Raw genomic sequence first — 57671 nt, 5'->3', positions numbered from 1 at the left:
CGCCTCGCAGGTGTCCTCCGGGGCGCGATCGGCCTGGGCCAGGACGGTGCGGAGGGTGTCCAGGCCGGCGTCGATGTCCCGGTGCCGGTCCTCGATCAAACCGTCGGTGTAGAGCACCAGTTGGCTGCCTTCGGCCAGTTCCAGCTCGACGGTCTCGAAGGGCATCCCGCCGAGACCGAGCGGCGGCCCCGAGGGCAGGTCGACGAAGTCCACAGTGCCGTCAGGTCCGACGACCGCGGGAACCGGGTGCCCGGCGCGGGTGAGGGTGCAGCGCCGGGACACCGGGTCGTAGACGGCGTACAGACAGGTGGCGCCGACGATGCCGGCGTCCGGCTGGGCGTTCTCCACGGCCCAGCCCTCGCCCCGGTCGAGCCGTCCGACCAGGTCGTCGAGGTGGGTGAGGAGTTCGTCGGGCGCCAGGTCCAGGGCGCAGAAGTTGTGCACGGCGGTACGCAGCCGGCCCATGGTGGCGGCGGCGTGCAGCCCGTGGCCGACGACATCGCCGACGACCAGCGCGACCCGGGCGCCGGACAGCGGAATGGCGTCGAACCAGTCGCCGCCCACCCCGGCCTGCGCGGGCAGATAGCGGTAGGCGACATCGACGGCGTTCTGCTCGGAACGGCCCCGGGGCAGCAGACTGCGCTGCAGGGCGAGAGCGGTGTTGTGCTCCCGGGTGTAGCGGCGGGCGTTGTCGATGCAGATCGCCGCGCGGCCGACCAGCTCCTGGGCCAGGTAGAGGTCGTCGTCCTCGAAGGGGGTTGGCTTCTCGCAGCGGTAGAAGCTGACCACGCCGAGGGTAGTGCCGCGGGCCCGCAGCGGCACGGTGATCAGTGAGTGGATGCCCGCCTCCAGCACCCGCTCGATCCGCGGCGGGTCCTGGGCGATCCAGCCGCCGGCCTCGGCCAGTACGGGTTCGAGTACGGACTGCCTGCTCTCCAGGCAGCGCGCCTGCGGTGTGGAGGGCACGTACCGGACCGAGTCCCCGACGCCGTACAGATGCGACTCGTCATGCACGGCGCCCAGAGCGATCCGGCGCAGCGCGCTGTCCCCGCCCAGCGGTTCCGGCTCCTCGCCGCGCAGTACGCATTCCGGCAGATCTACGGCGGTGAAGTCGGCGAACCGGGGAACGGTCACCTCCGCCAGTTCCTCCGCGGTGCGGGTGACGTCCAGGGTGGTGCCGATCCGGACACCGGCGTCATGCAGCAACTCCAGCCGCCTGCGGGCGAGTACGGCCAGCCGGCCGACCCCGAGCTCACCGACGAGCAGCGGCCAGCCGTCGGCACCGTCCGCGCCGCCGTTCCCGTCCGTTGCGGCCGGGCTTCCGGGTTCCGGCCCCACCGTGACGGGCTTCTGCGGCACGGCGACAGGCATGACGAACGGGTGCGTTCCGACTGGCGACGGCACCCGGGAAGGGACGGGCACGTCCGGAGCGGTCACCGGCTCTGTGCCGGCCGACGTGGCCTGCGCCTCGAGTGCGGGATAACGCAGCCGGGGGCCGCCGAGCAGCCGGGCCTCGACGACCACGCCCGTCTCACCCGCCGCTCCCCTGACCTCACGACGCAGCAGGGTGGCGATCCGCCCCCCGGACAGAGGCACCTCGTCGAGTGTGCGGCTCGGCGAGGCGATGAGTGCCTCGGCCTTCTCCCGCAGCACGGCCAGGTCGACCGGGCGGAGGTCGCCACCGTCGTGGCCAGTTCCGTGCCCGGAGGTCCCGTGCCCCGAGGGCGCGTGCCCGGGCCGCCCGAGCCAGCCGCCCGCGCCGCCCGTGCCGTGGGATGCCCGCCGGTACGCGGCGAGCAGCGCCCGCTCCCTTGCCGTTGCCTGCTCCAGCAGCCGCGCCTCTATGTCGCGGGCGGCTTCCCGGACCAGCCGCACCATGCCGGGGTCGCCGTTGTCCCGCAGGCAGGTGATGTCGAGGACGGCCTCGATGCGTCCGCTGAGCGGGTCCCGCACGGGCGCGCCCGCGCAGGCGAACGGCTGCAGGCAGTCGGCGAAGTGCTCGCGCCCGACCACGTAGCAGGGGCTGCGTTCCGCCAGGGCGGTGCCGACGCCGTTGGTGCCCGCGGTCTGCTCGGAGGCGTCGAAACCGGGCGCGAAGCTCACCGCGTCGAGCCGTTCACGCAGGTGCCGGTCACCGCCGAGGCGCTGGACCATACGGGCCTGTGCGTCACAGAGGGCGACCGTCATGCCGACCTGCGCGAGCGCCGCGGTCAGGTCCATGAGCACCGGGCCGGCCGCGCGCAGGAACCGTTCCTCCAGCGCCAGATCGGGCGCGTACGGGACCACGAGTCGGTGCGGCTCCACCCCCGCGGACCGGCATCGCTTCCAGGAGTCGAGTACCGGGCTCCGGACGTCCGAGTCGACCCGCACACCGGCCATGAACCGCTCGTGGGCATCGACGAGCCCGCCGATGTCGTCCCAGGTGACGGTCAACGGGATCACTTCCTCACCTGGAGGCGGCCCCGTCGCGCACCGCCACTCGGCCCGCCGCCGCGGGGAGTCCTCCAAGTGCTTTCACCCTAGACCTTTTGCGATACAAGTCACAAATTTGTGCGAATACACGGGCCGATTCCGCTGCGTCAAACGGGGCCTGCGGCTCCGTTTGCTGGCGCCTTCGAGCAGGAGGAGCCTCATAGAGAGAGGCCGCTCACGGCCCGCTCCCCGCCGGGCCCCGGTCTTCGACGACGGTCCACCAGGAGGTTCATCATGGGCACAGCCGCAGCCCCCGGCTTCGACACCGAAACCCTGCGCCAGGCCATCGAGGGCCAGAACGCGCAGGCACTCCTTTCGCTGTACGCCGACGACGCCGAGCTCCGCGTCGTCGACCGAAACACCCAGCCCAGCCACCCGAAGGTCATGCACGGTCGCGACCAGATCAGCGAGATGCTCAACGACATCTTCAGCCGCGACATGACCCACAAGGTGGAGCAGTGCGTCGTCCAGGGCGACCACCTCGCGTACACGGAGTCGTGCCAGTACCCCGACGGCGTCAAGGTCTTCGCCAGCTCGATGGTGGAGCTGCGGAACGGCAAGATCGTCGAGCAGACGCTGCTCCAGGAATGGGACGACGAGGGTCAGTAAGCGCTCCGCCGACGGCCCGGGTCACTTCTCCTCCGACCCGGGCCCTCTCCATCCCACCGGCTGCAGCACACCCAGAAGCATCTGCACGAGTTCATCGACGACCTCGTCGAGCGTCGCGTCGACCCAGCCCGAACTCCAGTCGTGCAGCAGGCCGTTGACACTGCCGATGAAAGCCGCGGCGGCGACCCGGTAGTCACGGGACGCCGCCTCGCCGCGTTCAGCGGCGGCTTCGGCCTCGGCGCAGATGAAGTCGATCCAGCGGGAGCGACGGGCCAGCCGCTGCCGTTCGAGACGGGGACTGACGCCGATGATCTCGACGAACGCGATCCGCAGGCGCCGCGGATCGCCGGTGACATCGGCGGCGTAGGAGCGGAAGGCCGCGCCGGCGCGCTCGACGATCGGCCGGCCGTCCGCCTCGGCGAGTCCGGCCAGGGCGGCTTCCTCGGCCCAGTCGTTGACCTGGAGGTGGAGGGCGGCGAGCACGTCCTCCAAGTTGCGGAACTCCTCGTAGAACTGACGCGTCGACAGCCCGGCGGCCTCACTCAGCGCAGCGACAGTCGTGCCGCGGTAGCCGTGGCTGTCGCCGAAGAGCCGTAACCCGGCGTCCAGAAAACGTCGACGCCGCTCGGCCTGCCGCTCCTGGGCGGACTTGCCGCCATAACGCCCGGTCGGCGCCTTGAGCCTGCCCGTCACTGGAGCCTCCTCGGTTTCACGTGTCACACAGGTGACCAATTTTGTCGCCTTCGACGTCTTGTGTAGAGCGGCATCGACTCCTTACTTTCCAGTAAGTAACTCTGAACGTCCGCGTCTTCAGACTCCCCCTCCCGCAGCCCTTGTCATGCGCCCAACATCCAGGAGAAGTCCATGACCGCCTTCAAAGCCCGGCACGTCGGCTCCGTCGCAGCCGCCCTCGCCCTGACCGTCGCCGGGTCGGCGGCGGCCACGGCCGAAACTCAGGACGCCTCCAGCAGCGCCAGGAACGCCGCCGCTGACCTGCGCGAGGTGATGTTCGTCGGCAACAACTGGGACGGCACCGCCGACGTCATCAAGCCCGGCGGCGACCTCGCGAAGATCGGCCGGATCAACGTCATCCCGGACAAGGAGGAGCGGATCGCGGAGATCAACGCCGACCCGATCAAGTGGATCTACTTCACGGCCATCCGCAACGGCGTCGGCGAGGGCCATGACCAGTACGTCGACGACATGTACTCCACGCCGGACGGCTCGGCCATGGTGGTCTCCCGGCCCAGCTTCGCCGATGTCGTGTCGATCGACCTCGCCACCGGGAAGATCAACTGGCGCTTCCCCGTGTCGGGTTACCGTTCCGACCACATGGCGGTCTCCCCCGACGGCAAGCGCGTCGCCGTGTCGGCCTCGATCTCCAACACCGTGCACGTCCTCGACATCGTCACCGGCAAGCAGGTCGGCTCCTTCAAGACCGGCGACAAGCCGCACGAGAACGTCTTCACCGAGGACGGCAAGCACTTGTGGAACATGTCCATCGGGGACGTGAACACCGCGACCGACGCCCACTGGCTGGACTGGACGAAGGGCGACCGCAAGATCACCGTCGTCGACGCGAACACGTACGAGCAGGTCAAGGTCATCGACATGCGTGAGCGGCTCGACGCCTTCGGCCGCAAGGACCTGTCCGACGCCGTACGTCCCGTCTCCTTCACCCCGGACGAGTCGAAGCTCTACTTCCAGGTGTCGTTCTTCAACGGCTTCGTCGAGTACGACGTGGCGAGCGACAAGATCACCCGGGTGAAGACGCTGCCCAAGAACCCGTCGACCAGCGAGGACCGTACGACCTGGGTCAACGACTCGCGCCACCACGGCATGTCGATGAGCCCCAAGGGCGACAAGCTGTGCATCGCCGGGACGATGGACGACTACGCGACCATCGTCGACCGCGACTCCCTCCAGGAGGGCCCGCTCGTCACCGCCTCGAAGCCCTACTGGGCCACGGTGAGCGGTGACGGCAAGTCCTGCGTCATCTCCGAGAGCGGCTCCGACCGGGTCACCTCCATCGACTTCGCCACGGGCAAGAAGACGGCATCGGTGGAGGTCGGCGACCACCCTCAGCGCGTACGCCTGGCGAAGGTGCCGACGGACTGGACGGGCCCGTCCGCGTAAGCGCTCCGCTGGTTGGGCAGTTCGAAGCTGCGGGTCCGTCGTGGCTGGTCGCGCCCACGCGGCGGAGCCGCACATTTGATACAGCCCCGCGCCCCTAAGAGGCCTGCGGCCTCTCTAGGGGCGCGGTACCGCACTGGACCTCAGCAGACCCGTTTAACCTGCCTTCGAAGCAGCCCAGTTGGCCAGTTCCGTCCGTGCAGCCTTCAGCAGCTCCGCGGACGGGGCCTTCGCGCCATTGGTGACCAGGGCGTAGTGCGTGCCCGAGTCGGGGGCCGTCAGGAGCAGTCGACGGCTGCCCGTGCCGCCCGGCTCGTCGGCCACCGCGATCGGGGTGGTCTTCGTGTACGAGGGCGGGGTCGCCGTCGTACCGAGGTCCGAGACCACCGTGGTGGAGGACGTCGGGAAGGACGCGGGCAGGTGCAGTTCGGTGGGCGCCGAGCTGCCGTCGGAGCGCCACATGTGCAGGGCGTACTGGCCCGAGCCCACGAGTTCCTTCACCCGCGGAAGCGAGTCCGGCACCGGGTTCCACGTCAGCGTCTTCGAACCGTCACGCGAACGGTCCTCGTAGGTGAACGCGACCGTGCTGCCAGCGGTGGCCGTCGGGTAGACGCGGTCGAGGAGCCGGGCGTCCTGGCGCAGTACGGCCTTGCCGGAGTCGTCGAGGCGTACGGCGGACAGGTCCTCGTCGTTCCAGGCGTCGCCGTGGGTGAGGACCTTGTCGGGGTTGCCGTTCATCGGCTCCTTGTGGCGGCCGTTGTAGATGTCCCACTGCCACTGCGAACCGGAGAGCACCGAACCGGAGTCGGTCGGGTTGGACCACCAACTCGCCCCCGGCACCCGGGAGTCGAGAGCCTGGTACATGCCCTTGAGGACGGTCGGGGCCTTGTCGGAGACCAGCCCCGCCAGCGGATGGCCGAACTCACTGACAATCCCGGCCGTACCCGCCACCGAGGCACGGTCACGCACCATGGCGAAGTCCTTGCTGTACTGGCCGTCGCCCGCCTTGCCCGGCATGAAGATGCCGGAGATGGCCTTCTGGTCGTAGAAGTGGGTGTTGAAGACGTAGTCCGGGCCGAGTTTGCCCGCGTCGAGGAGGCCGCCTTCCTGCTTCTGGAAGTCGAGGTTGGCGTTCCAGAAGAGGTTCGGCTCCACGAAGGCCGGCTTGTCCTGCCAGCCGGCCGCGTCCATCCGGGCGCGGAACTTCTCGTAGAACGGCCACAGGACGTCCTTCTCCCACGCCCGGCTTGTCTGCCCGGAGCCCAGCGTGCCCGGGTGCGGTTCGTTGTACGGGTCGAAGCCGATGACGCCCGCGAACTGGGCGTCGGTCAGGTTCTGTTCGACGTACGCCATCGTCTTCTGGGCGGTCGTGAGGAAGGCGTCCTGGAGCCCGTACTTGTTGTGCCAGAAGTCGTGGGTCGCCTGAGTCACGGCCTTGTTCTGGGTGATGTTCTGGCCCCAGAAGGGACAGATCCCGCAGTACTCGTCCGGGTAATTCCCCGCTTCTACGGCCCACTTGGGGGCTCCGTCGCCGGTGTACCAGCTGTCCGCGTCGAAGAGGTGGCGCGAGTACAGGTCCTGGTGGAAGTCCGGGTACACCCTGATCCCGGCGTCGAGGAAGGCGCGCATCTGGCCGGTGGCGGCGGCGAGATACTCGGCGCTGACCTTGCCGCGTTCGGGTTCGGCGTACGCCCAGGAGAGCAGGAAGCGGACCGAGTTGCCGCCGCCCAGTGCCCGGAGCGCGGTCGCGGACTTCTTGGCGTCGGCGACCGATGCGAAGGGCAGGCCGTTGTTCTCCGCCAGTTTCGTCTCACCGGAGACGTTGTAGCCGCGGAGCACCACCTCGCGGCCGAGGCCGTCGGTGAAGCGGCCGTTCTTGACCGTGAGGGTGGACGCGGCGGCTCCGTCGAACCAGAGGTCGTCGGGCAGTGCGGTGGCGCGCTGGGCGCCCGCCGTGGTCAGCAGGCCGGTGAGCAGCACGAACGCGCCGAGCACAGGCATACGCAATCGGAGCATGTCCGTCATCTTTGACATGCCCATTACGTTCGCAGCGCTCTACTGGCCACGTCAACACATCTGACTCCAGAGTAAGTACCCAATTTACTCGCGAGTAAGTGACCTTCCCCTCAAGGGCAGTTCGCCGTCACGCGCCGACACGTCGGGTCACGTTGAGTAGGCACTCCTTGCGGTCCAGCGGGTTGTGATCGGTGCGCGGTACTCGGGGAACGGGCCCCGGGCGACCGGTGCGTAGCGTCATGTCCCGTCCACTGCCCAGGGCTGATGTCCCGGGCTTGCTGCTCGGGTCATCACTGGCGGTGATGAGGCCCGGCTGCGTCCAGCTCTCACGCGGCGAGGGTGAGGGCAGGGGCCTGTGACTCGGCCCCGCGGACCCACGCCATCCAGCCGCGATCGGCGATGTTGTGGGACGCGTTCAGGTCGGCGTGCTCAACGAAGCCGCAGGACCTGCAGGTGAAGACGGCCTGGGAGGGCCGGTTGCGTTTGTCGATGTGGTGGCACCGGGAGCATTCCCGGCTGGTGTTCGCCGGGTCGACGTACACCAGCGGGACGCCGGCGCGCTGGGCCTTGTAGGTGATGAAGGTGCCGAGCTGGCGGAAGGACCAGGAGTGCAGCGTGACGCGTTGGGGCTTGCGTAGCCGTGCCCGCTCGCGGATGCCCGTGAGGTCTTCCAGGGCGATCCCGCGCGCGGTGCGTTCAGCCTCCGCCACGATGCTCTTGCTGATCTTGTGGTTGATGTCCCGGGCCCGGCGGGCTTCCTTGCCCGCGTGCTTCCTCGCCCGCCGCTTGGCGGACTTGGTGTTCTTCTTCTGCAGCTTGGAGCGCAGCTTGCGGTCCGCCTCCCGGCGCTGGTTCATGCGTCGTCCGCAGTGGCGTGTGCCGGTGGAGGTGGAGGCGATGTTCACGATCCCCAGGTCCACGCCGAGGAACCCCGCCGGGTGGGCGTTCGCCATGGCCTCGGGAATGTCGCAGGTCGCGATCAGATACCACTGGCCGTCTCGGCGCAGCAGGTCCGACTCACCCTTGCGGTGCGCGGCCAGGACGGCGAGCTGGCCGCCCTGGCCGGTGAAGGCGAGGTTCTTCATGCGGCCGGTCGTGGTCCAGATCGACACCGTGCGCTCGGGTATCTGCCAGGACAGGCAGCGGTCGTCGTAGGGCTGGGCCGCGTCCTTGCGGAAGGTGATCGGTTTGCCGGTGGCCTTGGTGTGCCGCTTCGAGCCGGGCTTGCCGAGGTTCCCGGCCTTCAGGTTCGCCTTCAGCGTGGTGTAGGCGTCGGCGACCTTGCGCAGCACGTGCAGGGCGGGCTGCGCGGACAGACCCCGCGCCTTCAGCTCGCCGTAGGCCATCGCCTGCAGCCGGGCCCGGGAGGTCACCTGGTGCTCGTACGCCAGGGCGGACAGCCAGTTGGCCGCCTCGTTACAGGCATGCAGAGTCGCCTCAAGTGCCGACGCCTGTTCCGGCGTCGGCAGCAGCTTCACTCGCACCACCAGCTTCACAACCCCGGACCGTAGTACGACAACCACACACACGACCGCCGTTCACTCACAGGTCACCACCATCAGCGACCTATGGGACAGTTGTTCGCATGCTACGGCTCCGCCGGGCAGCCGTGAGAGAACCCGCGCGCCGGCCCCGACGCGATGTGGCATGCCCTGGAGGGCAATCTCTGCCGGTGCACCGGCTATCAGTCGTGCGCGCGGTGCTCGACGCCTCCGGGCAAGAAGACGGGCAGGAGGTGTCGGCATGACCGACCAGATCACCGAACGGGACGGCGGCACGGCCGTCTCCGTCCGGACCGACCTGAAGGTGACCGGACGCCCGGCCCAGTTCGGTCGCGGCGTCCGGCCGAAGTGGGCGACAGGCTGGTCGGCCAGTTCGCGACGTGCCTGTCCGAGCAACTGGACCCAGCCACCGCGCCCGAGGTGAGCCCACGCCCGCCGAGCCGATCGATCTCGTACGGACGGCGGGGCCTCGCTCGCCAAACGCGCCGTGACCGCGGCGGCGGCCGTCACGGTGGTACTCGGCGTGCTGGGGCGGCTCAGGGGCCGTCGCGGGAGTCGGCGCTGAGCGCTTCGTGATGACGGGGCGGCAGCCGGTGCAGCGTCACGTCGGTCAGCCGGCCGCCGTCGACGAGCGCGGTCATGTACGTGCAGTGCGGCTGGCGTCGGCGGTCCGTGGGTGAGCCGGGGTTGAGCAGGCGCAGGCCGCTCGGTGCCGTGGTGTCCCAGGGGATGTGGCTGTGGCCGAAGACAAGGACGTCGAGGTCGGGGTAGCGGGCGGCGCAGCGGCGTTCGCGGCCCGCAGCGGCGCCGGTTTCGTGGACGACGCCGAGGTGCAGGCCGTCCAGTTCGGCGCGGGCCACTTCGGGCAGGCGCGCTCTGAGCTCGGGGCCGTCGTTGTTGCCGTAGACGCCGATCAGCCGCCGCGACCGGCTCTCCAGGAGGTCGAGGGTGGCTGCGTCCACCCAGTCGCCGGCGTGGATCACGACGTCGGCGCGCGGGAGTTCGGCGAGGAGCGGTGCCGGGAGTTCCTTGGCGCGCTTGGGGAGGTGGGTGTCGGACGTCAGCAGGAGGCGGAGCACGCCTGAAAGCCTAGGGCGGATCGAGGTGGCGTACCGCTCAGCTCAGGGCGATCTCGCACCAGACCTGTTTGCCCCCGCTCACCGGCACCGTGCCCCACGCCGCCGACAGGGCCTCGACCAGGAGGATGCCCCGGCCGCCGGTGGCTTCCCAGCCGATGCTGCTGGGTTTGATGGGGGTGCGGGGGGAGATGTCGGCGACCGCTACGCGGAAGCGGTTGTTGATGAGGGTGAGGTCCAGCCGGACCTGGCCGTCGGTGTGGACGAGGGCGTTGGTGACGAGTTCGGAGACGACCAGGAGGATGGCGTCGGTCTGCTGGGTGACGCCCCAGGCGCGCAGCGTGCGCTTGGTGAAGCGGCGGGCGTGGCCTACGGCCTGGGGAACGCGCCATACCGTCCACGACTCGCGCTCGGGGCGCAGCGCCATGCCGTCGTAGCGCATGAGCAACAGGGCTACGTCGTCGGAGCGGTTGGCGTACGTGAGCAGGGCGTCGGCCACGAGGCCGAGGTGGGCGGGGTCGGAGGCCGCCATCTGGTCGGCCATGCGGCGCAGGCCGTCCTCGAGGTCGAGTTCGGCGGACTCGACGAGACCGTCCGTGGTCAGGGCCAGCAGCGCGCCCGGCCGCAGCGGTATCTCGGTCATCGGGAACTCGGCCTGGGTGACGACGCCGAGCGGGGGTCCGCCCTCCGTAACCACGATCTCGGTGCTGCCGTCGGGGTGGCGCAGGACCGGAGGCAGATGTCCGGCCCGTACGCACCAGGCGATGCCCTCCTCCATGTCGACGTCGACGTAGGCGCAGGTGGCGAAGAGGTCGGTCTCCATGTCCATGAGGAGCCGGTTGGCGTGCGAGACCACCACGTCCGGGGGGTGCCCTTCGACGGCGTACGCGCGCAGGGCGGTGCGCATCTGGCCCATGAGGGTGGCGGCTCCGGCGTTGTGGCCCTGGACGTCGCCGATGACGAGGGCGACATGGTTGTCGGGCAGCGGGATCACGTCGTACCAGTCGCCGCCGACCTCCAGGCCCGCGGTGGTGGGCAGATAACGGGCGACGGCGACCCCGCCGGGCAGGGTGGGCAGCCGGCGCGGAAGCAGCGTGCGCTGCAGCGTGCCGACGAGTTCGTGTTCGGCGTCGAAGGCGTGGGCGCGCATCAGGGCCTGGCCGGCGAGCCCGGCGGAGGCGGTGAGCAGGGCGCGTTCGTCGGGGCCGAAGTCGTGCGGGGCGTCCCAGCCGATCAGGCAGGCGCCGGCCATGCGTCCGCCGGCCGGCAGCGGCAGGACGGCGAGGCCGCCGGGGCCGACGTCGGCGAGCGCGGGTTCGAGTGGTGTCCCGGCGGGCCAGATCGCGGCGCGGCCCTCGCGCAGGGCGGCGGCCAGGGTCGGCATGGTGCGTATGGGCGCGTCGGGCCATTCCGAGCGCCATTCGGTGCGCCACACCTCGGGCCAGGCTTCTGGTTCGGGCGGGTCGAGGACGGTGACGACGAGCCGGTCGCCCTCGAGTTCGGCCAGTGCGATCCGGTCGGCCTGCAGCGGCTCGCGCAGGGCGGTGACGACGGCCTGGCTGACGTCGCGGACGGTGCCGGCGGAGGCTAGGGCGGCGGCGAGGCGCTGGACGCGGGCCACCTCGTTGACGCCGGGCCGCAGTTTCGAGGCGTCCGCGACGGTGCCCACGAGCCGGTCCGGCTGCCCGTCGCCCCCGGGCAGCAGCCGTCCGCGCAGCCTGAGCCACTTCTGCTCCCCGGTGGGCCGGCGGATGCGGAACTCCAACTCGCGGTCGCCGATGGACATATGGTCCGCCTCGACCACGGACATCAGCGAGGGCAGGTCCTCCGGCACGGTCATGCCCAGCAGCGTCTCGACCTTGCCGTCGAACTCCTCGCGCCCGATGCCGAACAGCTCCAGCGTCTCGTCGTCGACCTCGACCCGCCCGGTGTCCATGGCCAGGCTGAATGAGCTGCGGGGCAGCAGGTCCTCTGCCGCCAGTGCGTCCTCGGGCGCGGGCCGGGACTGCTCCGGGCAGACCATGGCCTCGGCGAGCAGCCCGAGACAGTGGCGGTCCTCGGTGTCGAAGCCGTCGGAGCTGTCGGTCACGGCGAGCAGACAGCCGCCGCCGTGCGGGCCCGTGGGCAGGGGCAGGGCGGCCAGCGAGTAGTCCCCCGCGGACGTCCGCGGGGTGTCGGGTCCTGCGGCGACTTCCTCCGGGCCGAGCCAGAGCGGCTGTCCCAGGCGGTACGACTCCGCCGCGGGCGAGTTGCCGGTCAGCGGGTAGCTGTCGCGCAGCCCGTACAGGGAGAGCGGTACGCCCGCCGACTCGAGCAGGGTGAGCCGGTCGCCCTCCCCGGCCGCGTCGCCGTTCCTGGGGGCGTCGCCGTCCCCGGGCGCGTAGACGGCGGCGACGACCGCGCCGCTGAAGACCAGGACCAGCTCGATGACACCGCGTAGCCGCTCCGGGGAGCCGCGGTCGGCGTTGAGGGTCTTGAGGGCAAGTTCGGCACGCAGCGTTCGTGTTCTGCGTCCCGCAGCGCCGTCACTGACCACGTCCGCAATTACAGCGCGTCCGGGACGCATGCGCAGCCCCTACGGCGGTACGTGATCGGCGGTCACTGTGGGTGCTCCCTGTGCGCGAACCCCGTACAAGAGAGAGCCTTGACGCCTGGGGCTGCTTCACGCCTGCTCCGGGTTCTGCCGTGGGAGGAGGTGGTCGGCGTGTCCGACCAGACGTCCGGGCGGCAGTCGGAGCGCACGGCGGCACCGGTCGGCCGGCCGCTGCTGTCGCTGACGCTGGCCGCGATCATGGACGATGTCGGCGCCCACTCCGGCGCGGTCTATCTGCTGGCTCCGGGCGAGCAGGTGCTGGAGATGGCCGTGATGGCGGGCCTGCCGCGGGCCTTCGCGGCGCCCTGGGAGCGGGTGGGGCTGAGCGCGCCGGTCCCGGTGGCGAAGGCGGTACGCGACCGGCGGCTCGTGTGGGTCGGCGGCGAGGAGGACATGGCCCGCGACTATCCGCGGATCGCCGTGGTCCTGCCGTATCCGTTCGCGCTGGCGGCGGTGCCGGTGGCGACCGAGCGTGCCGTGTATGGGGCGATCTTCGTGACCTGGCCGGGTACGCGCCCGGCAGAGCTGTCCGACCGGGAGCGGGACCATCTCACCGCGGCCTGCGGCCGGCTCGCGCTCCGCCTTGAGCGGGCCGCCGAGGAGGGCCACCCGGTGCGTCCCGAGCCGGATCTGCTGGCCCCGGCGTCGGCGGCGACCGTGGCGGGCACGCTGGGCGCGGTGGAGGCCGTGCGGATGGTGGCGCGGCTGCCGTACGGGCTGTGCGCGCTGGATCTGCACGGGCGGATCAGCTTCGCCAACGCGGCGGCCGGCGAGTTGCTCGGGACGCCGGTCAGCGCGCTGCTGGGCTCGCATCTGTGGGCGTGCGTGCCGTGGCTGAACGACCCGGTCTTCGAGGACCGCTACCGTGCCGCGCTGCTGGGCCAGCAGGTGACGTCGTTCGTGGCGCTGCGACCGCCGGCCGACTGGCTGTCGTTCCGGCTGTATCCCAGTACGAACGGGCTGAGCCTGAGGATCTCCCGGGCGCGGTCGGCCGAGGGGACCGGCCGCACCGGGCAGCGGCCCGAGAACGGTGGCTCACGTCTGGTCACCATGGCGCACATCCTGAACCTTGCCGGCGCGCTCACCAAGGCGGTGGGTGTCCAGGACGTGGTGCAGCTGGTCGCGGACGAGATTGCGCCCGCCGTCGGCAGCCAGGCGCTGATGCTCCTGGGCTCGCAGGGCGGACGGCTGCATGTGCTGGGGCACCGCGGTTATCCGGACCCCCATGCCGTGGAGCGGTTCGACGGGATGTCGCTCACCGCGCAGTCGCCCGGGGTACACGCGCTGTCCAGCGGGGTGCCCGCCTTCTTCGAGTCCCGCCGGCAACTGGAGCGGCTCTATCCGGAGCAGCACCCGGCACGGGACGGCATGGCGGCCTGGGCGTATCTGCCGCTGATCGCGTCGGGCCGGCCGGTGGGCACCTGTGTCCTCGCCTACGCCGAGCCGCATCATTTCCCCGCCGACGAGCGTGCCGTGCTGACCAGCATGAGCGGGCTGATCGCGCAGGCGCTGGAGCGGGCGCGGCTGTACGACGTCAAGCACCAGCTCGCGCACGGACTGCAGGCGGCGCTGCTGCCGCACTCGCTGCCGTCGCTGCCCGGTATCGAGGCGGCCGCCCGGTATCTGCCCGCCACCCGTGGCATGGAGATCGGCGGCGACTTCTACGACCTGGTGCCGACGCCGGGCGGGGCTGTGGCGGTGATCGGGGATGTGCAGGGGCACAACGTCACGGCGGCCGGGCTGATGGGGCAGATCCGGACCGCCGTACGCGCGTACACGACCGTCGGCCAGCCGCCCGAGGAGGTCATGAGCAGCACCAATCGGCTGCTGATGGATCTGGGCAGCGACCTTTTCGCCAGCTGTGTGTATCTGCGTCTCGATCCGGCGCGAGGGAAGGCCGTGATGGCTCGGGCCGGGCATCCGCCGCCGCTGCTTCGGCGGCCCGACGGGCAGGTGCGGGTGCTTGATCTGGCCGGGGGGCCGCTGCTCGGGATCGATGCGGTGGCTACGTATCCGACGACACAGGTGTCGCTCGCGCCCGGGTCCGTGCTCGCGCTCTACACGGACGGGTTGATCGAGTCGCCCGGTGCCGATATCGAGGAGGCGTTGGCTCGGCTTGCGGGGCGGCTCACTGAGATCGGGGATCAGCCGCTGGAGGAGTTGGCCGATGCGGTTGTTCGTCACAGTGGGACTGAGTTGGAGCGGGTGGATGACGTGGCGCTGCTGTTGCTTCGGGCCACTGGCTCCGCTTGAGACGGGTGTCTAACCTGCGGGCCGGTTGGGGCTGGTCGCGCAGTTCCCCGCGCCCCTGAGAGGGCTGGGGTACGGATTCAACCTGCCGGTTCGTCGTGGCTTGGCGCGCAGTTCCCCACGCCCCTGACGGGGCTGAGGTGCGGATTCAACCTGCCGATTCGTCGTGGCCTGGCGCGCAATTCCCCGCGCCCCTGACGGGACTGAGGTGCGGATTCAACCTGCCGATTCGTCGCGGCCTGGCGCGCAATTCCCCGCGCCCCTGACGGGACTGAGGTGCGGATTCAACCTGCCGATTCGTCGCGGCCTGGCGCGCAATTCCCCGCGCCCCTGACGGGGCTGAGGTGCGGATTCAACCTGCCGATTCGTCGTGGCCTGGCGCGCAATTCCCCGCGCCCCTTGCGGGGGCCAAACGCGAGGCGGCCCGGCTCTCCCGCCGGAGAGCCGGGCCGCCCCGTTACGGCCGCCGTTCTGCGCGTACGGCCGGAATCTGCTGGGTGTCAGCCGGTCAGGCCCGCGATGAGGCCGGACTCTTCCTCGGCGCCGGCTTCCTCTTCGACGCCCGCCTGATCACCGGCACCGGCCTCTTCGCCGGCGCCCTCTTCTTCGCCGGCGCCAGCGCCCGCGCCACCGGCGCCGTCCTCTTCACCGGCGCCCATGCCACCGGCACCCTCTTCCTCGCCGACGCCGCCGTCGGCTCCGCCGTCGCCGAGCGTCGCGCCCGTCGCCTCCAGGGCGGTGGTGACCGGCTGGAAGAAGGTCTCGCCGCCCACCGTGCAGTCGCCGCTGCCGCCGGAGGTCAGGCCTATCGCGCTGTTCTCGTTGAACAGGGAGCCGCCGCTGTCGCCGGGCTCGGCGCAGACGTCGGTCTGGATGAGGCCGGTGACCGTGCCCTCCGCGTAGTTCACGGTGGCGTTGAGGGCGATGACCGTACCGGAGTCCTGGCCGGTGGTGCTGCCCATACGGGTCACCGGCATGCCGACCTCGGCCTCGGCGGCCTGCGCGATGTCGACCGTCTCGTTCTCGAGGTTCACCGTGCTGGGTGCCTCGGTGGCCGGGTCGTCGTAGTTGACGAGCCCGAAGTCGCCCTCACCGGGGAACGTGGCCGTCTGAGCGTCGACCGTACCGATCGGCGCGCCACCCTCCTCCTCCGACCACTCGGCGGCCGCGACAGCGCAGTGACCCGCGGTCAGGAAGGCGGGGTCGCCCTCGGCGTTGGTGACGTTGAAGCCGAGCGAGCAACGCGAACCGCCACCGAAGATGGCGTCACCGCCCGCGGCGAACGTCTTGAACTCACCGGCGGACCTCTTGACGGATGCCATGTCCCCGCCGAGCGACTTGACCGTCGACTCCAGCTGGTCCCAGTTCGAGCCCTTGACCGTGCTGTCGGCCGTGACCTGGATCTTGTTGGTCCTCGGGTCGACGGACCAGGCCGTACCGGGGATGGTCGCCTCGGACTTCAAGGTCTGCTCGGCGGCCTTGAGTTCGGACATGCTGTTGTCGACCTCGCGGACGACCGCGCCCGCCTGCTCGGCCCCGACGATGATGTTGTTGTTGTCGCCCACGACGTTGATGATCAGCTGCTGCTGTTCCTTGTCGTAGTACGAGCCGGCGAACGCCTCACCGAGGAGCGCCTCGAGCTCCGAGGACAGTTCGGACGCCTGCGCGGCGTTGACCGTCTTCGGGGCCGCGGAGGAGGAGCCGCTTCCCTCGTCCTGGGACGCCATGGCGTTGGGCAGGATCAGTGCCGCCGCTCCGAGCGCCGCCACGCTGCCCGCTGCGATTACGGCCTTGCGCTTTGGTGTTCGCTTGTGACTCAACTTCTTGACCTCCTGTGGGGACGGGGTCCGCGCTGCCGCTTGGCAGCTGATGGCGGCGCCTGGATGCCGACTGGTACGGATGTGGCGCTCGGGGTGTTCAACTCCCTTGCGGGACTTCCTCGTCCACTCGCCCTCCGCTACCGCGGAGTGACAGCGTGTTGGCCATAGAGACCGGAATCCTGGCTTCAGGAAATCTGCACACCGATTGCGCAGCCACGTCACGGGCGTTGGGGAATCTGCACAACGATTCGATGCCCGCCGCCTCATTGGTTAGGGAGTGTCTGTTTCGCCAGTACGGCCGCAAGGGCATCGGTGCGATCACACCGGGGATCGTGTGAAGAAGTGGCTACCGATGCGTGCGCAGGCGTGCACGGTTGGGCCCCTGTCTCCCGCAAATGCCCTGATCACATGGGCCGTTGATTGGAAGCGTGGCGCGGGAGCGTGCTTTGATCCATCGCACCGCAGGGGTCACCCCACGGTCCCGGAGACGGGTGCCTGAGCCTTGCGGACGCGGCCGACCATCTGTCCCCCAGAGGGGGCCGCTCCCCCCTTGTGAATACCAATAGGAAGGGAAGTTCCATCATGAACTCCACCCCCCAGGTCGAGACCGTCGAGATCTCGGACGCCGACCTCGACACCGTCTCCGGCGGCCTGCAGGTCAACGCCCTGGGCACCGTCACCGGCGCGCTGGACTCCGTTGCCCCGGTTTCGGGCATCGTTGACACGGCCGTCAGCACCGTCGAGGGCACGACCGGCCTGAACACCGCCCCGGTCACCGGCCTGGTCGCCGGCCTCTGAGCGCATCAGCGTGCCGTGAGTCCCGGAACCGTCCAACGGTTCCGGGGCTTCCGGGTGTCGTGAACCAGTCTGTCGTACGGCTGTTGTCCATCCATTCCGTACGTCCTGTCGTCCGCAGGTGAGGGAAAGTTCCCCGTGCAGTTCCGCCAACAGGCCCTCGCCAAGCTCCAGTCACCGGAGGAGCTCGATCTTCCGGTGCGCTTCGCCCGCCCGCAGGGCTGGCTCGTGTTGTCCGTGACGGTGGTCGTGATGGCCGCCGCCTCCGTCTGGGCCGTCACGGGATCCGTCGCCTCCACGGTGACCGCGCCCGCCATCCTCACGCACGGGCAGGGCAGTTACGTACTACAGAGCCCCGTTTCCGGCCAGGTCACCGCGGTGCTCGCCGAGCAGGGCGAGCGGCTCGCCGCCAACTCCCCCGTACTGAAGGTCCGTACGGCGAAGGGCGAGACAGTCGTACGCACCGTCGCCGCGGGCCGGGTCAACGCCCTCGCCGCCACGATGGGCGCCATCATCCAGACCGGTGCGAACGTCGCCTCCGTCGAGAAGGTCAAGGACGCCGACGACCCGCTGTTCGCGACGGTGTACGTGCCCGCCGAGAACGCCGCCACGATTCCCGACGACGCGGCCGTGGACCTCACCGTCCAGTCGGTGCCCACGCAGGAGTACGGAGTGCTGCGCGGCCATGTGAAGAAGGTCGACCGCAGCGCCCAGACACCGCAGCAGATCAGCGCCTTCCTCGGCGACAACCAGCTGGGCGAGCAGTTCACCAAGGACGGGCGGCCGGTGGCCGTGCTCGTCCGGCTCGACCGTTCGTCCGGCACGAAGTCCGGCTATGAGTGGTCGTCCACGGAGGGCCCGCCGTTCCGGCTGGACTCCATGACCATGGCCTCCGCCTCGATCCGGATGGCCGACGAGCGTCCTATCGATTGGCTGCTGCCGTGACCGCCCCCCAGGAAACCGGCACCGGCACCGCGGAGTCCCAACTCCCGCCGCCCGTACGGGGCCGACGCCGCGCCGCTCCGCCGAAGCGCACCGTCCCCAAGGGCCGCCGCAAGACCGTCCGCACGCCCACCGTCCTCCAGATGGAGGCTGTGGAGTGCGGCGCCGCCTCGCTCGCCATGGTGCTCGGCCACTACGGGCGGCACATCCCGCTCGAAGAGCTGCGTATCGCCTGCGGTGTCTCGCGGGACGGCTCACGTGCGAGCAATCTCCTGAAGGCGGCGCGCAGTTACGGCCTCACCGCCAAGGGCATGCAGATGGACACGGCGGCGCTCGCCGAGGTGCGCGCCCCGGCGATCCTCTTCTGGGAGTTCAACCACTACGTCGTCTACGACGGCATGGGGCGCCGCTTCGGCCGCCGCGGGGTGCACATCAACGACCCCGGCAAGGGCCGCCGCTTCATACCCATGGAGGACTTCGACACCAGCTTCACCGGTGTCGTCCTGGTCATGGAACCGGGTCCCGACTTCGAGAAGGGCGGCCGCAAACCGGGCGTCCTGGGAGCCATGCCGGCCCGGCTGCGCGGGACGTCGGGCACCATGCCCGCCGCAGTGCTGGCGAGTCTGCTGCTGGTGGCGGTCGGGGCGGCGGTGCCCGCGCTAAGCCGTACGTACATCGACATGTTCCTGATCGGCGGGCAGACCTCGCTGCTCACCGTGCTGTTCGCCTCGATGGGCGCGACCGTGCTGCTCACGGTCGTGCTGACCTGGTTGCAGCAGGCGAACCTGCTGCGCGGACGGATCATCTCCTCGACGCTGAGCAGCGCGAAGTTCCTGCGGCATCTGCTGCGGCTGCCCGTCACGTTCTTCTCCCAGCGCAGTCCGGCCGACCTGGTGCAGCGGCTCCAGTCGAACGACGCGGTGGCCGAGACGCTGGCCCGGGATCTCGCGGCGGCGGGCGTGGACGCGGTCGTGGTGGTGCTGTACGCGGTCCTGCTCTACACCTACGACCCGCAGCTCACAGCCGTGGGCATCGGGGTCGCGCTGCTCAACCTGGTGGCGATGCGGGTGGTGATCCGGCTGCGGGCGACGCGTACCGCCAAGCTGCGCGCGGACAGCGCACGGCTCACCAACACGGCGTACACCGGGCTGCAGTTGATCGAGACGATGAAGGCGACCGGCGGTGAGGACGGCTACTTCCGCAAATGGGCCGGGCAGCACGCCACCACACTCGAGGAGCAGCAGCGGCTCGGTGTGCCGAGCGCCTGGCTGGGTGTGGTCGCGCCGACGCTGGCGACGCTCAACAGCGCGCTGATCCTGTGGATCGGCGGAATGCGGGCCGTGGAGGGCCATATCTCCGTCGGTCTCCTCGTGGCGTTCCAGGCGCTGGTGACCCGCTTCACCGCGCCGATCACCCGCCTCAACGGCGTCGCCGGCCGCATCCAGGACTTCGCCGCCGACGTGGCCCGCCTGAAAGACGTCGAGAACTTCGCGGCCGACCCCCTCTACTCACGGCCGGGCGCGGGCGACAGCACCCGCCGACTGCACGGCCATGTGGAGCTGGAGAACATCACGTTCGGCTACAGCCCGCTCGACAAGCCGCTGCTGTCCGGTTTCTCGCTGACGGTCGGTCCGGGTCAGCAGGTGGCGCTCGTCGGCGGTTCCGGCAGCGGCAAGTCGACCGTGTCCAGGCTGATTTCGGGACTCTACGCGCCCTGGGAGGGCGTCATCCGGATCGACGGACAGCGGCTGGAGGACATCCCCCGCGGCGCGCTCGCGGCCTCCGTGTCCTTCGTCGACCAGGACGTCTTCCTCTTCGAGGGCACGGTCCGCGACAACATCGCACTGTGGGACCCCTCGGTCCCGGAGGACGCCGTGGTCGCGGCGCTCCAGGACGCGGCGGTGTACGACGTCGTGATGCGCCGCCCCGGTGGCATCCACAGCAAGGTCGAGCAGGACGGCCGTAACTTCTCCGGCGGCCAGCGTCAACGCCTGGAGATAGCACGGGCGTTGGTGCGCAGGCCCAGCATCCTCGTCCTCGACGAGGTGACCAGCGCCCTGGACGCGGAGACCGAGCAGATCGTGATGGACAACCTGCGCAAGCGCGGCTGCGCCTGCGTGGTGATCGCACACCGGCTCAGCACCGTGCGCGACAGCGACGAGATCGTGGTCCTCCAGCACGGCACGATCGTGGAACGCGGGCGCCATGACGCCCTGGTGGCGGCCGGCGGCCCGTACGCCGAGCTGGTCAGGGAGCGCTGACATGACATCCGTACCCGACCAGCAGCATCAACAGCCCGTCGCCGAGGGCGACTACGTGCTCGCCGCGCTCGGCGGCATGGGCACTCCGGTCGACGGCTCCGGCCTCACCCGCCTGGACCTCGAAGGCCCGCACGTGCTGTGGCTCGTCGCCTCCGGCGCCATGGACCTCTTCGCGGTCGACGCGGTCCAGCAGGGCCACTGGCACCACCTCGGCCGCCTCGAAGCTGGCACACTGCTGCTCGGCCCGGTCGCCGGACCGCAGCACAGCCTGATCGGCAGGCCCCTGCGCGAGTGCGTCCTGCGCCGTATCGAGATGCGAGAGCTGTACCAGCCGCCGCAGACCGAGACATGGACGTACGACGCGTACGGCAACCCCGTGTTCGTACCCCCGGCCACCAGCCCCCTGGAGTACGCCCTCTCCCTGGGTGTCGGCCGCGGCCTGGCCATCCTCTTCGAGGCGCCCCTCGCGACCGAGCGGGGCGCGGCCCTGACCGACGACGACATCCTGTGGATGCAGGTGCCGCCGGGCAGTGTGCAGTACGGGTCGGTGTACGGCGCCGAGGCCGCGGCCGATCTGCTGGTGGACCCGGCGATGTGGCAGGCCATGGTCGACCAGCAGTACCGGCTGCTCGCCACCCTCGACCGCTGGATCGAGCAGCTGGAACGCACCCATGAGGACCGTACGGCCGAGGGCATCAAGGCCGGTGAGGAGGTCCGGGCCCGGGCCGACCGCACCCTGATCGCCTCCATCTCCAAGCGCTCGTCATCGACCGGGCCCGCGGCGGACGCCGACGCCACCTACGCCGCCTGCAAGCTCGTCGCCCGCGCGGCCGGGCTCGCGCTCGCGGACCCCGCGCAGAGCGGCACGGAGAGCGACCGGCTCGACCCCGTCGAGCGGATCGCGCTCGCTTCCCGCGTCCGTACCCGGGCCGTACGCCTGGACGGGCGCTGGTGGCGCGACAACATCGGTCCGCTGGTCGGCCACCGGTCCGGGTCCGGCGCTCCGGTCGCGCTGCTGTGGCGGCGCGGCGGCTATGTGGCCGTGCACCCGAGCGGTCGTGAGACACCGGTCGAGAAGGCCAACGTGGCGGAGTTCGAGCCGCGCGCCGTCATGTTCTACCGGCCGCTGCCGGAACGCCGGCTGGGCCCGCTCGGTCTGCTGCGGTTCAGCCTCCGCGGCACCGGCGGCGATCTGCGCAATCTCATGCTCAGCGGTCTTGTCACGGTGGCGCTGGGCGCGCTGGTGCCGATCGCGACCGGGCAGGTGCTCGGGGTCTATGTGCCGAAGGCCCAGGAGAACCTGATCGTGCAGTTCTGCCTGGCGATCATGATCGCCAGTGTGGTGTCGGCGGCGTTCATGCTGATGCAGAACCTCACCATCCTGCGGATGGAGGGGCGTATCGAGGCCACACTCCAACCCGCCGTGTGGGACCGGCTGCTCAGGCTGCCCACGAAGTTCTTCACCGCGCGCTCGACCGGCGAACTGGCCAGCGCCGCCATGGGCATCAGCTCGATGCGCCGCATGATGGCGGGCATCGGCCCGGTCGTCGTCCAGGCGGGCACGGTCGGCCTGATGAACCTGGTCCTGCTGCTCGTGTACAGCGTCCCGATGGCGCTGGCCGCGATCGGCATGCTCGTGGTGATCACCGCGGTGTTCCTCGGGCTCGGACTGTGGCAGGTGCGCTGGCAACGGCGCCTCGTCGTGCTCAGCAACAAGCTCAACAACCAGGCGTTCCAGACGCTGCGGGGCCTGCCCAAGCTGCGGGTCGCGGCGGCCGAGAACTACGCGTACGCGGCCTGGGCGAGCGAGTTCGCGCGCAGCCGTGAGCTGCAGCAGCGGGTCGGGCGGATCAAGAACCTCAACACGGTGCTGGGCGCGGTGTATCTGCCGCTCAGCTCGCTGATCATCTTCATGCTCCTTGCGGGACCGGCACGCGGGTCGATGTCGGCCGGCGCCTTTCTGACCTTCACCACCTCGATGACCATGCTGCTGACCTCGGTGACCCAGCTGACCGGTGCGTTCGTCTCGGCGGTCGCCGCGCTGCCGATGTTCGAGCAGATCAAGCCGGTCCTCGACGCGACACCCGAGGTCCGCGTGGCGAGCACCCGCCCCGCCGCGCTGTCCGGCGCCATCGAGGCCAAGAAGCTGTCCTTCCGGTACACCGACGACGGCCCGCTCGTCCTCGACGACGTGTCCTTCGCGATCCGGCCGGGCGAGTTCGTGGCGATCGTCGGCCCCAGCGGCTGCGGCAAGTCCACCCTGCTACGGCTGCTGATCGGCTTCGACAAACCGGTCTCGGGCAGCGTCCTGTACGACGGTCAGGACCTGGCCGCACTCGACCAGTCGGCCGTACGCCGTCAGTGCGGTGTCGTACTCCAGCACGCCCAGCCGTTCACCGGCTCGATCCTGGACTGCATCTGCGGCACCGAACCGTACACACCCGAGGAGGCCATGGCCGCCGCCGAGATGGCCGGGCTCGCCGAAGACATCAAGCGCATGCCGATGGGCCTGCACACCATCGTCTCCGGCAGCGGCGCGATCTCGGGCGGCCAGCGCCAACGCCTGATGATCGCCCAGGCACTGATCCGCCGCCCACGCATCCTCTTCTTCGACGAGGCGACCAGCGCCCTGGACAACGAGACACAGCGCCGCGTCATCGAGAGCACCCACGCGCTGAACGCGACGCGGGTCGTGATCGCCCACCGACTGTCGACGGTGCTGGACGCGGACCGCGTCATCGTGATGTCGGACGGGCGTGTGGTGCAGGAGGGGCCGCCCGCGCAGCTGCTCGCCGACACGAGCGGGCGGCTGCACGAGCTGGTACGGCGCCAGATGGCGTGAGCGACGCAGAAGTACCGTACGGGCGCTGCTAGTTCGAGCACTGGGACGCGCCCTCTCCGGTGCCGGCGCGCCCCGGAGTCACTGCCCGTGCGCGTACCGGCGGGCCAGGGTGCGCAGGGCGGCCCTGCTGTTCTGGCCGGTGCGGTCGCGGAGGCTCGCCAGGTGCTTTTCGACGGTGCGTGGTGAGAGGAAGAGCTGCTCGGCGATCTCCTGATTGCCGAGCCCCCGGCCGAGCAGGCGCAGCACCTCGTACTCCCGGGCGGTCACCCCCGTCCGCCGCAGCTCCTGCGGAATCGTGTCGTGGCCCTCGCGGCGACGGGGAACGGGAGAGCCCGCTTCCCGCAGCAGGGCGCGGCAGGCCGCCGACACCCGTGTCGTGCCCCGGTCGTGGAAGAAGTGCTCGGCGGCGCGCAGCCACTCGACGGGCCTCCCCCAGCTGTCGGTGAGTGCCGCCTGAGCGCCCAGGCGCAGACACAGATGGCGGGCCAGGGGTATGACGTCCGTCCCGGCCAGGGCCTCCTCTGCCGCCTTGGCGGCCTCGGCGGCGCGGCCTTCGCGGCCCAGGAGCACGGCCCGGGACCAGCCGACGTAGGGCCGGTCCGAGTGGGCCTCGGAGAGCCGGCCGGCGACGGCCCCGTCCAGCTCCGCCCAGCCGGCCGCGCCCCGTACGGTCCGCAGGAGCAGGTACGGGCCCAGGAAACCGGTGACTCCCCGGGTGCTGGGCAGTGCCTTCATGACCTGGTCCGCGTCGGTGAACTCGGCCATCGCCCGGTCGTGTTCCTCCCTCAGCAGGGAGCAGATGCCCTGGGCCCAGCCCCACACGGAGGTGTCGGCGTAGCCCCAGACCGCTCCGGCGCTCCCGCCGGCCAGTGCGTTCTGAAGGACGTGCAGCGCGGTCTGGAGTTTCTCCCGCTCCCCACGGACGGCGGCGATGATGCCGTCCACTCCGGCACCGAGCAGCTCCACTTCGTCCAGCCGCAGCCGACGAGCCGTCGTCCGGAGCCGCCGGGCGGACTCCGCGGCCGCGTCCAGTTCGTCCCGCAGCACATGGGCGAGCGTCAGATGCATGTCGGCCCAGGCCGTCATCAGCACCGCGCCGGTCTCGTCGGCCGCCTTCCGCGCGGCCAGCAGCCGCTCGATCCCCGTGAACCGGACCCGGTCGAGCGCGCCGAGTTCCAGCAGGCCGCGTATCCGCCAGACCGGCAGCCCATGGGTCTCGGCCGTGGCCACCAGGCGTTCGAACACCTTTTCCGACTCGGCCAGGTCCAGGGGCCTCAGGCAGTACCCGAGCATGTTCAGCGCCTTGCAGCTCACTTCCGGCAGCCCGACCGCCTCGGCGGTCGCCACGGCCCCTTCGGCCAGGGCCCTGGCGCTCTCCAGCCGGTCCGGGCGCTGCGAGTTGAGCATCAGGTGCGCGGCGACCGCGTCCAGGGCCGCGCGGGACGCCGGGTCGGGCTCGGCGCCGAGCAGCTCCCGTGCCCGCCGGACGGCGGTCAGTCCCTCCTCCCAGCGCTGGACGGTGGCCGCGGCCCCGGCCTGCGTCAGGAAACCCGCGGCCCGCCGGGCGGGCGGCGCACCCCACGCGGTCAGCATGCGGTCCAGCCGGTCGCCGAGCTCCGGGACGCGCTGGACGTCGCCCGTGAGGACGAGTGTCCGCAGCAGTTCCTCCAGCAGCCGGGCCACGGCCTCGGGCGGGGCGTCCGTGGCGTCGGCGGTCAACTCCAGGCCCCGGTCGAGGAGTTCCACCGCGGTCAGCAGGGCGCCCCGCTGGACCGCCTGCCGGCCGGCCCGGGTGAGCAGTACGGCCGCCCGTGCCCGCTGCCCGCCGGCGACGCACAACTCCGCGGCCAGGCGGTACAGGTCGTCGCCCGAGTCACCGCCGATCAGACCGCGGGGCTCGCCGGGCCGGCCCGGGCCTCCCGTCCCCTGCTCCGACGCGTCGGCGGACTCAGGCGCGTGGCTCGCGTCGGCGGACTCGGTCGCGTGGTTCGCGTGGGCGGACTCGATGGCGTGGCTCGCGTGGCCGGACTCGGCCGCGTGGCCGGACTCGATGGCGTGGCCGGACTCGATGGCGTGGCCGGACTCGATGGCGTGGCCGGACTCGATGGCGTCGGCGGCGGCGAGACAGAGCGCCGCCCGTTCCGCCGGCAGCAGCCGGTGGGCGATGGCGTCGGCGGTCAGGGCGTGGCGGAAGGTGTGCCAGCCGGGTTGCTCCGCGGTGGGGCCGTGGGTGGTGCCGTCGGCGACCAGGTGGGCGCGTGCCGCGTGCCGCAGCTGGCGGAGCGCCGTCGGCCGATCGAGCCCGGCGACGCGGGCGGCGATGTCCACGGGGAAGCGTCTGCCCAGGACTGCCGCCGCTTCCAGGAGCGCGACTCCGGACGGTTCCAGGTGGTCCACCCGCTGCAGGACGGCGGCGGCGACCGTCGCGGGTACTCCGGCGTTCAGCGCGCCGGTCACTGACCAGCCGGCGCCCGGCTGCCGGACGAGATCGCCGCTGTCGACCATGGCGCGCAGCAGTTCCTCCACCACGAAGGGGACGCCGTCGGAGACGGCGTGCAGCCGGTCCAGTACGGCCGCCGGTACCGCGCCCGCGTCGTCGTGGCCCAGACAGCGGGCGGCCAGTTCCGCTGTCTCGGCGGGCGCGAGGCGTGCCAGGCGCACAGTGCGGGCCGTACGACGGGATGCCGCGGCCTCGGCGAGGTCGAGGGCGGCCCCGGGCCCCCCGCGCAGGGTGGCCAGCAGAACGGCCCGCTGACCGGGAACGTTGTCCGTGAGGTAGTCGACGATGGTGAGCGTGTCGGCGTCCGCGTCGTGCAGGTCCTCCAACACCAGAACGCAGCCACGGGTGCGTCCGAGGACATCAAGGAGCCGCAGCACCGCCTCCGCGTAGCCCACCAGCGGCGCCCCGTCCTGCGGCGCCAGCCCGCACAACCGCGACAGCAACGGCTCGTAGGGCCCCAAGTCCCCGTCCGCGGGCGCCCCTTCACCGCGCAGCCCGGAGAACACGGCCTCCGCCAGCGGTCGCAGCGGCACCGCGCGCCCGGCGGATGCGGCCCGCCCGCGCAGCACCCGTAACCCGGCGCGTACGGCGGTGGCCGCGGCCTCCTCGACCAGGCGCGACTTGCCGATGCCCGGCTCGCCCAGCACGAACACCGACGAGCCCCGCCCTTCGCCCGCCGACCGACCTGCATCGGTCAGCAGGTCCAACTCCGGTCCTCTGCCGACCAGCGTCGGTGACGACAACGACGACACTCAGGCCCCCTGCGCCCTCTTCCGGGCTGCCCCGGCCGCCCCCTCGAATACTCCTTCGAGCTCAGACAGCGTAATACCCACGAGCCACAGGGGCCGCACAACTAGATGGGGGCGCATCCCCCATGTCCGCGGCCGAGGCGCACGGCACGCTCTTCTCCAGCAGGTAGGGGGGACAGGGCATGTCCGGGGGACATGCCCTGCTGCTGTTCTTTTCTTCGATTGGGGGCTCCCAAATGCTTTCAAGGTCTTCGATTGTGGTCACCGCCGGGCTTCTGGGCGTGGTCCTGTGCGGATGCTCGTCGCTCACCGGAAGCTCGGAAGTGGGTACCGGCACATCGTCGTCGAAGGGTTCGTCAGCGGACGGGCCGGAGGTGCCGGACTCCATCCTGGACCTGGAGCGGGTGTGCACGGACGGGCTCGGCTTCTCGGGGATGCCCGCCTACGACCGTACGAAGAAGACCGTGCACCCGGGGATCCTCATGAACAACCCCGGCGACAGCTGGTCGCAGTTCGAGCCGCCCGCCGGAGACTTCCCCAAGGGCTGGTTCCTCGGCTACTCCGACAAGCCGGCCGCCGCCGAACTGGTCGTCTGCCTCGAACGCACCAAGGCGACCGCGACCGGCAAGGTGTGCGACATGGAGACCGAGGACGGCAAGCCGCTGAAGATAAGCACGTACAACACCTCGTACCAGCTGAAGGTCGTCGAAGCGCGGACGGGCAAGTCCCTGCACGAGTACAACGGTGAGGTGAAGTCCGACGAGTGCCCGGTGTACGTCTACACCTCGGCGGGCGAGGACAAGAACAAGTACTACAACGAGGTGCGGCCCAAGGACTACCGCAAGCGCGTCCAGCCCTTCATCGCGCCGTAAGCCGTCCCAACTCGCCCTCCCCTGGAGGCCAGTGTGCCCGCCACGACCACCACGACCGTAGATCTCACTGAGTTCAGCGCCGCCCTCGGCGGCTCCCGTCAGCTCAGAGGCCATCTCACCCGGCCCAGCGGGCCCGGCCCCTGGCCCGGTGTCGTCGTGATCCATGAGGCGCTGGGCATCAACGATGTGATGCACCGTCAGGCGGAACGGCTGGCGAGAGCCGGGTACCTCGTCCTCATGCCCGATCTGTTCACCGACGGAGGGGCCGTACGCTGCCTGGTGCCGACCTTCCGGGCCGCCCTGTCCGGACGCGGCCGAGCCTTCCATGACATCGAGGCGGCCCGTACCCACCTCGCCCGGGATCCCGACTGCACCGGGCGGATCGGCGTCATCGGCTTCTGCATGGGCGGTTCCTTCGCCCTCCTCGCCGTGAGCGGTGGCGACTTCGACGCCGCCTCCGTCAACTACGGCCGTCTACCGAAGCATCTCGAACGGGCGCTCACCGATTCCTGCCCCGTCGTCGCGAGTTACGGAGCCCGCGACCGGACACTGAAGGGCGCGGCCTCCGGTCTGGAGGCGTCGCTCGACCGGCTCGGCATCGTCCACGACGTCAAGGAGTATCCGGAGGCCGGGCACTCCTTCCTGAACGACGCCGAGGTCGGTCCACGCGCCCTGCGTCCGCTGATGCGTGTCGCCGGAATCAGACCGCACCCGGAGTCCGCCGTCGATGCCTGGCGACGCATCGACGGCTTCTTCGCCACGCACCTCAAGCCGGAAAGCCAGGAGGGCTGATCAGACCGAGGGGGCGGCTGCACGAGCTGGTGCGGGGGCAGATGGCCTGATGGAGCGAAAGGGCCCCGCAAGGGTTCACAGCCCCTCGTGCGGCGCTGTGGCCCCGGCTGCGCCCCTGGCGCGGGCCTGAGTGACGCGCACTCGTGTAACGGCGGTAGCCGACAGGGTCAGCTCGGGTCGTCCATGCCGGGTACCGGTGCGCCCGACGGGACTCCGGCACTGACGTAGCCGCGGTAGAACTCTTGCCACTGCGGGGTGTCACCGGCGTGCGGCCCCGCGAACCGCTCGCCGCGGGCCCATACGTCGAGGGCCATGAGGCACGCCTCCCAGCCCGCGCCGTTGCGGGCGGCGGTGTTCTCCTCCACCAGCACGTTGGTGAGCGTGAAGCGGGTGCGCTTCTCATCCAACTCTTCGAGGTCGAAGTGGAGTTCGTCGCCTTCCCAGCTGAAGGAGAGATGCCGGGGCGCGTCGACGGCGAGCACCCGGCCCGTCGTGTCCACCGTGTTCGGGTCGTCGCTGAACTTGATCGTGCCGCCGACGCGCAGTTCGATCTCGGCGCGGGACGGGAACCAGTGGGCCAGTTCGTCGGTGTCGGTCACGAACTGCCAGACGCGGTCGATGGGGTGGTCGTAGACGCGGGTGAAGCGGACGGCCGGGCGGCCGTCGTCCAGGGTGAGGTAGGTGCCGGTGAGTTCGACGGACATGGTGACTCAGTCCTTCGGGTCGGGGGCTCGGTTGTCCTCGTCCGACGACTCCCCCGTCGCCGCTGTCGCCGCCGTCTCGTCCAGGCGGCGCCCGAGCGCGTCGAGGCTGTCGTTCCACAGCTTGCGGTACGGCGCCAGCCAGGCGTCCAGTTCCGCGATCGGCGCCGGATCGAGGGTGTAGACCCGGCGCTGCGCGTCCTGCCGTACGCGCACCAGGCCCGCCTCGCGCAGCACCTTGAGGTGCTTGGACGTACTGGGCTGACTCAGACCGCAGGCGTCGACGATCTCACCGACGGGCCGCGGACGCTCCAGCAGCAGACCGACGATGACCCGCCGGTGCGGGTCGGCGAGCGCGGTCCACAGGGACGCATCGGACATGGATTCAATATGCCTCTACAGTCATATGCCAGTCAAGGCATATATGGTCCAGAGCGGGTGGCCCGAGATCGAAACAGCATGCGGGGCCACAACAGAGCCACCCCTGCCACATCCGTTGACTTCCCCCTCGCACGGCTCTACGTTCAGCGCGCTCGCTCGTTCGGATTGTCGATCCATGTTCGATATTTCGACCACACCTCCCTGAAATGGAGCCTGACGTGAACAGACCCTCGGACGCGGGCGGGCCCTCCCGCCGGCTCCTCCTCGGCATGGCCGCCACCGTCCCGGTGGCCATGACCGGCGCTCTCAGCCTCGGCGCCGGGAGCGCGAGCGCGGCGACCGGGCCGTCGTACGTGATGGGCTATTTCACCGAGTCGACCAACCTCGGCGCGGGCACCAACTACGGTCTCCATCTCGCCGTCAGCACCGACGGCCTCCAGTGGCTGCCGCTCAACCAGAACAACCCGGTGGCGACCCCCACCCAAGGCGCTCTCGGCCTGCGCGACCCGTTCATCATGCGCAAGCAGGACGGCACCTTCGTCGTCCTGGCGACCGACCTCCAGGGCACCGACTGGAACCGCACCAGCGTCAACATCCACGTCTGGGACTCCACCGACCTGCGCGCTCTCACCGGCTACCGACTGCTGAAGCTGCACGACATGGCCAACACCCACAGCTGGGCGCCGGAGGCGTACTGGGACGCCTCACGCGGCCGGTACGGGATCCTCTACTCCTCGGTGAACAGCAGCGGCCACAACGTGATCATGGTCAGCTACACGACCGACTTCCGGACGACCGCCAACCCACAGGTGTTCTTCGACCCCGGGTACGACGTCATCGACGGCAACCTGGCCGTGGGCGTGAACGGCGTCAACTACCTCTACTACAAGGAGAACCAGACGCTGGTGGGGGCGCGGTCCACCTCCCTCGACCCCGGCAGCTTCACCAAGTTCAGTACGCCGGTCGCGCACGGCGGCACCGAGGCCCCGATCCTGGTCAAGTCCCACACGTCCAGCACCTGGTGCCTGTGGGGCGACACCTATACGCCCAACGGTGTCTTCTACGCCTGGCAGACGAGCAACCTGGCCTCCGGTACGTGGACTCCCGTCGACCAACGGCTCTACACGCAACCCCTCAACTCCAAGCACGGCACGATCGCGGCGATCACGGGAGCCGAGTACGACAACCTCGTCGCGCGCTACGGGGCACCGGCCTGGAACCGGCTCAAGTCGTACAACTACCCGGCCCGTTACGTCCGGCACAGCGGTTACGTCGGCAGGATCGACCCGTACCCGATCGACCCGTACGCCGACTCCCAGTGGAAGCTGGTGCCGGGCCTGGCGGACTCAGCGGGTGTCTCCTTCCAGTCCGTCAGCCACCCCACCCGCTACCTGCGGCACTACAGCTACAACCTGCGCCTCGACGTGAACGACGGCACGGCGGCATTCGCACAGGACGCGACGTTCCACCGGACCGCGGGCCTGGCCGACTCCACCTGGGCCTCGTTCCGCTCGCACAACTTCCCGACGCGCTACATCAGGCACTCGGGCTACGTCCTGCGGATCGACCCCGTCTCGACGGCGACCGAACGGGCCGACGCGACCTTCCAGGTCGGCTACTGACCGGCTACTGACCGGCTGCTGCCTACTGGCCGGTGACCGGCCGGGGGCGGCGAGGCAGCAGCGCGATGGACGCGACGGGGATCACGGCAAGGACCAGCCAGGGCACGGCGGGCGGCAGGCCCAAGTCGAGCAGTGAGCCGGTGCCCGCGCTGCCGATCAGGACGATCAGGCCGGAGACGGAGGACAGGGCGCCCATGTAGAGGCCGAGGCGCCCGTCCTCGGCGAGATCCGGCACCCAGGCGCGGGCGGCGGGCAGGACGAGCATCTGGCCGAGCGTGAGCAGTACGACGAAGCCCGCCGCAGGCAGCAGACCGGCGTTCCCGGTCCACGCGGCGGGCCGTGCCGCGGCCACCACCGCGAACCCGGCGGCGATCAGCAGCAGCCCCGCGGCCATGGAGCGGCGCAGGTCGAGCCGGTCCCCGGCCCAGCGGGTGACGGGCAGTTGGGCGGTCACGACGAGCAGCGAGGACAGCGCGAACAGCCACGCCAACGGCGCCTGCGAACCCGTCGCCCGCTCCACCTCGTCGGGGAGGATCAGATACAGCTGGTTGTACGCCAGCAGGTAGGCGCCGTACGCACCACACAGCGCCAGGAAACGCCGGTTGCGTACGAGCACACGGGCCCCGCCCTTGACGGCGACCCGCTTCCGCCCCGGGATGTGCTGGGGCAACAGCCACAGATGCCCGGCCAGGACGAGGACGAACACGCCCGCTCCCGCCAGGCACGCCACCCGGAAGTCCACCCCGAGCAGCAGCGCACCCAGGAACGGCCCGACGAACGCGCCGGCCTGCCCGGCCACGGTGAACAGCGCGAGCACGTTCGTACGAGGGCCGCCGCCCGCCTCCTCCCACACCACGGCCTGACGGGCGACCTCCGACTCGACGGCCGGCGAGAACAACGCCGCGGCGAACCCGATCAGCAGCACGGCCCCGAGGACCGCCCAGGTCCGGTCCGCGTACCCGAGCCAGACGAACCCGGCGATACGCAGGACACAGCCCGCGAGCACGACGGGCCGTACGCCGTAGCGGTCGGCCAGCGCGCCGCCCACCACGAACAGGCCCTGCTGGCTGAAGGTCCGCAGGCCCAGGACGAGTCCGACCATCCAGCCCGCCATGCCGATCGCGGTGCCCAGGTGCTCGGCGAGGAACGGCAGAACGGCGTAGAAGCCAATGTTGAAGGCGAGTTGGGTGAGGATCAGCAGGCGCAGGAGGGGGTTCAGCCGGCTCCAGGTACGCAGGCGCGGCTGAGGGTTCAGGCGGCTCCAGATGCGGTGTCGCGAAGCCTCGGTCGCCGCACTGGTCTGCGAGTCCGCCTCCTTGGTCTCGTTGGCGGGCTGCCGGGTCATGGGGACTCCTTGGTTGCGGTGGTGGCGGGCTGCTTGGCAGCGGGCGCGGAGCGGGGGACGGCGAGTGTGGTCGGCAGCTGTGCGGCGACGGGCTTCGCGAAACGTCGGAGTCGGCGTCGCGGTCCCCAGGGCCACCGCACCCCTCCTCCGGCCGTCACCGCCACCGCCCCCAGCAGGGCGAGCACGGCGGCCGGGGCCAGGACGGCCCACGGGGCGCGCTCGGCGTACGGCTGGTTCTCGGCGAGGAGCAATCCCCATTCGGGGGACGGCGGTTGGGCACCCAGGCCGAGGAAGCCGAGGGCCGCGAGGGCGAGGGCCACGCCCGGCAGGCGCAGAAGGGCGTGGCGGGTGACCGGGGGCAGGACGGCGGGGAGGAGTTCGCGGCGGAGGAGGTAGACAGGGCCCGCGCCGAGGCCTCTGGTCGCAGTCAAGTGCGTGGTGGCGCGCTCCTGTTGGAGCAGCGCAGAGGTGTGGGCGGCCAACGGCGCCCAGGCGACGGCGGTCACGGCGAAGGCCGGGGTCGTGGTGCCGCTGCCCGCGATCGCGGCGACCAGGAGTCCCGCGAGGACCGGCGGTACGGCGTTGACCGTGTCGAGCAGCGGTCCGGAGAAGCGCGGCAGCAGCCCCAGTACGACACCCACCACCAGCGCCGCCGCGCTCACCGCGAGAGCCAGGGCCAGCGTGTCCAGCGCGCCGTGCCCGACCCGGGCCAGGACGTCGCGGCCCAGTGCATCCGTGCCGAACGGGTGCACCCAGGAAGGCGATTGGAGCCGCGCCGTGGTGTCCAGCTCCAGCGGGTTCCGGGTCAGACCGAGCGCGATGACGGCGAGCAGCAGCCCACCGTAGAGGAGGGGCAGGGCCGTGGGCCGGGACGGCGTCGGGCGGTGCAGCGAGGAGAGCGCGCCGTCGCGCAGGGCCGGTCCGACGAGCAGCCGTGCCGCGAGCCGGGCGAGGCCCCCGGCTGCCGCGGCGAGCAGGACCAGGGCGAGGGTTCCGGCCTGGAGTACGGGCAGGTCCTGCGCCACCGCGGCCTGCAGGCTCAGCCGTCCGAGCCCGGGGATGTCGAAGATCTGCTCCACCGCGACCGCGCCGCCGGTCAGGCCGACGACGAACAGGCCGATGTTCGGCAGCAGTCCGGGCACACAGCGGCGCAGTGCCTGCCGGGCGATGCTCCGGCCGGGGACTCCGCGGGCGGCGGCCGCCAGCGCCCAGGGTTCAGCGAAGGCTCCCGGCAGCATGTCGTCGAGCAGCCGCCCGAGCAGCGCGCCCGCGGGCAGGCCCAGCGACAGCGCGGGCAGCACCATCCACCGGGGCCCGTACCAGCCGAGCGCGGGCAGCCAGCCGAGTTGTACGCCGACGACGGCGGCCAGCACGGACGCGGTCAAGAAGTCGGGCAGCGTGGACAGGAACGCCGAGCCGGTACCTGCCGACGGACGCCCGGCGAGTTCTCGCCGCGCCCCCAGCCTCAGCGTCCGCGCGCACACAGCACCCGCCGTGACCACCGCGACGGCCAGCGCCCCGGCCATCAGCAGCAGCGACACCCCGAGCGCCTGCAGAACCGACGGCGTGACCTCCGCTCCGGAGATCCACGACCGGCCCGCGTCACCGCGCACCAGCCCACTGAGCCATCTACCGAGGAGCTCCAACGGACCTGCGTCCAGGCCGAGTTGGGCGCGAATCGCCTCCAGTGCCTCGGGGGTGGGGTCGCGTTCCGCGGACCGCGCCTTGAGCACGGTGAGCGCCGGATCGGTGCGCGACAGCCACGGCAGCAGCCCGACCCCGCACAGCAGCGCACCGGCGAGTACGGCACGCCACAGCGGCGGCCCGAGCCCCCGTACGACTGTCACGTCCCCCGCCGCCCGTCAGCGCCGTGTCCCGGCCCCGACGAGAGCACGCTCGTACGGGTCGAGCTGCACACCGCTCACCTCGGCGCCGACGCCGGTGATGATGCGCTGATGGACGAGCGGCACGACCGCGTCGGTGCCGAGGACCGCAGCCTCCGCGGCCATCGACGCGTCCTGCCGGTCGGCCGTGTCGCTGATCGACTCCGCGGCGGCGACGGCCTTGTCGACCGTCTTGTCGCACAGCAGCGCCAGGTTGTAGCTGCCGTCGCAGGTGTAGTCGCTGGCGAGGATGGAGACGGGGTCGCCGGTGTCGAGCATGGTGTTGCGCGCGGAGAGCACCGCGTCGAACTTCCCGTCCAGCGCGTCGCTTTCGAGCCGTGAGTACTCGCGCACCTCCAACTCGACCTTGAATCCGGCCTTTTCGAGCTGCTGCTTGAGCACCTGGGCGGCCTCGGGCAGTTCGGGCCGGTTGTCGTACGTCGCCACGGTGACCGAAGTCCCGTCCGCACCCTGCGCCTTGGCCCGGCCGGTGGGCTTCACGCGCTTGTCCGCCGCCCAGTTCAGGGCGGGCCCGTAGATCCCAACGCCGGAGTCGGCGTACCCCTCGTACACGCCCTTGGCGAAGGCGGAGGTGTCGATCGCCTCGCGTGCGGCGGCCCGTATCTTCGCGTCCTTGAAGGGACCGGACTTGGTGTTGAGCAGCAGGCTCGTGGTGCGGGTGGTGGCTGTATCGCGGCGGGTCGCCTTGTCCAGCGAAGCGGCCTGCGAGACCGGGACGGCCTCGGCGATGTCGGTCTCACCGGTGCGCAATGCGTTCGTACGGGCCGTGCCGTCGGCGATGTACTTCGCGTCGATCCCGGAGGCGTGCGCCCGGCCGCCCCAGTAGTCGTCGAAGCGGTCCAGGGTGGCCGCGGTGGTGCCGGTGACCTTGGTGAGCTCGAAGGGCCCGGTGGCGGTGCCGACCGGACTGACGCCGTCCTTCTTCGCGTACGCCTTCGCCGACAGCATGACCAGACCGGGGCTCGACAGCCGCAGCGGCAGTACGGGATCGGGGTCGGCGGTGGTCACCCGGACCCGTCCGCCGTCCGCGGCCTCGGCGGTCAGCTCGACCCCGGACAGCGCGGCGGTCACGGGCTTCGCCCGGGTGGCGTGGGTGAGGGAGGCGGCGACGGCCTTCGGGGTGACCTCGGTGCCGTCCTGGAAGGCGGCCTCGCGCAGGGTGAACAGCCAGCTCCGGTCGTTCTCACGGCTCCACGACTCGGCGAGCGCCGGAATCGCCGTGCCGTTGGCGTCGAGGCGGGTCAGCCCCTCGGTGACGCCGAGACGGGTGAGGAGGGTGGCGTCGGCGCCGTACGGGGAGTAGTTCTCGGCGGGCGGGAAGGCGAGCGCGACCCGCAGCCGGGAGCCGCCCGAGGTCTCGGACTCCTCCCCGCCGCCGGAGGCGAAGCAGCCGGTGATCAGCGGGGCGAGCAGCAGACCGGCGAGGTACCGGCGGCGGGACGGGGAGCGCATGGTCTCATTCCTGGTGGGGCTTGGCGGGGCGGCCGGTGGGCGTGAAGGGCGGGTCCGTCAGAGCAGCGGGACCTCGAAGTGCAGGACGTTCTTGCCGCCGCCGGGTTCCTCGCGCTCGTCGAGCACCGCCTTGCCGCGTGAGCGCCAGAACGCCTCGGCGCCGGGCACCGCCGGATCGGTGTGCAGATAGACGGCGCGGTAACCGCCGTCCGCCGCCGCGAAGTTCAGCAGCTCGTCGACCAACTGTCCGGCCAGGCCACGCCTCCGGTGCTCGGGGCGTACGTACACCCGGCGCAGTTGGGCGGTCTCCCCCGAGGGGTAACGCTCGGCGAGATGGCGTGGGTTGGGCGGATGCGCGGGTCCGCGGGAGTCGAGTGCGCCGGTCGCGACGACCGTGCCGTCCCGCTCGTCGACCGCGACCAGGAGGGTGTGCCGGGCGGGCACGACATAGGCCTGTTCGAGATCGACGATGTCGCGGTGCCAGCGCGGTACGTACCCGGTGCCGAAGTCGCGGTAGACGGTGTCGAGCATGACGGACCGCGCGCCGTCCAGGTCGTCGGGGGTTGCCGTCTTAATGCCGTCTCTACGCACCTGCACATCATATGCATTAAGCGCGTTCCGTCGGGAGGGGTGATCCGTGTGACACCTGTAACCTGACCCGCAGAGTCAATGGTCACGCACGAGATTCATCAGTTCGTGTGAGATTGGATCTTACGGTCGGGGTGGCCGGGATGGTTACCGGCCAACCCGGGTATTGGCCCAGATCAAGTGCCCCCTCCCCTGCACGAGGTGGAGCCAACATGCCGCCGGAAGCCGAAGACCGCACCGCCGCACCGCCCGAGGGCAGTACGGCGCACTACCCCGGTCTCCCCCCGGTGAACGCGTATGCCCAGAGCCGGCTGAGCGGTGAGTTCACCGTGGTCGTGGTGCGGGGCGAGATCGACATGGCGGCGGTGGACGCCCTGACCGAGCATCTGGACGCCGCGACGGCCCGTTCCGAGCCGCAGGTCCTGGTGGACCTGCGCTGCGTCGACTTCCTCGACTGCTCAGGGCTGCGGGTGCTGTGCCGGGCCGAGCGGCGGGCGAAGGAGCGCGGCGGCAGCCTGCGCCTCGTCTCCCATCAGCCCCTCATCCACCGGCTGTTGCGCGTCTCGGGGCTCCTCAGCCGCTTCCCGCCGCTCGCGGAACTTCCTCCTGAGTGCCGTCCGGAAAGCGGATCAGGACCTTGCCCTCAGGAGTGACGCGGGTGTCCGTCCGTGCTCCCACGGGGTCAACAGTTCTGACACAGCTGAGTGTTGGGGCTTGGGACGGCTTGCGCTCCTACCTTCGCTGGTTCCTGAAAGCGTCTCAGGCAGGAGATGAGTAGATCCAGATACGCAGATGCCGGGGGTCGGCAGGACGGCCCCACTCCGTCCTTGCCGACCCCCGGGTGAGATCGCGTGGCGTCCACGACAGGGCACGCACTCCCCAGCTACGGGCCCCGGGTCGAGGTTCGCGGGCGCCGCGGCGATCCCGGTCTCTCAGAACGCGAAGACGGCTCTCCCCTGGGAGCTGTTCTTCACGCACTCGTTCGCAAACGTGCGCTCGTAGGAGATACGACGGCCCTGCCAGACGCCGTCGACGGTGACGACCACGGGCCGGTACTCGCGGGTGCACACGCCCCCGCCTCTGCCGGCCAGGGTCTCGAAGTCCCCGCCGGACGCGCGCAGTTCGGCGCAGGCCCGGGCCGCGGCCGGGTGCGTGCCCGAGGCGGTCGGCTCGCAAGTCAGGGTGACGGCGCGGTCCGGGCTGATAGTGGTCGCGCTCTCGCCGCGGGCCACGGTGAGCACGAGGGCCGAAGGGGCATAGAGGGTGGACGAGGTAGCGGGCTCGGGGGCGGCGTGGGCGGCTCCGGCGAGGGGGCCGCAGACGGCGGTGGCCGTCAGGGTGAGGGTCGCTGCCCAGCGCGCGGTGTTCGGCATTGTGTGCATCCTTCCGCTTGGGTGGCGTTCCGGATCGTTTGCGTTCCGGAACGGTTGGTCGCCGGTTCCTCTGTGGCGAACCGGCGAGCGCGAGTCTGCCGAGTCCGCGGCGGAAACACACGTCCGCCCCACACATTTCAGTAACGTTGCGTGTTGAATCAGTGGCGTGAAGTGACGGATCTTGAGCACACCGAGCCCGTATCTGAGCGGGTTCCGTCGCGCGGAAGAGGCGCTCTGGCCGGATTCGCACCGCTCAGCAATAGGCCGGAAACATTCCGCTTCCGGCAGAAGCGGAACCCTTGCCTTCGCCGAGTATCAGCGTAAGGCTCATTACATGATTACAACGGAGCAGCACGAGAAACTGCGCGGCTGGTTCGCCGGCCGACTGCCCGACGATCTCTTCGAGAGCCTCAGTGAGGTGACGGTCGACCGCGAGGAGATCACGGTCATCGGCCGCATAGCCGAGCCTCGGCTCGCCGAGGCGGCCTCGGAGGCCGAGAGGGCGGCGGCCGTCAAGTCCCGTATCCAGGAGTTCCGGGAGCGCACCCGCGACGACCGGGTCGCGGTGGCCCGCGAGGCCGAGCACCGCTTCCGGAAGAAGGTGTCGTGGGGCGTGGAGTGCGGGGGCGAGCGCGCCCTGTTCACGCATGTCGCCGCCCCCGTCATGACGCGGCTGCGGCAGCCCCAGCGTCAGGTTCTGGACACCCTGATCGCCGCCGGAGTCGCCCGCAGCCGCAGTGACGCGCTCGCCTGGTGCGTACGCCTCGTCGAGCGCCACGCGGACGACTGGCTCACGGAACTGCGGGACTCCCTGGAACACGTCCAGCGAGTCCGCGCACAGGGCCCGGACGCCGACGACACCGAGGACGGCACAGCCGAGCCGGAGGACACGCCGCACGACGAACAGACGGAGAGCTGACCGGAGTTGGCCGGGCGGGAAGCGTACGAGGCCCCCTGAGCCGCCCGGCCGGGCGGAGCCCTCAGTCCGAGTCGCTCACCGGTTCCGCCACCGAGAGGGACTCCGGGCTGGCCGAGGACTTGCTGCCGTCCGCGCGCCAGCGCTGCTCGTCCGACCTGTCGCGGATCTTGACGACCACGTCCGAGTTCTCGTCCTTGGCGGCGGGGGCGACCGCGAGGTCTTCCTGCCAGCGCGGCAGCAACTCCCCCTGCACCGTGAGGTCGTAGCGGACGTCATCGCCCCGCTTGGAGCCCGCGGAGGCGCAGCTACCCAGGACGACCACGCCGGCGTCGACGTGGGAATCCACGCACAGATCGGGGTTCGCGACACTGCGCAGCAGCCCGTCCTCCTCGTAGGACCACTCTTGGGTCCCGGCGGAGGAGCACGCGTCCAGCTTGAGCGAGGCACCGGACCGCGCCTTGCCCCCCTTGATGTCCAGGCAGAGATCCGCGGCGACATTGCGCAGCCGGGTCTCCACAGGAGGCGTGGGCACCGAGGGAGGCGGGGACGTCGAACCGGCGGGCGGCGCCTGCGGACCGGGAGTTGCGCTCTGGCCGGGGCCTGGAGTGCCGGAGGCGGAGGGGTCACCGCCGTCGTCCTGCGGCCACAGGATGGTGATCAGTACGGTCGCCAGCAGCGCCCCGGAGAGTACGCCCGCCCCGGTGAGCAGGGCCTTCGAGTTCCCCGGGCCCTGCGCGGCCCTTCGGCCCCCGGGCCCGATGGGGAACTGGGGCAGCACGCGCCCGCGATGACGGCCGCCGCCCTGCCGTCTGCCGGCGGAACGGCTCGGCCGCGATCCGGACTGGCCGCGCCCCGGGCGGGAGTCGAGATAGCGGCGGGCGCCCCAGCCGAGCACCGATTCGGCCAGCAGTACGCCGAGACCGCCCTGGCCGCCTTCGAAATGGCTGAGCTGCTCGGCCGCGTAACGGCAGAAGCGGCACTCCAGCAGATGCTGCTGGACATCGGGGAGCAAGGTGCCGCCGCGCCGAATCGGGACGTCCAGGAGACGGTTGTAGTAGCGGCAATCCTTGTTCGGCGCGAGTTCGCGGTGGGCGCGTACGCAGCCCTGGCGGAATTGCTCCCGTGCCTGGTCCAGAGCGGCGGACGCGGTGTCGGGATCCATACCCAACAGACCAGCTGGTACGGATATGTTCTCCGCCTCGACCTCGGTGTGCCACAGCACGCACTGGGCGAGCCCCGGGAGCGCCTGGAAAGAACGTTCGGCAAGCTTGCGATTTTCCGGCGTCAACGACTTCGTGGCACGCATACCACGGCCTCCGGCGGGTTTCCGGAGTTCCGGCAGAACGCCGGATATGCGGTCCGCCGCGGACCAGGCCCGGACCGTGTCCCGTACGGTCACCAGCAGGTGGGGGCGCAGCGCGGCCGCGGACTCGGCGCGTTTGAGCCGGTCGAGGACCTGCTGGAAGGCGGCCGCGGTGACCATCGAGGAGACACTCGCCGAGGTGGCCAGGCAGATGACCGCGTAGTCGTACGCCGGCTGCCAGTGCCGCGCCATCAGCAGTGCGACGGACTGGGCGAGTTCGCCCTCCGGCTGCGCACGCAGGAGAGCGGCGAGGCTCTCGTCCGACTCCCCCGGAGCGGGGGCTGCACCCCCGGTAACGGTGAGGCCGGGGTGCGGGGGGTATGTGGGACGAGGCGGGTGGGGGGTGTGCACTGAGCGGGGTCCTTCCAAGGCACAAGGTGGCACACAGAAGTTCTGACCGCCGAAAAGGTGCTCCTGGTTGGTGCATACCTTTCTGGCTTGGTGCATGGAAAGTGACCGGCGGGTGACTCGGTCGGGCCGCCGGCCGACGCCTCTTGAGCAAAACCGGCAGAACTAAAACTCGAGCATCGAATCAGACCCGGCCATTAACCATGTACTGGGAAGTTCACCCTTGCACAAATCCCTCACAGCCAACAAGCCACTTGCGCGACTTGCGCAACATCCGACCTCTGAAGGAAAGTCAAGCGGGTCACTCAAGTCGCCCCGCCCGCCCGGCTTTTGAAAATCAGGTGCAACTTCAGATCTGCCAGGAGCGCAAACGATCGGCCGCCCCGAACACATCCGCCTTGCCGGACATCAGGTCACGCGCGAGGTCGACGAGAGCCCCGTAGGGCGGGTCGATGCCGACGCCGCTGACGAACATGTACGACACCGCCGTCGCGCAGGCGAAGCGGGCGTTGGCGGACGGCAGCGGCTTGAGCATGGCCAGGGTGTGCAGCAGCGCGGCAGCGCGCCAGGCCGGGTCCGAGTCCACGCCGAGCCGCGGCGGGTCCACGCGGTGCCGGGCCACGGCGGCCACGAGCGCGGAGAAGTCGTTCACCGTGGGCTGGTCGGGCAGGACCTCTTCGTGGCGCTGGAGCAGCCACGGCACGTCGATATGGATGACAGAGGCGGCCATGGCTCAGGCGGCCCGCCCCGCGCCCTTGCCGGTCGGTTCGTCCTCGGGGAAGGCGGCGGCGAACTCGTCGGCGTGCGCCGCGAAGAACTGACGGAACACGTCCGCGCCTTCCTGCAACGCGCGGTGCCGCACGATGTCGGCCGCGGCCGCCTCGCGTACCAGGGCCTTCATCGACGTTCCGCGCTCCTTGGCGATCTGCCGCAGATCCTCGAGCTCGCGCTCGCTGAATTCCACGTTGAGAGCTGGCATGCCCCTCACGGTACCGCGCGGGTACTGGATCGTAAATAGCCGCAGGTCAAGTGGCACGTACGACGGTACCGAGCAGCTTCGGCAACGGCACCCCACGCTCGTACGGTCTGAGACGTACGTCACTCCCCCGCGTCCGATGTCACACTCCGGGCCCCCGGAGCCCTCGCAGTAGTGAGGCGCGCACCGGGAGGCACAGGCATGTCCAGAAGTCCGGCACCGCAGGCGGGGATCGACGAGGCCCTGAACACGGCGACCCGTCTGTTCATGGAGCACCGCGAGCTGCTGTTCGCGATCGTCTACAACATGCTCGGCAGTGTCGCCGACACCGAGGACGTATTGCAGGAGACCTGGCTGTCCTGGTCCGGCAGCCGCAGCCGGGCACCGCACAAGGAGATCGGCAACCCGCGCGCGTATCTCGTCCGCGTCGCGGTGAACCACGCGCTGAAGCGGCGGGACGTGATCAGCCGACGACGCGAGACATACGTAGGCCCCTGGCTGCCCGAGCCGCTCGTCGCCCGGGCCACGGACGGGCCGCCCCCGGACGCCGCGGACCCGGCCGTGCGCGCCGAGTCCGTGTCGATGGCGATGCTGGTGGTGCTGGAGTCGCTGACCCCGCTGGAGCGGGCGGTGTTCGTCCTGGGCGAGGTGTTCGGCTACGCCCATACCGAGGTCGCCGAGGTCCTCGACCGCAGCCCCGCCGCCGTACGTCAACTGGCGCACCGCGCCCGGCAGCATGTGCACGCCCGGCGCCCGCTGTACGAGGCGCATCCGCGGGTGCGCAGGGAGGCGACCGAGCGGTTCGTCGAGGCCGCGCTCGGCGGTGACATCGGTGCGCTGATGGAGATCCTCGCGCCGGACGTCACGGTGTGGACGGACGGCGGGGGCAAGACGCGCGGGGCGCTCAGGCCGGTGCGGGGGCGTGACAAGGCCGTCCGGTTCATCACGGGGGGAGCGCGGCAGGGCGGCGGGGCGCGGCTGGACATCGCCTACCGGCGCGTCAACGGCGATGACTCGGTGGTGGTCTTCGACGGCACGTCCCCGTTCGCCGTGATGGTCATGGACCTCACTCAGGAGGGCGACCGGATCAGCGACGTCTTCATCGTCACCAACCCCGACAAGCTGACGCACGTACGCAAGGACGACGCCGTATGACCACCTACGAGAAGGCGCCCTCGCGCCGGTCCGCAGCCGACGAGGCGTCCTCGGGTCGGCGCGTGGCCGACTGGTTCGACGGCCGGCTCGGCACCCACAGCCTCGGCAGGAAGTATCTGCGCAAGGTGTTCCCGGACCACTGGTCGTTCCTGCTCGGGGAGATCTGCCTGTGGAGCTTCGTCGTACTGATCCTCACGGGTGTCTATCTGACGCTGTTCTTCCATCCGTCGATGAACGAGGTGACGTACCACGGCAGTTACGTCCCGCTGAACGGCGTGCGCATGTCGGAGGCGTACGCCTCGACTCTGGACATCAGCTTCGACGTACGGGGCGGACTGCTGATCCGGCAGATGCACCACTGGGCCGCGCTGATCTTCGTGGCCGGGATGCTGATGCACATGATGCGGCACTTCTTCACGGGCTCGTTCCGCAAACCCCGTGAGGTCAACTGGCTGTTCGGCTGGACGCTGCTGTTCCTCGGCCTGTTCGAGGGGCTCTTCGGCTACTCGCTGCCGGACGATCTGCTGTCCGGCACCGGGTTGCGGTTCCTGGACGGCGCGATCCTGTCCGTGCCGATCGTCGGGACGTATCTGTCGTTCTTCCTGTTCGGCGGCGAGTTCCCCGGAGACGACATCGTCGCCCGCCTGTACTCGCTGCACATCCTGGTGATCCCAGGCATCATGGCGGCCTTGGTGGTGGCCCATCTGATCCTGGTCTTCTACCACAAGCACACCCAGTTCCCGGGGCCCGGGAAGACCGAACGGAACGTCGTGGGCGCGCCGTTCATGCCCGTCTACATGGCGAAGGCGGGCGGTTTCTTCTTCCTGGTGTTCGGTGTGATCACGTTCATCGCGGCGATCGCCACGATCAACCCGGTCTGGGCGTACGGGCCTTACCGCGCCGACCAGGTGTCCACGGGAGCCCAGCCGGACTGGTATCTGGGCTTCGCCGAGGGGCTGGTGCGCATCATGCCGGGCTGGGAGATCAATATGGCCGGCCATACGCTGGTCCTCGGCGTGCTGATCCCGATCGTCGTCTTCCCGCTCCTCCTCGTCTTCATCGGTGTCTATCCGTTCCTGGAGTCGTGGATCACCGGGGACAAGCGCGAGCACCATCTCTTGGACCGGCCGCGCAACCGGCCGATCCGGACCTCCATCGGCACGGCCTGGATCAGCGTCTATCTGATCCTGCTCGCGGCCGGCGGCAACGACATCGTGGCCACCCGCCTCCATCTGTCGATCAACACGGTCACCTGGGCGGCCCGGATCGCGCTGTTCGTCGTCCCCGTGCTGGTCTTCATCGCCACCCGGCGCATCTGCCTGGGCCTGCAACGCCGGGACCGCGACCTGGTGTTGCACGGCCGCGAGACCGGCGTCATCAAGCGACTGCCGCACGGCGAGTTCGTCGAGGTGCACCAGCCGCTCTCCCCCGCCGAACTGCACACGCTGACCCAGCACGAGCAGCCCCGCCCGCTCGAGCCGGGCCCGGCACACGACGCGAACGGCGTGCCGAACCCGAACGGCTCGAAGGGGCGGCTACGGGCTCTGCTGTCCCGCGGTCTGTACGGCGAGGGCACGCAGGTGCCGAAGCCGACGGCCGAGGAGTACCGCGCGGCCCATCCGGAGGCGGAGGCCGAGGAGCGGCAGGAACCCCGCGCGGTCAGCGAGGCGGGGCCTCCAGACGGCTGATCCGCTGGGCGCCGCGGGCCTCGCCCGGGTGGCGGCTCGTCATGGTGAGCCGGATGCGGCTGCCACGTACGGCGTCGAAGGTGATGACCGTGGGCACGTCGGACGCGGTGGCCCAGTCGATCTCGGCCTCCCTGGCGGGCACATAGCGGCGCCCGTCCCAGTACGCCACCTCGACCGTGGCAGGCCGGGTGTGCGTGGCGTCGACGGTGAAGGAGACCTCGATACGGTCCAGGGTGCGGGTACGTCCCCAGTCGACCGAGACCCAGTCCTCCTCGCGGGCGCCGTTGAACGCGGGCAGCAGCGCGGTGGCCTCCTTGTGGAAGGCATTGGACCAGCCGGTCGCCGGGTCGCCGGGTCGCCGGGTCGCCGTCGAGCATCGCGGCGGGCAGGGTGTCCGGGCGGCCCGAGTAACTGGCGTCCGCCACCGGATAGTTCGGCGCTTCCGGGCCCGGGGCGGGCTTGAACTCCGGTGCCGGGGTCAGGACCTTCTCGCGCGCGGGCGTAGTGCGCACGGTGAAGGCGCCGGACCGCAGGCCCTTCGAGCAGGCCCGCACCGTGAGCCGTCCCGCCCTCGTACCGGAGCGGACGATCGCCAGGGCCTTTCCGTGGAAGGCCGTACGGGTGCTCGCCTGATAGCGCTCAGCACTCTCCTCGCGCCCATTGTCGAGCCCGGCGAGCGAACCACCGTCGACGTCGAACGCCAGGAGATGTTCGGCACCCGGCACCACCACACCGCGCGCGTCCACCACCTCCGCGGTCACGAAGCACAGCGAACGCCCGTCCGCGGAAAGGGACTTACGGTCCGCGGTGAGGCGCACGGCGTGCGGCTTCCCGGCGGTGCGCAGCACATCGGTGGCCACGGCCTTGCCGTCCCGCCACCGCCTTCAGCTCGCCCGGAGCGAACGGCACCTTCCAGATGAGATGCAGCTTGCCAACTGCTCGCGACCAAACAGATTCTGACGGTGTGCCACTCAGGACCGTCAAGACCGCGGCAGGCTTCTTCTGTCCGTCACCTCACATCGGCCGGAAAACCGCCCGGTGACCGAGTGCAGGGGAGCGACGGCCGATGCCGGTGTGCTCCAGGCGGTGTGCGGATCACCCGTACGGACTAGGCTGGGACCCAAGTGACGGCAGCTGATCACTGTCAGTGTCCGCAATGGAGTGTGGCGACGATGAGGAGCCACGACGACACACCGCCCGACGGTCCGGACTACCCCTTCGACGTGACCGCCACCGCACGGGCCGTCCTCGACGCGGACGGCATCATCGTCGAGTGGAACGAGGGCGCCCGGCGCCTGCTCGGCCATGCCCCGGCCGAGGTCCTCGGCCGGCCCGCCGCGGACCTGCTGGCCCCGGGCGACGGAACCGGGCGACCCCGGCCCGAGCCGACGAGCAACCGCTGGAGCGGACAGCTCGCGCTGCGTCATCAGGACGGCCGCCCCCGGTACGTATGGCTGCTCGCGCACCGGCGGCAGCCCGCCCGCGGCGACCGCAGCGACTGGATCCTCGTCACACCCCTCGACCGTACGGACCCGCTGCCGGACGGCGACCCCCTGACGACCGCGCTCCTGGAACAGTCCCCCTGCGCCACGGCGATCTACGACGAGCGGCTGCGGCTGCGCCGGATCAACGAGGCCATGGCCCACGCGATCGGGCTCCCGGAGGAACGCATCCGCGGACTGCGGCTCCCCGAGATCGGCGGCCGGCCGCAGAGCGAGGACTTGGAGCGGCATCTGATCCGGGTGCTGTTGGGCGGGCAGCCCGAGGATGTGCAGACGTACATGAGGCTGGGCGGTGAGCGGGATCCGCACGCCTGGCTGGCCCGCATCGCGCCGCTCACGGACTCCGAGGGCAGCGTGCGCGGCGTCTGTCTGACCGCCCACGACTTCACCGAGCAGTACCTGGCCCGTGAACGGCTGCAACTCGTCAACGAGGCGAGCATCCGGGTCGGCTCCACCCTCGACGTCCGACGCACGGCCCAGGAACTGGCCGACGTCTGCGTGCCCGCGCTCGCCGACTTCGTCAGCGTCGACCTGATGGATCCGGACGATCAGGGCGGCGATCCGGGGCGGCTGTCCGCCCCCGTCACCCTGCGCCGCGCTGCCCACCGGTCGGTGAACCCGGGCAACCCGGAGGCGTCGGTCAAGCCCGGCCAGGTCGATGTCTACCCGGCGTCCTCCCCGCAGGCCGACTCCCTCCTCGCCGGTCGGCCCATCGTGGCCTCGGACCTCGCGTCCACCCTGTCGGAATGGCTCGCATGGGACCGGCCTCGCTTCGAACGCGTCAAGGAGTACGGCATCCACTCGACGATGTCGGTCCCGATGCAGGCCCGCGGCGCGGTCCTGGGCGTCGTCGTGTTCACCCGGTTCCGGCGGCCCGAGCCCTTCACGCCCGACGACGTCCTGCTGGCCGAGGAGGTCACGGCCAGGGCGGCCGTCTGCATCGACAACGCCCGCCGCTACTCCCGCGAACGCGCGACCGCGCTCGCCCTGCAGCGCAGCCTGCTCCCCCGGACGCTGCCGCGCACGGCCGCTCTGGAAGCGGCCTCCCGCTATCTGCCCGCGGCCCGGGCCGGGGTCGGCGGCGACTGGTTCGACGTGATCCCGCTGTCGGGGATGCGGGCCGCCATGGTCGTCGGGGACGTCGTCGGCCACGGCGTCCAGGCCTCGGCCACGATGGGGCGGCTACGGACCGCCGTCCGCACCCTCGCCGACATCGACCTGGCACCGGATGAACTGCTGACCCACCTCGACGACCTGGTCCTCAGACTGTCCACCGAGGCAGGCGGCGACGGCACGACGGGCGAGGTCGGCGCCACCTGCCTGTACGCGGTGTACGACCCGATCAGCCGCCGCTGCACCCTCGCGCGAGCCGGACATCCACCCCCGGTGATGCTGCCGCCGGACGGCCCACCGCGGGAGATCGACGTACCGCCCGGGCCCCCGCTCGGCCTCGGCGGGCTGCCCTTCGAGTCCACCGAGTTCACGCTCGCCGAAGGAACCGTGCTCGCCCTCTACACCGACGGCCTCATCGAGAGCCGCAAGCGGGACATCGACGTCAGTCACCGGATGCTGTGCCAGGCACTGGCCCGCCCGTCGAGCTCACTGGACGACACCTGCCATCACGTCCTCCAGACGCTGCTCCCGCCGAGAGGCGTCGCCGACGACGTGGCCCTGCTGCTCGCCCGTACCCGCGGACTTCCCACCTCTCAGGTGGCGACCTGGGACATCCCGGCCGATCCCGCCCTCGTCGCCCCGATCCGCAAACAGGTCGTCCAGCAGCTGAGCGGCTGGGACCTGGACGAGGCGGCGTTCACGACGGAACTCGTGGTGAGCGAACTCGTCACCAACGCCATCCGGTACGGCGAACGCCCCATCCGGCTGCGCCTCATCCACGACGCCGACACGCTGATCTGCGAGGTGTCGGACGCCAGCCACACGGCCCCCCATCTGCGGCGCGCCAAGACCTTCGACGAGGGCGGCCGCGGACTGCTCCTGGTCGCCCAGCTCACCCAGCGGTGGGGCAGCCGGCATACGCCCGAGGGGAAGACGATCTGGGCGGAGCTGACCATGGACGAGGACTGACATCCAGAGGGGCATCCGTCAGAGGAGCGGCCGTCACAAGGGCGTACGCGCGGCTCATGGTGTGCGGCCGGGGCTCGGCCGGGCACTGTGTGTCGGCTCGGGCGATTCGCCGCCCGTACCGCCATCCGTGTCGCCATCCGTATGCGCGTTGATCCACTCCATCTGGAGCGAGGTCACCGAGGTCTCGAACTGCCAGCGCTGGGACGCGCTGTCGTCCCGGACCTTGAGCACGAGGGCCGACTCGCCCTCCTCCGCGGCGGGTGTCAGGGCCAGCTCCTTGCGGGCGAGCGGCAGCAGCTGGTCCCCACCAGTGAAGTCGTAGCGCACGTTCTTGGTGTTCAGCTGCTCCTCGCCCTCACACGCGCCCAGCCGGACCGAGGAGGCGAGGCGGGAGTCGAGGCACAGCTCAGGGGTGTCGAGGCTCCGGAGCAGGCCGTCTTCCTCGTACGACCATTGCTGCAGGGCGGAGGTGGTGCAGGCGGTGAGCACGGCCTCCGCGCCCTTGACCGCCTTGCCGCCCTCGATGCCGACGCACAGATCGTTCCCGACATTGCGCAACTGGCCACGCGTGGTGCGGGACGGCGGGTCGTCCTCGCCGCTCGCGCCGCCCGAGCCGGCTCGGGACGGACCGGCACCGGTGTCCCTGGACTCGGGTGCCTTGGAACCGGGTGGCTTGGAACCCGGGGCTTTGGACGCCGACCCGGTTCCCGCGTCGGAGGGAGGCTGCGGGTCGTCACTGTCGCCCGCCCACAGGATGAGCGGCACGGCGACGCACGCGCTCACGGCAAGCACGGCCAGGGCAAGGGTTCTCCGGCCGCGCGGGCGCCTTCCGGGCTTCGGGGGGTAGGGCGGCGGAGGAGGAACGTCGGGGTACGTGGAGAGGTCGTCGGGGTGTGTGGGGATCCCTGGCTCGTGGTGGTAGGCGACGTCGTCGGGGCCGGTGGGCCAGGGCTCGTTTGCGGGCCCGGTCCAGGATTCATCCGCCGGGGCGGTGGGCCAGGATTCGCCCGCGGGGGCGGTAGGCCATGATTCGGCTTCGGGCGCGGCGGGCCAGGGTTCGTTTACCGGCCCGCTGGTCCAGGATTCGTCCGCGGGGGCGGTAGGCCAGGGTTCGGCTTGGGGCGGCGCGGTCCAGGATTCACCCGAAGCCACGGACACGACCGGGCCGGGCGGGGCCTCCTCCACGAGCGGGGCCGTGGACGGCTTCTCCGGGAACGGCCCCGTGGGCGGCTCCTCCGGGATGGGGCCCTTGGGGAGCCTCTCCGCAATCGGGCCCCTGGGAGGCCTCTCCGCAATCGGGCCCCTGAGGGGCCTCTCCGTAATCGGGCTCCTGGGAGGCCTCTCCTCTATCGGGTCCCTGGAGGGCCTCGCCGCGAACGGGCCCATGGGCGCCTCCGCCGCGACGGGGCCCGCCTGTGCCTGCTCGATGCGGGCACGGCGGCCGGGCCGAGAGTCGAGATACGGCCGGGCTCCCCAGCCGAGCACCGCCTCGGCCAGCAGCACCGGCAGTCGGCCGCCCGTCTGGTCCAACTGGTCGGCGGCATAACGGCAGTACCCGCACTTGTTCATATGCCGCAGCACGTCGCGAGACGTCTTGGCGCCGCCCTGCCGGACCGACGCGTCCAGCAGCCGGTTGTAGCGACGGCACTCCTCCCGGGGGGCGAGTGTGGTGTGCGCCTCGAGCGTGGCGGTGCGTAAAAGCTCACGCGCACGCTCCAGTTGCGCGGGAGCGTCGGCGGCGGTCAGGCCGAGCAGTTCGGCCGGTATCGCGAGGTCCTCCGCCTCGACTTCCGCGTGCCACAGAATGCCGCGGGCGGTCTCCTGCAGTTCCTTGAATGCGCGGGACACCAGGAGCCGGTTCTCCGGCGGAAGAAGCCGTACCGAAGCGCGGTCCCCGTCTCCGGGGCCGGAGTGGAGATCGGGGTGGAGCTGTGAGCGCCGCTGGTCCGCGTCCCATTCCGCCGCGATACCGCGTACGGCGACCAGCAGCCGCGGCAGCCACGCCACGGTCTCTCCCGGACGCCGCCCGAATTCCCCGAACGTTCGTGTGAATGCGGCGGTGGTGAGCATTCCGGCGTACTGCGTACTGCTCGTGCACAGACGCGCGTACGAGTGGACCGCTGCCCAGTGCCGTGCCAGCAGTTGCTCGTCCGTCGCTTGGTTCACGTGCACTTTCCTCCGCAGACCCTGCCGAAATCAGCCCATACCACCCGGTATGGAATTGCCACACCTCACCAATCTCACCCTTCCACAGCGCACCACCCGCGTACAAGCGAAACCTGTCAATGCCCGTTTCTGCCCGAGCAGTTGGAGATCGATCGGAGAGCGACTGAAGCGTTTCAAAGTATCAACGAGAGTTCGCCGCAAGATGCTTTCGAATTTTCGTTTCTCTCAGTTACCTGGAGTATGTGCCGATTTGCCGTCGTGAAATCCAGGACGTCGGATCTTTACGGGGCTCGGAGTCCCGCCCGGTACGCACCGGGAGGCGTCCCGTAACGCTGCCGGAAGACGCGGTTGAAGTGGTACGGGCTGCTGAAGCCGGAGGCCGCCGCCACCCGTTCCACCGGCAAATCGGTGGCCTCCAGGAGCCGGGCCGCGTGCAGCAGCCGCGCGGCGAGCAGGGCCCGCATCGGGGACTGGCCGAGCTGCTGACTGAAGAGATGTGCGAACCGGGAGGGCGACAGCGACACGCCCGCGGCCAACGACTCCACGGTGTGCTGCGCGCCCGGGTCCGCCGCGACCAGCGCCTCGGCACGGCGGATCCGTACGTCGATACCGGACCGCTGCGGCTCGGTAAGCGCGGTGGCGGCCGCGAGGAGCACGATCGTCTCGAGGGAGCAGAGGGCGAGCTCGCGGGCTGCGGCGCCGTGGGCTACGGCTACCTGGCCGGGTTGGGCGCCGCGGGGGGCGGGCTGACCGGCCTCGGCTCCGTGGGCGACGGCCGCCTGATCGGCCGCGGCGGTGACGCCCGGCGTGGCGGTCCGGCGGCGATCGGTTCCGTGAGCGACGGCGGCCTCACCGGCTTCGGCTCCGTGGGCCACGGCGGCCCGACGCCCCTCGTCGGGGCCGCCCGGGGTGGCGGTCCAGGCGGGCGGGGCGCCCTGGCCCGTCCAGCGTGCGTCGGCGAGCATTCGTTGGAATGCCGACTCCACGCGTTCGTGGACGCCGGCGGGGACCGGGGTCACGACGTACAGCCGGTCGCCGCATGCGTACGGTCGCAGCCAGCCCGACCACGATGGCCTGGCCTGGCAGTGCACCCACCAGAACGCCCAGTGCCGGGCGCCCGCCGCGACCGCGTACCGGTGGGGCACGTCCGGTCCGAGGACCACCAGGTCCCCCGCGCCCGCCCGCACTTCGACGGCGCCCTGGCTCAGCTGTCCGTGCCCGCCCGTGGTCCAGGTGAACAGCCAACTGTCCGCGCCACGTGGGCGGTTGACGCTATAGCCGGGCCGTTCGTCGAAACGGCCGACCGTGACGAGGCCCGGCGGCGGAGCCGGGACAGCAGGCTCGGGCAATCCGTCAGCGTTCACGGACATCCTCCCGGAGGGCGCGGCGGCCTAGCGTGAGAGGGACGCAGCCTGAGCCGGAAAGGGTCAACGTATGACAGTCACGGACATCGGCGCCTTCCATGAGCCCATCCTGCCCGAAGCCGGCCATCGCCAGTTCGAGGAGGACGGCTTCACGGTGCTGCGCGGGCTGTTCGGCCGGGACGAGATCGCCGAACTGAACGCGGAGTTCACGGCCCTGCACGCCGCCGGGCCGGTGCCCGGCCACTTCGAGCCACGCGCGACGGAGACGCTCGGGCCCGCCGATCCGCTGCACCGCTACCCCCGCGTGATGCATCCGCATCGCATCAACGACGTTGCGCTGCGTTTCCTCCTCGAGCCTCGACTGCGCGGCGTCCTGGAGACCCTCTTCGGCGAGGAGGTGCTGGCCGCTCAGAGCATGTTCTACTTCAAGCCGCCGGGAGCGCGGGGTCAGGCCCTGCACCAGGACAACTTCTATCTCCGTGTCGAGCCGGGCACTTGCGTGGCCGCGTGGATCGCCTGCGATGAGATTGACCGGGAGAACGGCGGCCTGGAGGTCGTTCCCGGCACCCACAAGATGGACCTGTTCTGTCCGGAGGAGGCCGACGAGGGCGTGTCGTTCGCGAGGGAGTACGTGCCGCCGCCGCCCGGCCTTGCCGCCGTGCCGGTCGATATGTCGCCGGGTGACGTTTTGTTCTTCAACGGCACGCTGGTGCATGGCTCCCAGCCGAATCGCTCCGCTGGGCGGTTTCGTCGGTCGTTCATCGCCCACTACGTGGGGCGGTCTGCCGAGTGCATCGGGAGCCACTATCGGACGCTGACGATGAGTGGGGAGCCGGTGCCGCTGCGGGAGGCGGCGGGGGCGGGGCCGTGTGGGACGGAGTTCGCTCCGGCAGGTCCCCACTAGCCCTGCGGTTAGGCGGTTTCTTTCCCCAGCCCCGCCCCTTCCCGGCTGTATCAATTTGCGGCTCCGCCGCGTGGGGGGGCTGCGCCCCAGGCCCCGCTGCTTCCGGCGGGGTGGGTGGGGCGCCTTCGGCGGGTGGGGTGCCTACCGGGGTGGGGTGTGACAGTCGTGTCGCGTCTGCGGGTGCGTTGTGGCTGGTCGCGCAGTTCCCCGCGCCCCTAAACAGCCTGCGACTGCCCGCACCCTGAAGAGCAAGCGAACCGAAAAGCCCGCACCACGACGAAACCGGCGCCCTCCCTCCGGCGGGAGGGGACGTGGGCCGGTGCGTCCTATGCCCGTCGCTTAGCTTCGGTCTGGGCACAGCTTCGCCCTGTATCAGCAAGGGGCCGTATGCCCTGTTGGCGACGGGCTGACGCACCGGACCGCGGCCCCGCACCACCGACCACCTCAGGGGCGCGGGGAACTGCGCGACCAGCCACACACAACCCGCAGCCGCGACACGAAGTGTCACCCACCACCCCCTGGCGTGGAGCCTGGGGCGCAGCCCCAGTTTCGGGAAGGGGCGGGGCTGGGGAAAAGAAACCGCGCCCTCACCGCCGGCGTCAGGACCGCAACAGCCGCGGAGCGGCAAGGTGCAGGACTCCGTCCTGCCACGTCACACCGCGCAGGTCGGGCACGACGACACGCGCCCCGGTGGCCAGCCCACGCGGGCCGACACCGACGACGTACGCACCCGCCGCCGCCCCGGCCTCCGCCCCCGCAACGCTGTCCTCGAAGACAACGGCATCCACGGGCTCGAGCCCAAGCTTCTCGGCCGCCGCCCGGTACCCATCCGGCGCCGGCTTGCCGCGGGCGACATCGTCCGCGGCAACGAGCACGGGCGGCACCGGCAGCCCCGCGGCGGCGAGCCGCGCCCGGGCGAGCGCGGTGACGCCAGACGTCACAACGGCCCAACTCCCGCGTGGCAGACTCGTAAGCAGCTCAAGCGCACCGGGCAATGCAGTCGTGAGGCCGGCAGCCTCGATCTCCAGCCGGTCGATCCGGCCAAGCGCAGCGTCCCGCTCGGCCGGATCCTCGACAAGCAACGCAACGGTGTCCGCAGACCGCCGCCCATGCACCATCGCGGTGACCTCCGAGGCCGGCAGCCCCCGCTCCCGAGCCCACAGGCTCCACGCCTGATCGACCCCCGCGTCGGAGTCGACCAGAACACCGTCGTTGTCGAAGAGAAGTCCCTGGCAGGGAATCTTCATGCGGGCTCCTTCAGCCGACGGGACGGTTGCGATAGCGGCCGACGAGTTCGCGCGCGGCGACCTGCATACGGGCAGGCGGCAGACCCCGCGCGATCAGGGTCAGGTCATCGACCACCATGTCGCCGATGGTCCAGAACGCCTCCGGGACACCACCCGCCCGGTGGGCGGAGAGCACCAGCCCCTCCAACCCGCGGGCGAGGTCGTCGGCGGCGACGGGCTCCTCCGGCCAGACGTCGATACCCGCCAGCAGCCGCCCTTCGGCGACCCGCGCGAGCAGCGCCGGAAAGTCGACGACGGGCGCCCGGCTGATGACCACGAGGCGGGCACCCTCCGGCAACAGGTCCAGTTCGCGCGCCCCGAGCAGATGACGGCTCTCATCGGTGACGGTGGCCAGCACGAACACAAACCGGCTGCGGCTCAGGGTCTCGTCCAGCGTGGCAGGCACAAGACCCTGCTCACGCAGGACGGCGGCCGGCAGCCAGGGGTCGTACACCCGCAGCGTCGGCCGGAAGGCCGCCAGCAGTGGGTGGAGGGCCCGGCCGAGTTGACCGAAGCCGATCAGACCGATGTCCGAGCCCCGCAGCAGTACGGCATCGGCGTTGCCCTCGAACACATACCGCTCCCGTCCAGCACGGAAGGCCCGGTCCTCGCGGCTGATGCCGCGCGCCAGGTCGAGGGCCAGCCCGAGTGCGTACTCGGCGACGGCCTGCGCGTACGCGGGACCGCAGTTGAGGAGGTGGATGCCGCGCTCGAAGCAGGCGTCGTAGTCGACGTGCGGATAGAAGTTGCCCTCGACGTTGAGTACGGCCCTCAACTTCCCTGCGCGAGCGAGCCGTTCGGCGGGCAGTTCGGGCTGCCCGACGACGGCGAAGGCGTCGGGCAGGGCCTGGTCGAGGGCGGCTTCGGAGTCCGGTTCGACGACGGTGAAGCGGTCGTGCAGCCGGGCGAGGGCGTCCGGCGTGAAGATGCGGTCGGCGGGGTGCGGGGCGGCGCGCAGGATTACGAGCGGTTTGTCCGGGGTACTCACGGCTCTCCTTGCATCCGTACGGGGGCGACGACCTCCCGAAACGGTAACCGGGTCCGCCGCGAGCCGCGCCTGTGCCAACTTGACGTGCCCGTCGACCCCGGCTTTGATCCTCGCGTGTCGAGGCGCGCAGGACTCCCGATGGCCCGAACGGGCAAACCCGTCAGGCGCGTTGCCATTGCCCTGGCCGCCCTCGCGGCGCTTGCCGCCTGTACATCCGGGTCCGGCGAAAACAGCCAGAACGGCCAGATCAACGAGCGCGGCGGGGACACGGCCGGCAGCACCCCACCACCCAACCCCGGCCCCGTTCAACTGCCGCCCCGCAACGCACCCTTCGACTACCAAATCGGCGGCGCCTATCCCCCGCCCGCCGGCGTCCGCATCGTCGCCCGCGACCGCGCGGCGGATCCGGCTCCGGGCCTCTACAACATCTGTTACGTCAACGCCTTCCAGGCCCAGCCGGACGCCCAGGACGACTGGCCCGCCGACCTGCTCCTGCGCGACAAGACGGGCAACGTCGTGATGGACGGCGACTGGGACGAGGCGCTGCTCGACATCGGCACGCCGGCGAAACGGAAGCGTATCGCCGCCCGGATCAACGAGTGGGTCGACGACTGCGCGGCCAAGGGGTACGACGCCGTCGAGCCGGACAACTACGACGGCTACACCCGTTCGCGCGGGCTGCTGACCGCGGACGACGCCATGTCCTTCATCAAGTTGCTCTCCGCGCACGCGCACGCCCGTGGTCTGGCCGTCGCGCAGAAGAACACGGTGGAGTTGGCCGGCTTCAAGTCCCGTACGGGGCTGGACTTCGCGGTGGCGGAGGAGTGCGGCGCGTACGACGAGTGCGGTGCGTATGCCGAGGCCTTCGACGACCGCGTCGTGGTGATCGAGTACACCGACCGCGGCCTGGAGAAGGCCCGTTCGGGCTTCAGGGAACGGCTGAGCATCGTGCGCCGGGATGTGGACGTGTCGACGCCGGACGACGCCGGCTACGTCCGCGAGTGAGCCAGCAGCTCCAGGCCCTGCTCCCAGCGGAAGCCGTCACCCTGCCCGCCGAACCGGACCCCCATCCCGCGCAGCCTCGCAAGGCTCTCCTGGTACGCGGGGTGGGCGGTCAGTGCCTCGCCCACGCTGGGCAGTACGGCGATCGGTACGCCGAGCCCGTACGCCTCGCAGAGGGTGCCGAGAGCGAGGGTGTCGGCGATTCCGGCGGCCCATTTGTTGAGGGTGTTGAACGTCGCGGGGGCCACGAGGACGGCGTCCGGGTCGGGAAACGGACGCGGGTCGCCCGGGGATCGCCAGGCGGACCGGATCGTCCGGCCGGTCTGCTTCTCGACAGCCGCCGTGTCGAAGAAGCCCATTGCCAGCGGCGTCGCGATGACTCCGACGTCCCAGCCCCGCTGCTGCGCCAAGCCGATCAACTCGCCGACGTTCTCGGCCACTTGGGCGGCGCAGACGATGACGTAGAGGAAGGGTTTCCGGGTCTGATCGGTCACCCGGGAACCGTACTCAACGGTCCGGAGTTCCAGTGGTGATGGTGTTCGCTGTCTGATCAACATCACTGATTGACGGAGTCCGTGTCACGCTGCAGACTCAATCCAACATTCAACGAAGAAGTGTTCACCAGGCGGACAAGCGGCTGAGCCCCGGTGTGGGCGGTCGTCCTGCCGTGCACGACGGGAAGAGCCCTCATGACCCTCCATCGTGATCTGCTGATCGGCGGCAAGGACGAGCCCGCCGCTTCCGGCCGCACCGCTGAGGACGTGAATCCGTACAGCTCCGAGGTGTACGCCACGGTCGCCGCGGCCGGCGTCGAGGATGTCACGCGGGCCGTGGACGCCGCCGATGCCGCGTTCGCCGACTGGGCCGCGGCCAGCCCGGTGGTCCGGCGCAAGATCTTCCTCGACGCGGCGGATCTGCTGGAGGCCCGTGTCGAGGACGCCGTACGGACGATGGCGGGCGAGGTCGGCGGGACCCGGCCTTGGGCGATGTTCAACGTCGGCCTGGCCGCGAACATGCTCCGTGAGGCCGCCGCCGCGGTGACCGCGCCGCGCGGCGAGGTGCTGAGCGCCCAGACGGAGGGCGCGCTCGGCCTCGCGGTCCGGGAGCCCGTCGGCGTCGTGGCGGCGTTCTCGCCGTGGAACGCGCCGGTCATCCTCGGCGTCCGTGCCGTCGCCGCGCCACTCGCCGCGGGCAACACCGTGGTGCTGAAGCCGAGCGAGGACGCACCGCTGGCCTGCGGTCTCTTCGTCGCGGACATCCTGCGGGACGCGGGCCTTCCCGACGGCGTGCTCAACGTGATCACGAACGCCCCCGAGGACGCGGCCACCGTCGCCGAGGCCTTGATCGCCGACACGCGCGTGCGGTCAGTGAACTTCACCGGATCCACCGGAGTCGGCCGCATCATCGGCGTCCACGCGGCCCAGCACCTCAAGCCCGCGCTCCTCGAACTCGGCGGCAAGAACTCCGTGATCGTGCTGGAGGACGCCGACGTCGACTACGCGGTGGACGCCGCCGTCTTCTCCGTGTTCATGAACGCCGGCCAGATCTGTATGTCGGCCGACCGGCTCCTCGTCCACGAGAGCCTCGCCGAGGAGTTCACGGCCAAGTTCGTCGCGAAGACCGAGTCGCTCGCGTCCGGTGACCCGGCCATCGATCACACGGTGGTCGGCCCGCTGGTCACCCCGGACGCCGCCCGCCGGGTCGCGGCGCTGGTCGAGGACGCCGTCGCCAAGGGCGCCACCGTACTGACCGGCGGTACGGCGCCCGAGGGTGCCGTACACCCGGCGACGGTGCTCACCGACCTGCCCGAGAGCGCCGAGCTGTACCACGGGGAGGCCTTCGGACCGGTCGCCGTGATCAGCACGTTCGCCACGGACGACGAGGCGGTCGACTTCGCCAACGCCACCGAGCACGGGCTGACCTGCGGCATCATCACCGAGAACGGCACCCACGGGCTGCAGGTCGCCCGCCGGATCCGTACCGGCATCGTGCACGTCAACAACCAGTCCGTGGCCGATGAGCCGAACGCCCCCTTCGGCGGCTTCAAGGCCAGCGGATACGGCCGGTTCGGCGGACGCTGGGGCATCGAGGCGTTCAGCAACACCCGCTGGGTGACGCTGGCGACGCAGCACGCGCACTATCCGTTCTGAGTCGTTCGTTTCTACGGGTGCTACGGGGTAGGCAGTGAGTGCACCTCTGCGGTGATTCATCACGCATACGACGACGGGAACGATGGCATGCCTCTTGACGGCGAGTACGAGCCCACCCCCACCGGCTGGGTACGTGAGCAGGTGGAGTTGATCGAAAGGTCCGGCGGGACCGAGGGAATGACGTTGAT

Annotated in this window: 43 protein-coding genes and 1 pseudogene (2 of these 44 running past the window's edge); 20 read left to right on the top strand and 24 right to left on the bottom strand. The window is 70.6% G+C overall.

Annotated features, from left to right (window positions below):
* Window positions 1–2442, bottom strand: partial view of a SpoIIE family protein phosphatase gene (locus OHT21_RS41725; RefSeq protein WP_328773438.1) — the 5' portion only. 456 nt of this gene lie to the left of the window's left edge; the window shows 2442 of its 2898 coding nt (coding positions 1–2442); the start codon lies at window positions 2440–2442; its stop codon lies off the left edge, out of view.
* Between the two features lie 264 nt (window positions 2443–2706).
* On the opposite strand from OHT21_RS41725, the gene OHT21_RS41720 reads away from it, so the two are divergent.
* Window positions 2707–3081 (top strand): nuclear transport factor 2 family protein, encoded by a 375-nt coding sequence (locus OHT21_RS41720; protein WP_328773437.1) that lies wholly within the window; start codon window positions 2707–2709, stop codon window positions 3079–3081.
* 21 nt (window positions 3082–3102) lie between these two features.
* On the opposite strand, the gene OHT21_RS41715 is transcribed toward OHT21_RS41720, so the two are convergent.
* Complete coding sequence (locus tag OHT21_RS41715; RefSeq protein WP_328773436.1) at window positions 3103–3774, bottom strand: TetR/AcrR family transcriptional regulator; 672 nt, start codon at window positions 3772–3774, stop codon at window positions 3103–3105.
* 171 nt (window positions 3775–3945) lie between these two features.
* On the opposite strand from OHT21_RS41715, the gene OHT21_RS41710 reads away from it, so the two are divergent.
* Entirely contained in the window at window positions 3946–5217 is a 1272-nt protein-coding gene (locus OHT21_RS41710; protein WP_328773435.1) for a YncE family protein, read from the top strand.
* 153 nt (window positions 5218–5370) lie between these two features.
* Here the strand turns inward: OHT21_RS41710 and OHT21_RS41705 are convergent, their stop codons facing one another.
* Window positions 5371–7254, bottom strand: coding sequence for an endoglycosylceramidase (locus OHT21_RS41705; protein ID WP_443050565.1), 1884 nt, complete (start codon window positions 7252–7254; stop codon window positions 5371–5373).
* A gap of 302 nt (window positions 7255–7556) precedes the next feature.
* Complete coding sequence (locus OHT21_RS41700) at window positions 7557–8726, bottom strand: RNA-guided endonuclease InsQ/TnpB family protein (RefSeq protein ID WP_328773433.1); 1170 nt, start codon at window positions 8724–8726, stop codon at window positions 7557–7559.
* 247 nt (window positions 8727–8973) lie between these two features.
* On the opposite strand from OHT21_RS41700, the gene OHT21_RS41695 reads away from it, so the two are divergent.
* Window positions 8974–9156: a hypothetical protein gene (locus OHT21_RS41695; RefSeq protein WP_328773432.1), complete on the top strand. Its 183-nt coding sequence runs from the start codon at window positions 8974–8976 to the stop codon at window positions 9154–9156.
* A gap of 112 nt (window positions 9157–9268) precedes the next feature.
* Here the strand turns inward: OHT21_RS41695 and OHT21_RS41690 are convergent, their stop codons facing one another.
* Window positions 9269–9811, bottom strand: a complete 543-nt coding sequence (locus OHT21_RS41690) for a metallophosphoesterase family protein (protein WP_328773431.1) — start codon at window positions 9809–9811, stop codon at window positions 9269–9271.
* Between the two features lie 37 nt (window positions 9812–9848).
* Entirely contained in the window at window positions 9849–12344 is a 2496-nt protein-coding gene (locus OHT21_RS41685) for a SpoIIE family protein phosphatase (protein WP_328773430.1), read from the bottom strand.
* Between the two features lie 159 nt (window positions 12345–12503).
* On the opposite strand from OHT21_RS41685, the gene OHT21_RS41680 reads away from it, so the two are divergent.
* Window positions 12504–14654, top strand: a complete 2151-nt coding sequence (locus OHT21_RS41680) for a SpoIIE family protein phosphatase (RefSeq protein WP_443050564.1) — start codon at window positions 12504–12506, stop codon at window positions 14652–14654.
* Window positions 14655–15151: 497 nt separating this feature from the next.
* Here the strand turns inward: OHT21_RS41680 and OHT21_RS41675 are convergent, their stop codons facing one another.
* A complete protein-coding gene (locus OHT21_RS41675; RefSeq protein ID WP_328773429.1) occupies window positions 15152–16471 on the bottom strand; it encodes a S1 family peptidase in 1320 nt (439 codons plus the stop codon).
* Between the two features lie 582 nt (window positions 16472–17053).
* On the opposite strand from OHT21_RS41675, the gene OHT21_RS41670 reads away from it, so the two are divergent.
* From OHT21_RS41670 to OHT21_RS41655, 4 genes are all read left to right on the top strand, one after another.
* The gene (locus tag OHT21_RS41670) at window positions 17054–17269 is read left to right on the top strand and encodes a type A2 lantipeptide (protein WP_165344843.1); all 216 of its coding nucleotides are present in this window, start codon (window positions 17054–17056) and stop codon (window positions 17267–17269) included.
* A gap of 135 nt (window positions 17270–17404) precedes the next feature.
* Window positions 17405–18211, top strand: coding sequence for an HlyD family efflux transporter periplasmic adaptor subunit (locus OHT21_RS41665; RefSeq protein WP_328773428.1), 807 nt, complete (start codon window positions 17405–17407; stop codon window positions 18209–18211).
* Window positions 18208–20469: an NHLP family bacteriocin export ABC transporter peptidase/permease/ATPase subunit gene (locus OHT21_RS41660; RefSeq protein ID WP_328773427.1), complete on the top strand. Its 2262-nt coding sequence runs from the start codon at window positions 18208–18210 to the stop codon at window positions 20467–20469. Before OHT21_RS41665 ends, OHT21_RS41660 begins: the two co-directional genes overlap by 4 nt.
* 1 nt (window position 20470) lies before the next feature.
* The gene (locus tag OHT21_RS41655; RefSeq protein ID WP_328773426.1) at window positions 20471–23311 is read left to right on the top strand and encodes an NHLP bacteriocin export ABC transporter permease/ATPase subunit; all 2841 of its coding nucleotides are present in this window, start codon (window positions 20471–20473) and stop codon (window positions 23309–23311) included.
* Between the two features lie 78 nt (window positions 23312–23389).
* Here the strand turns inward: OHT21_RS41655 and OHT21_RS41650 are convergent, their stop codons facing one another.
* A complete protein-coding gene (locus tag OHT21_RS41650; RefSeq protein WP_328773425.1) occupies window positions 23390–26563 on the bottom strand; it encodes a helix-turn-helix transcriptional regulator in 3174 nt (1057 codons plus the stop codon).
* A gap of 320 nt (window positions 26564–26883) precedes the next feature.
* On the opposite strand from OHT21_RS41650, the gene OHT21_RS41645 reads away from it, so the two are divergent.
* Both OHT21_RS41645 and OHT21_RS41640 read left to right on the top strand, forming a co-directional pair.
* Window positions 26884–27432, top strand: coding sequence for a hypothetical protein (locus OHT21_RS41645; protein WP_328773424.1), 549 nt, complete (start codon window positions 26884–26886; stop codon window positions 27430–27432).
* Between the two features lie 33 nt (window positions 27433–27465).
* Window positions 27466–28224 carry a dienelactone hydrolase family protein gene (locus OHT21_RS41640; protein WP_328773423.1) on the top strand — a complete coding sequence of 253 codons (759 nt, stop codon included), beginning with the start codon at window positions 27466–27468 and terminating at the stop codon, window positions 28222–28224.
* A gap of 167 nt (window positions 28225–28391) precedes the next feature.
* Here OHT21_RS41640 and OHT21_RS41635 read toward each other — a convergent pair whose 3' ends face one another.
* Window positions 28392–28928, bottom strand: coding sequence for an SRPBCC family protein (locus tag OHT21_RS41635; RefSeq protein ID WP_328773422.1), 537 nt, complete (start codon window positions 28926–28928; stop codon window positions 28392–28394).
* Window positions 28929–28934: 6 nt separating this feature from the next.
* The gene (locus tag OHT21_RS41630) at window positions 28935–29306 is read right to left on the bottom strand and encodes an ArsR/SmtB family transcription factor (protein WP_328773421.1); all 372 of its coding nucleotides are present in this window, start codon (window positions 29304–29306) and stop codon (window positions 28935–28937) included.
* A 206-nt stretch (window positions 29307–29512) separates the two neighbouring features.
* Between OHT21_RS41630 and OHT21_RS41625 the strand changes: the two genes are divergently transcribed.
* Entirely contained in the window at window positions 29513–30928 is a 1416-nt protein-coding gene (locus OHT21_RS41625) for a glycoside hydrolase family 43 protein (RefSeq protein WP_328773420.1), read from the top strand.
* Between the two features lie 22 nt (window positions 30929–30950).
* Here OHT21_RS41625 and OHT21_RS41620 read toward each other — a convergent pair whose 3' ends face one another.
* The 4 genes from OHT21_RS41620 to OHT21_RS41605 are packed head-to-tail and all read right to left on the bottom strand — an operon-like array spanning window position 30951 to window position 36160.
* Entirely contained in the window at window positions 30951–32273 is a 1323-nt protein-coding gene (locus OHT21_RS41620; protein WP_328773419.1) for an MDR family MFS transporter, read from the bottom strand.
* Window positions 32270–34120 carry an ABC transporter permease subunit gene (locus tag OHT21_RS41615; protein WP_328773418.1) on the bottom strand — a complete coding sequence of 617 codons (1851 nt, stop codon included), beginning with the start codon at window positions 34118–34120 and terminating at the stop codon, window positions 32270–32272. Before OHT21_RS41615 ends, OHT21_RS41620 begins: the two co-directional genes overlap by 4 nt.
* Window positions 34121–34135: 15 nt before the next feature.
* Window positions 34136–35629 (bottom strand): ABC transporter substrate-binding protein, encoded by a 1494-nt coding sequence (locus tag OHT21_RS41610; protein ID WP_328773417.1) that lies wholly within the window; start codon window positions 35627–35629, stop codon window positions 34136–34138.
* Window positions 35630–35686: 57 nt separating this feature from the next.
* Window positions 35687–36160: a GNAT family N-acetyltransferase gene (locus OHT21_RS41605; protein WP_443050697.1), complete on the bottom strand. Its 474-nt coding sequence runs from the start codon at window positions 36158–36160 to the stop codon at window positions 35687–35689.
* A 269-nt stretch (window positions 36161–36429) separates the two neighbouring features.
* Here OHT21_RS41605 and OHT21_RS41600 point away from each other — a divergent pair, with 269 nt between their 5' ends.
* Window positions 36430–36870 carry an STAS domain-containing protein gene (locus tag OHT21_RS41600; RefSeq protein WP_328773415.1) on the top strand — a complete coding sequence of 147 codons (441 nt, stop codon included), beginning with the start codon at window positions 36430–36432 and terminating at the stop codon, window positions 36868–36870.
* 279 nt (window positions 36871–37149) lie between these two features.
* Here OHT21_RS41600 and OHT21_RS41595 read toward each other — a convergent pair whose 3' ends face one another.
* Complete coding sequence (locus OHT21_RS41595; protein ID WP_328773414.1) at window positions 37150–37590, bottom strand: protease inhibitor; 441 nt, start codon at window positions 37588–37590, stop codon at window positions 37150–37152.
* A 334-nt stretch (window positions 37591–37924) separates the two neighbouring features.
* Between OHT21_RS41595 and OHT21_RS41590 the strand changes: the two genes are divergently transcribed.
* Window positions 37925–38509 (top strand): hypothetical protein, encoded by a 585-nt coding sequence (locus OHT21_RS41590; protein WP_328773413.1) that lies wholly within the window; start codon window positions 37925–37927, stop codon window positions 38507–38509.
* 61 nt (window positions 38510–38570) lie between these two features.
* Here the strand turns inward: OHT21_RS41590 and OHT21_RS41585 are convergent, their stop codons facing one another.
* The 3 genes from OHT21_RS41585 to OHT21_RS41575 all read right to left on the bottom strand — a co-directional run bounded on the left by OHT21_RS41585 (window position 38571) and on the right by OHT21_RS41575 (window position 41199).
* Window positions 38571–40223: an RICIN domain-containing protein gene (locus tag OHT21_RS41585; RefSeq protein WP_328773412.1), complete on the bottom strand. Its 1653-nt coding sequence runs from the start codon at window positions 40221–40223 to the stop codon at window positions 38571–38573.
* A gap of 346 nt (window positions 40224–40569) precedes the next feature.
* Window positions 40570–40950, bottom strand: coding sequence for a toxin Doc (locus OHT21_RS41580; RefSeq protein WP_165345136.1), 381 nt, complete (start codon window positions 40948–40950; stop codon window positions 40570–40572).
* 3 nt (window positions 40951–40953) lie between these two features.
* Window positions 40954–41199, bottom strand: coding sequence for a hypothetical protein (locus OHT21_RS41575; protein WP_328773411.1), 246 nt, complete (start codon window positions 41197–41199; stop codon window positions 40954–40956).
* A 198-nt stretch (window positions 41200–41397) separates the two neighbouring features.
* Here OHT21_RS41575 and sigJ point away from each other — a divergent pair, with 198 nt between their 5' ends.
* Both sigJ and qcrB read left to right on the top strand, forming a co-directional pair.
* A complete protein-coding gene (gene sigJ, locus OHT21_RS41570) occupies window positions 41398–42351 on the top strand; it encodes an RNA polymerase sigma factor SigJ (protein ID WP_328773410.1) in 954 nt (317 codons plus the stop codon).
* Window positions 42348–44039 (top strand): cytochrome bc1 complex cytochrome b subunit, encoded by a 1692-nt coding sequence (qcrB, locus tag OHT21_RS41565; protein WP_328773409.1) that lies wholly within the window; start codon window positions 42348–42350, stop codon window positions 44037–44039. Before sigJ ends, qcrB begins: the two co-directional genes overlap by 4 nt.
* Here qcrB and OHT21_RS41560 read toward each other — a convergent pair.
* Window positions 44011–44978 (bottom strand): annotated as a pseudogene (locus OHT21_RS41560) (discoidin domain-containing protein); the annotation flags it as partial. The gene qcrB and the pseudogene OHT21_RS41560 overlap by 29 nt on opposite strands.
* A gap of 233 nt (window positions 44979–45211) precedes the next feature.
* On the opposite strand from OHT21_RS41560, the gene OHT21_RS41555 reads away from it, so the two are divergent.
* Window positions 45212–47623, top strand: a complete 2412-nt coding sequence (locus tag OHT21_RS41555; RefSeq protein WP_328773408.1) for a SpoIIE family protein phosphatase — start codon at window positions 45212–45214, stop codon at window positions 47621–47623.
* A gap of 54 nt (window positions 47624–47677) precedes the next feature.
* Here OHT21_RS41555 and OHT21_RS41550 read toward each other — a convergent pair whose 3' ends face one another.
* Both OHT21_RS41550 and OHT21_RS41545 read right to left on the bottom strand, forming a co-directional pair.
* Window positions 47678–49789: a ricin-type beta-trefoil lectin domain protein gene (locus tag OHT21_RS41550; RefSeq protein ID WP_328773407.1), complete on the bottom strand. Its 2112-nt coding sequence runs from the start codon at window positions 49787–49789 to the stop codon at window positions 47678–47680.
* 281 nt (window positions 49790–50070) lie between these two features.
* Window positions 50071–51159: a helix-turn-helix domain-containing protein gene (locus tag OHT21_RS41545; RefSeq protein ID WP_328773406.1), complete on the bottom strand. Its 1089-nt coding sequence runs from the start codon at window positions 51157–51159 to the stop codon at window positions 50071–50073.
* Window positions 51160–51223: 64 nt separating this feature from the next.
* Between OHT21_RS41545 and OHT21_RS41540 the strand changes: the two genes are divergently transcribed.
* Window positions 51224–52057, top strand: coding sequence for a phytanoyl-CoA dioxygenase family protein (locus tag OHT21_RS41540; RefSeq protein WP_328773405.1), 834 nt, complete (start codon window positions 51224–51226; stop codon window positions 52055–52057).
* A 599-nt stretch (window positions 52058–52656) separates the two neighbouring features.
* Here OHT21_RS41540 and OHT21_RS41535 read toward each other — a convergent pair.
* Both OHT21_RS41535 and OHT21_RS41530 read right to left on the bottom strand, forming a co-directional pair.
* The gene (locus OHT21_RS41535; protein ID WP_328773404.1) at window positions 52657–53304 is read right to left on the bottom strand and encodes an HAD-IA family hydrolase; all 648 of its coding nucleotides are present in this window, start codon (window positions 53302–53304) and stop codon (window positions 52657–52659) included.
* 10 nt (window positions 53305–53314) lie between these two features.
* Window positions 53315–54331 (bottom strand): NAD(P)-dependent oxidoreductase, encoded by a 1017-nt coding sequence (locus tag OHT21_RS41530; RefSeq protein ID WP_328773403.1) that lies wholly within the window; start codon window positions 54329–54331, stop codon window positions 53315–53317.
* 138 nt (window positions 54332–54469) lie between these two features.
* Between OHT21_RS41530 and OHT21_RS41525 the strand changes: the two genes are divergently transcribed.
* A complete protein-coding gene (locus OHT21_RS41525; RefSeq protein ID WP_328773402.1) occupies window positions 54470–55336 on the top strand; it encodes an endo alpha-1,4 polygalactosaminidase in 867 nt (288 codons plus the stop codon).
* Here OHT21_RS41525 and OHT21_RS41520 read toward each other — a convergent pair.
* Window positions 55321–55827, bottom strand: a complete 507-nt coding sequence (locus OHT21_RS41520; protein WP_328773401.1) for a flavoprotein — start codon at window positions 55825–55827, stop codon at window positions 55321–55323. The genes OHT21_RS41525 and OHT21_RS41520 overlap by 16 nt on opposite strands.
* Window positions 55828–56022: 195 nt before the next feature.
* Here OHT21_RS41520 and OHT21_RS41515 point away from each other — a divergent pair, with 195 nt between their 5' ends.
* Both OHT21_RS41515 and OHT21_RS41510 read left to right on the top strand, forming a co-directional pair.
* Window positions 56023–57483 (top strand): aldehyde dehydrogenase family protein, encoded by a 1461-nt coding sequence (locus OHT21_RS41515; protein WP_328773400.1) that lies wholly within the window; start codon window positions 56023–56025, stop codon window positions 57481–57483.
* A gap of 87 nt (window positions 57484–57570) precedes the next feature.
* Window positions 57571–57671: the beginning of a nitroreductase family deazaflavin-dependent oxidoreductase gene (locus OHT21_RS41510; protein WP_328773399.1), read on the top strand. The gene runs 349 nt beyond the window's last position; 101 of the gene's 450 nt are visible here — the first part of the coding sequence; the start codon lies at window positions 57571–57573; its stop codon lies off the right edge, out of view.

It is taken from the genome of Streptomyces sp. NBC_00286 (genome assembly GCF_036173125.1).
Taxonomy (GTDB): Bacteria; Actinomycetota; Actinomycetes; order Streptomycetales; family Streptomycetaceae; genus Streptomyces.
This window is presented reverse-complemented; position numbering and strand designations above follow the sequence as displayed.

Bases quoted from the DNA above. Each gene is read 5' to 3' on its own strand.
- OHT21_RS41720 (WP_328773437.1), top strand. From the start codon at position 2,707: ATGGGCACAGCCGCAGCCCCCGGCTTCGACACCGAAACCCTGCGCCAG.
- OHT21_RS41710 (WP_328773435.1), top strand. From the start codon at position 3,946: ATGACCGCCTTCAAAGCCCGGCACGTCGGCTCCGTCGCAGCCGCCCTC.
- OHT21_RS41705 (WP_443050565.1), bottom strand. From the start codon at position 7,254: ATGGGCATGTCAAAGATGACGGACATGCTCCGATTGCGTATGCCTGTG.
- OHT21_RS41695 (WP_328773432.1), top strand. From the start codon at position 8,974: ATGACCGACCAGATCACCGAACGGGACGGCGGCACGGCCGTCTCCGTC.
- OHT21_RS41670 (WP_165344843.1), top strand. From the start codon at position 17,054: ATGAACTCCACCCCCCAGGTCGAGACCGTCGAGATCTCGGACGCCGAC.
- OHT21_RS41655 (WP_328773426.1), top strand. From the start codon at position 20,471: ATGACATCCGTACCCGACCAGCAGCATCAACAGCCCGTCGCCGAGGGC.
- OHT21_RS41635 (WP_328773422.1), bottom strand. From the start codon at position 28,928: ATGTCCGTCGAACTCACCGGCACCTACCTCACCCTGGACGACGGCCGC.
- OHT21_RS41630 (WP_328773421.1), bottom strand. From the start codon at position 29,306: ATGTCCGATGCGTCCCTGTGGACCGCGCTCGCCGACCCGCACCGGCGG.
- OHT21_RS41625 (WP_328773420.1), top strand. From the start codon at position 29,513: ATGGAGCCTGACGTGAACAGACCCTCGGACGCGGGCGGGCCCTCCCGC.
- OHT21_RS41620 (WP_328773419.1), bottom strand. From the start codon at position 32,273: ATGACCCGGCAGCCCGCCAACGAGACCAAGGAGGCGGACTCGCAGACC.
- OHT21_RS41610 (WP_328773417.1), bottom strand. From the start codon at position 35,629: ATGCGCTCCCCGTCCCGCCGCCGGTACCTCGCCGGTCTGCTGCTCGCC.
- OHT21_RS41605 (WP_443050697.1), bottom strand. From the start codon at position 36,160: ATGCTCGACACCGTCTACCGCGACTTCGGCACCGGGTACGTACCGCGC.
- OHT21_RS41600 (WP_328773415.1), top strand. From the start codon at position 36,430: ATGCCGCCGGAAGCCGAAGACCGCACCGCCGCACCGCCCGAGGGCAGT.
- OHT21_RS41595 (WP_328773414.1), bottom strand. From the start codon at position 37,590: ATGCCGAACACCGCGCGCTGGGCAGCGACCCTCACCCTGACGGCCACC.
- OHT21_RS41590 (WP_328773413.1), top strand. From the start codon at position 37,925: ATGATTACAACGGAGCAGCACGAGAAACTGCGCGGCTGGTTCGCCGGC.
- OHT21_RS41580 (WP_165345136.1), bottom strand. From the start codon at position 40,950: ATGGCCGCCTCTGTCATCCATATCGACGTGCCGTGGCTGCTCCAGCGC.
- OHT21_RS41575 (WP_328773411.1), bottom strand. From the start codon at position 41,199: ATGCCAGCTCTCAACGTGGAATTCAGCGAGCGCGAGCTCGAGGATCTG.
- sigJ (WP_328773410.1), top strand. From the start codon at position 41,398: ATGTCCAGAAGTCCGGCACCGCAGGCGGGGATCGACGAGGCCCTGAAC.
- qcrB (WP_328773409.1), top strand. From the start codon at position 42,348: ATGACCACCTACGAGAAGGCGCCCTCGCGCCGGTCCGCAGCCGACGAG.
- OHT21_RS41555 (WP_328773408.1), top strand. From the start codon at position 45,212: ATGAGGAGCCACGACGACACACCGCCCGACGGTCCGGACTACCCCTTC.
- OHT21_RS41545 (WP_328773406.1), bottom strand. From the start codon at position 51,159: ATGTCCGTGAACGCTGACGGATTGCCCGAGCCTGCTGTCCCGGCTCCG.
- OHT21_RS41540 (WP_328773405.1), top strand. From the start codon at position 51,224: ATGACAGTCACGGACATCGGCGCCTTCCATGAGCCCATCCTGCCCGAA.
- OHT21_RS41535 (WP_328773404.1), bottom strand. From the start codon at position 53,304: ATGAAGATTCCCTGCCAGGGACTTCTCTTCGACAACGACGGTGTTCTG.
- OHT21_RS41525 (WP_328773402.1), top strand. From the start codon at position 54,470: ATGGCCCGAACGGGCAAACCCGTCAGGCGCGTTGCCATTGCCCTGGCC.
- OHT21_RS41515 (WP_328773400.1), top strand. From the start codon at position 56,023: ATGACCCTCCATCGTGATCTGCTGATCGGCGGCAAGGACGAGCCCGCC.